Origin of the sequence: Pseudalkalibacillus sp. R45 (genome assembly GCF_052246725.1) — a bacterium.
GTDB lineage: Bacteria > Bacillota > Bacilli > Bacillales > Fictibacillaceae > Pseudalkalibacillus.
This window is the reverse complement of the sequence record NZ_JBQQCL010000006.1, coordinates 173,014-227,810: the sequence shown is the minus strand read 5'-3', so window position 1 is coordinate 227,810 and position 54,797 is coordinate 173,014. Positions and strand designations below refer to the sequence as shown.

Below are 54,797 nucleotides of genomic sequence, written 5' to 3'. Positions count from 1 at the left end.
ATATACGTGGTGCTCGAGCGACTCAATAAATCACTTTGATTTTGATTAGGCAACAGTTTCACTTGGACCGTGACCGTCTGTGACATGTTTACCCCCTCGTTTTTTGTTCTTCGACATCCCGTTGTTTTGGTTCTTTTTGTGTGCCTATATCCACATTATACCAAACGTGAGTTCGTATCAAAAGAAGAAAAGAATGATTTATTCGCTCCCATCCCACCCCTAAAGGAGTGGGCTTTCCCGCTCATTAAGGCTGTAACGAATATGCGTTTCCGTTTCAGCAAACTGTATGTAGTCTTTGTCCGATTGTTCTAATATGATCATCACCAAAAGAATCAGTATCGGATTCCCCTCTTGGAAAAGTGCAGGCGAATAAAAAATCGTAACTATAAGGAAAAGAATGAGGCAAGTACTTAAACATGCTTTCATGTTCTACTCCTCGGTTTTTTAAAGCTCACGGGTTAAAAAATCTTCAATTTGCTTTTTATGATGCAGATCGTGCTCGATCATCCCCTCAATATATCCCTTGATTGTAATCGAATTCTCTCCAATCTTGAACGGAGCTTCCAGTTGCTCGCGAGGCAAACCTTGAATGAAAAGACAGATCTCTTTTCGGGACTGAATGAACATCGAGATGAGCTCCTCCCTGCTTATCCCGGATCTTGCGTAATCCCCAGCATTTTTGTGCATCTCCTCTACATCAGCTCTTTTGAAGTCGTTGCTTTCTAATTTTAATAGTCTTTCAGTATAGATGAATCGATCCCAAAAATAGAAGTGGCTGATTATTTCACCGATCGACCATTTCCCTTCCTTAATCGGCTTAAGCCATAATTCACCTGGTGTACTGCGTAAAGAACTGACCCACTCACACATTTCCCCGAACGTCGAAAGCCACTGTGGACGCATATTCAATTTTGCCGCCTCCCTCATCTTAAAAGATACTCTATCCCCATGATACCAAAATATGGTAATATGAGGTATATATAGAAAAGAAGATTGAGAGTAGGAAAATGAAATGAACAATTCATGGAATAAGATCATCTATAAAGCTGCTTCGCCAATCTATGATTCGGTCTTCAATGCTGGAATGTTTCGTAGAGCTCGTTTGAATGTTTTTGGTGATGCCCCTTTTCGTGGTGGATCCACCGTTCTTTTTGTCGGAGTAGGAACGGGTGCTGATTTAGAGTTGATTGAGCTGGGCCATTTGGATATCACGGCTGTGGATTATTCGCGAGATATGTTGAAAAAGGCTGAAGTCAAATTCAAGGACAACGACATCCGGTTTTTAGAAATGGATGCTCAGAATCTTTCTTTTGAAGAAGAGACATTCGATTATGTCGTCGCGAGTTTGATTCTATCAGTCGTTCCGGATCCTGGCGCTTGTTTACGAGAAATGGAGCGTGTGCTAAACAAGAACGGTGAGTTGATCATTTTCGATAAATTCACTCCTCCTGATGGAAAGTTATCGTTCGGGAAAAAGTTGATCCGCCCCATCATTTCAGCACTCGGAACCGATATTGGCGTAGACTTTGAAGATGTATTTCAGAAAAATAACCATACGATGATGAAAATAGAGGATAAACCGGTGATGATGAACGGCATGTACCGTAAAATCGTGTTGAAGAAACATTTGGAGCAGTAGAATGGAACGTATGACTTCCCAAAATTCGCAAAAGAATTGCACTCCCTTGAGGAAAAACCTCCAACTCTGAATCCTAACGGACATGAGAGCCGTTATTTTGCACAATTGGGACTGATTCTTATGACATTAGAACAAATAAGGTCTCTGGTGTCCGTTAGTTTTTGAAACTAGGGCAATCGGAAGCAAATAAGGTCTCTGGTGTCCGTTAATATTCACGTTCACATTTTTCAGATACATCAATAAAACCCTAGGCATAACGGTATTTAATTTAAATGGAAAAACCACCTCCAAACAGAAAGTGGTTTCTTCACTTATTTGTCAATCAACTGATATTGCCCAAGGGCGTTGTTCACTTTGCCGTATTCGGATGCGTGCGGACGATCATCACCTTCCGCATATCCGTAGTCGACCATGCGGTTCCGGTTCAGGCACAGCTTCGTCAACTGAGGATTGAAGAAGTCGAACAAACGGAAACGCTCCTCTAATTCCGGAAACCTTGCCTGGTACACATGGATCGATTGTGCAAGAAGCCCCCAGAACTGCCTTTCTTCCATCAATCCATTACGGACGAGCACATTTGATAAATAGCGCAAATGACAGATGAACAGGCCTGTGAAAATGAACTGCGTCAAACCTTCAGGCGGCTCGCTTCTTAATACCGCCTTTAGATCATCGCTCAAAACAGAAAGCTCTTCAAATGGCTGATCACTGATATTGACGTCATCGACGAAATCCTTCACCGCCAACCGATGCGGCTTATGATCCTTCAACACAAGAATCGTATTCTGCCCGTGCGGTGAAAATACCGTGCCGTATTGATACAAATAATGAAGCAGTGGATTCATAACCGTCTTGAAGAAATCTTTCATCCATTCTTCCGCCGTTAAACCGGAAGACTCAATCAAGCTCTGTACGAACGGCTTTCCGTTTTTATCAACATGAGTGAGCGCCGCAAGTGTAATCGCCTGTTCACCATCTTCCAAATACGTATAAATGCTTTCACGCCATATGACCCCAAGCATCTCCAAGTATTGATAAGGGGCATGCTTCAACGCTTCAAATTGAGGATGACCATAGTTGATACTCGCAATCTCTCCAGGCAGAATCACCCGACATTCGTCTTTTAAAAATGCGTCCTTTTCATAGATGCCTTTGATGAACTCGGTAATTTTCGGTGCAATCAACGTCCGCTCTGACGGAAGGCCCCGATAGACGAGCGTGTTCAGTATGCTCATCGGCACTTTTACATGATGCTTCTTCTTGTCTGTTTGATTTGCGAACGTCCGGATCGATTGCTGTGGCAAATACACATCATCCCCCACACCTAACGCCACAATGCGATTCTTAGCGAGCTCCTCTGCAAAGGTTTGGATGATGACATTCTTCCATTGCCACTCATGGATCGGCATGAGGAAATAGTCCGCCTTCTTCAATCCTTTATCCGCGAGCACATTCTCAAAACGCTCAACTTCCGCTTCATCCAACTCATCTGCCAGCACATTTTCAATAGCAAGTCCTTCAACAGATTGGAAGGTGGCACTTTCCTTGTGGACGGCAATCCATAGCAGTTTCAATTCCTGTTGGTTTTCAGGTGCGAATGCGAGATAATCATCATAGCCGAACCCGATCCGCCCTTTGTTGTATGTAATCCAGGGGTGACCGCTCATCTCACCTTCAATAATGCTGTAATCTTCATCCACCAATTCATCGGAAGTTTTTGAATCCTTCGCAAGAAGATGCGCATCTGCTACTAAGGTATGGTTCAATTCCTTGATCAGATGTCCAGCTGTTTCAGCAGACATCCCGATCTTCGGCTGGATATCGAGTAAAAACTCGATTGCATTCTTTGCACCTGTCCTGGATCCATCCACAGTGACTTCGATCGATGCCGCATCTACGTCCAGACTGTCGAACATTCGCGGCTGTGCGTTGAACCGATACGTTTTATCCTTAGATACAGGCAGCTCGTACTTTTTCCAAACACCCTCCTCCCCGATCACTTCGGGTTGGATCATATCCTCATACGTATACTCTGCTAACATCTTTGCAAGCAGATGTTGATTTGCCTCTAGCCATTTCTTTTCGTTCAAGACACGTTCAACTTCCTTGCTGTATAACATGTTATCCCTACTTTCATTCGTGATTCATCCAACATTTCGATGATTTACCTCTTTTGCTATCCTTTTTTCCTCCTGTACACCTGCTTTGCTATAAATCGTCAGCAAAACGAGAACTAAATGAAAGGCAGCCGCCACACCTGCAAAAATAAAGGGGTGTTGCAGCGAATGGCTTTCCACAAGATAAGTCGCACTTAACGGCGCAAGCAATAGCCCCATATTTTGAAAGGCAGACACGATACCATACTGATAGTGCACGTTCCCGCCACGCTGAAAAAGGACGATTTCCAGGCTCGCCTGACAGATTGCCAACGACAATCCGAACAGACACCTGAAAAGGATGAACGCGGGTATCGTCACCACGAATCCTTGAACCAACAGGCTGATGACCAGCGTGATGCCAGCGATTTTATAAAAGTACGGCAGCTTTTCAGACCTGCACTTCATGATCAACGGTGCCGCAACCACGGCCATAAGACTCGGAACCAAGAACAGCAAGCTGCTCGTGAATACCGAAGTATGCAGCTCCCGTTCTGAAAATAACGTGAAAAATGGCCGGATGAGTGTCACTGAAAAATGGAGCGTGAAAATGATGAGCGCCATCTTCATAAGAAAACCGAAACTGCCCACGCGGTTATTTGTTGTATCCAAGTCTTGCGGTACTGCAACATACGCTCTCAACCTTTTAAAGATGAAAAAGCATACGATCGCCTGTACAGCATCCAACGCTGCCGCCCACCAGAAAACGATGAGTGGATCATCGAGCTGGATCACCCAGCTGCTCGCAAGTGTCGCCACAATCACGGACGATTGAAAAACAGCATGGTACAGCCCTGTCACACGTTTTCTGCCTTTTCCGGCATGCTGGAGCAAAATCGTGTACAACAAAAGGTAACTGCTTTTAAAAAACAACAGGCAGATCGAGAAGACAAGAAATTGCTGTTCAGTCTGTGACGTCGCCATGAGTACACACGCGATTGCCGTTCCGGTTTGGCCGATCAGCAACAGCCGTTTGGCGTCATACCTTTTTGAAAGCAAGCCCCAGATCGGTGAAATAAGTACGACGGTCAACCTGCATAAAAACACGTACATTCCTGTGAAGCTCAAGTCCTCTATTCCGAATACTTTTTCAAAGAATTGCGGATAGAACGGCGATAATAAGACTTCCGTTCCGACAAACAGAAAGATGCAACTGAACAGGATGAATGTGTTTAAACGCTGGCTGGCATACATGATGTTTCCATTCCGAATGTCTGGAACACATTTTTCGTCCTGACTGGATACACTTCCCGACCGGCCATGGAATTGATGATGACCGCATTGCGATGAGCACCCAATCCGAGGTCCGGTGCCCCGACACCATGTGTGTGCAGCTCACCATTCTGTATGAAAATCTTGTTGCGCATCGGTTGCTTCATTTTCAATTCATAGTTTTCTTGGACCTGATAGCGACCGACATCATCCCAGTCGATCAAACGATCAATACCATCCAGGAAACCGGGAATAGTCGGTTGGTAGCCTGTTCCGAGTATGACAACGCCGGTTCTTTTCGTAATTGTTTCTTCTGTCAAGCGATGGATCAGCTCGAGTTCCCATCCGTCATCTGATCGTTGGAGATCGGACGCTTCCGTCATCGCCTGCAGCCGGATTTCCGGTTTCTCCCCACCGACGGTCCGCTCATAAAGAAGGTCATAGATATCGGTGATCGTCTCTGTACTGATCCCTTTGTATAAGAGGTCCTGTTCTGCAATCAACCGGTCCTTTTTATATTGCGGAAGCTTGTAAAAGAAATCGGTATAATCCGGGGAGAAATATTCGAGACCAAGCTTGGAGTATTCCATTGGGAAGAAGCCCTTCGAACGTGTGAACCAATCCAAGGAATAACCAGCTTGTTCTTGCTCTTTCGCCAGAGCATAGAACACCTCTGCTGCACTCTGCCCCGAGCCGATCACCGTAACAGATTCAGCTTCAAGGCAACGTTCCTTATGCTTTAAAAATTCTGAAGAATGGAAGACGCTTTCCCCAAGGTGCTCTTTCATGAAGGACGGAACAGATGGCGAAGTGCCGATTCCGAGCAGTAAGTGCCTTGTGTAGTACGTCTCAATTGATTGTTCGCTAGTATTTAAAACGTCGACTTCATACATCTGCTCTCCATTTTGTTCGAGCGTTCGGACTTGTTCCACGGTTCTTCCAAATAGGCAGTTATCCAGTTGATCCGCCACCCACCGGCAATAATGGTTGTATTCTTTCCGTGGGATGTGGAACTTCTCAAGGAAATAAAAGTGATACATCCGATCATGCTCTTGTAGGTAATGCAGGAAGCTGTATTTACTCCGTACATCTGCCATGCTGACAAGATCAGCAAAGAAAGGGACCTGAAGGGTTGTGCCGTCAATCAACATGCCAGGATGCCAATTGAATTCATTCTTCTTTTCAAAAAACAGTCCGTCAATTTCAGGAACCTCTTCTAAAAGTGCAGCCATACCCAGGTTGAACGGACCGATCCCGATTCCGATGACATCATGAATAGGTTTTGATTTTTCTACTGTTTCTGTCATGCTGTTTGAGCCTCCTCTCAAAAACGTCTCGATGGCAAAACATCAACAATCCTGTTTTGTCAGGTAATTCAATCGGTTTTACACGTTCGAATCCACATTGTTCAAACACATGGATCATTTTTTCATTGCGGATGTCCGGCTCAGCGATGACCTTTTTCGTTTCAGGTACTTGGAACTGGAAATCGACCATCGCTTGAAGTAAAGGAAGGGCGTACCCTTTACCAAGGTAATCAGGCTCTCCGATCAACAGATGGATGCCTTGATCGAACGCTTCCGCTTCATAGCATTTTTCTACGACATCGCCTTTGACCCAATACGCTTCCCAATAGCTCATCGGAACATCATCCATTTTCCCTAGATAAAGGGTTTGATGGTCATCATCCAATGCTTTCCGTAAATGAGCTGCGAATTTATCGATCGGATGATTCAACTGCCAGAAAGGGATGACATGCTCTTTATTCATCCACTTATGAATCCGGTTGAGGTCTCGGTCATAGTCAACTGTTTCAAACGATATACGCTTTTCGATTCTCTTGTCGTAAAGGTTGTAGCTATTTTCCATAAACCAGTCCCACCTCTTGTCCGATCGGATTTCGAATCATCGTATAAACTGATTGTGTCTCCAATGAACCCACAAGCTCATCCATATCGTGAAAACGAGTCAACAGATTCGCTTTACAAGGTAAGACAGGCACATTGATCAGACTATCGATCAAACCGACAGTCGTCCCTTTTTCCAGGTGTTTTTCCAGTCTCGATCTAAGGAGCCGCAAGAGCTTTTCCTCTGTAATCAATCCGCTTACACCGAACCCGTTGATGAGTCCGAACAGATGGTTGATGAAGAAATAGTAACGGAGACGTTCTTCTGCCACTTCATCACTGCAGATCGTATTGCTTTTACGATTCAGATCCGGAAGCTGGGTGACAAGCAGATCCGCCTTCGATTCACTATAATAATAGCCCTGGTTATCGCGATAATAGAACGTGTCAGGATAACCGCCGTCCAGTTTGAGCACTGAATTCTGTTGATGCGCTTCGAGTGCAATCCCATACGTTTCATAGAGCCATAGAATCGGATCGAGCGAGATTGAGAGATATCGGTCGAACCACTCCAAACTCACATCTTCTGTACGTCTTCCTTCCTGGTGTGCAAGGTCTTCGATGACTGCCTGGATTCTTGTCTTCCCGCCATATGGATGATCCTGGCAGAGACCGGCGATCAGACTGGCATCCTTATCATTCTCGTAAAATGGGTTTTCCCGGATGATGACCTCGAAACCGGTAGAATCCCCGTCCAGGTCAAGATTTAAGTAAGCTGGATCCTCTATGATATGGAACCTATCAAAACGTTCCCATAAATCCTGCCCGACCTTCGAATCTACCAGTCTTGAAACCTCCACACCCCGGTCAAGTTCTTTTTTCTGGCTGACACGCAAAGAGTTCGTAATTTTGATCGGTACAGAAAACTTGAACATATATTTCGATTCCTTGCTGTAAACCGTGCGGAATGATGAGGTTGCTGTAAATTTCTTGCCCATCGGACCGAGGTATGCAAGCAATCCTTTTGCAATCAATGATTGAACATCTTCACGTTCGATCAGATGCTTCGCCTGTAATGGGTGGGCTGGTAAGAAGACATCCTCCTTGTCTCCCTGGCGATTTGATTGCCCGGATTCTTCCAATTCCTCTCTTACGATGGCGGCAGCACTTTTTTCCAAGCTGGAATCCTGAACGACAATCGATGGATCGGCCCTGAAATAATGCAGCTGGAATTCCCCTTTCAACTCAGGCGAATAGAGATGTTCCTCTTCTTCAGTAATGCCTTGTTTGCTTTTAGAAGTCGGGTGCATCAAGTGTCCGAACAACAGGGATTGTTCCGCTTCGATATAGGAAAAGCTCGCATCAGTTAAACGTACAGAATCTTTCACTCGTCCTTCGATATATTTGGTTACGTTACGGCAGCTTAAAATCACCCGCAGCATGAATTCATCTTCTGCATCTTCGCGATTCTGTTCAATCAACAGCTCCTTCGTGATCAAGGAAACGAGTGTGATGTAGTCCAACTGATTCAACGACTGACTCCCGCTGCTTCGATAAAAGATTGGAAAGGCGAACAGATGGCGCCCAGTCAAAGACCAATATCGGACGGGAATGATCACTTCTATCGCCTGGTTTTGCAGAACGCATTTAATCGTCCTGTCAATTTGTTGGTCAGTTAAGTGATCTCCCCGTTCATTTTCAATCTCCTCAAAATTCCTTGTTTCTCTCAGGTAGCAGTTCAGAAAACTTTGCATGGTAGCTTGTTCAGCAATCGTTTTATGGTTTTTCAATGGTTCATCCCCCATTTACTTGTTTGCATTTTTCCGTATTGTTCAATCAATGTAAGAATCTCTTTGATATCCTTCATTGTCGTGCGAGGATTCAACAATGTGAATTTCAAATACGTCTTTCCATCGACGGTGGTTTTCGCCATGATTGCTTCACCACTTTCAAGCAGTTCTTTTTGGATGTTCTTATTGAGTAAGTCCAGGTCGATTAACCCGTCCGAGATCGGTTCATACCGGAATACGACAGCATTCAAGACTGGCTTCCGATTCAGAACTGTGAAGTCCGCTCGATGGTGAAGCTCCTGAGCGGCCGCATGTGCAAGCCTGAATGTATGATCAATCATTTCGCCAAACCTTTTCGTCCCGACCATCCGTAACGACATCATTAATTTCAAAGCATCGAAGCGTCGTGTCGTCTGCGTCGATTTCGTAACAAGGTGCAGCATGCCATCTTCTTCATCCCCACTCGGGTTCAAGTAATCGGCATGATGTTGAATGTACCGGAATGACTTTTTATCCTTTACTAAGAATGCCCCACAGCTGATCGGCTGATAAAAAAGCTTGTGAAAATCGACTGTGACCGAGTCCGCTGCTTCAATCCCTGCCAGCCTATGATAATGACTTCGACTCAGGATCAATGCGCCACCATAAGCGGCATCGACGTGGAACCAAAGTCCATGTTGTTTCGCAAGTTGCGCTGATTCTTTCATGGGATCTATGCTGCCGAAATCAGTTGTTCCACAGGTAGCCACGACTGCGAAAGGCAATAATCCGTCACTTTCAAGCTGCTCCAATTTTTCTTCCAAGTCATCTATACTCATCTGATGGTGCTCTTCCGTGTTGACGACAATCACTGCATTTTCCCCTAAACCTAGCTGGGATGCTGATTTCTTTACGGTAAAATGAGCATGCTCAGAACAAAGGATCCGCAGCTTATTGGATTGTGAGTGCAACCCATCTTTTTGGACATTATGGTTCCAGCGTTCCCAACAATAATGGTCCCGCGCAAGCAGCAATCCCATGTAATTCGATTGTGTACCGCCGCTCGTAAACGTCCCATCAGCCTGTTTTCCATAACCAAACTTCGGCAGGAGCCAGCGGATCAGCTCATTCTCCAGATAGGTGGCCGCTGTACTTTGATCCCACGAATCCATTGATTGGTTGAAGACGGTGATAATCATTTCAGCCGCAAGAGACGGAAGGAGTGGCGGACAGTGCAAATGCGCGATGCTTTTCGGATTACTAATGTTGATATTGCTTTTTAGAAGTGGTTCCTGGATTTCCTCGAGCAGTTCATACAAGGTTTCTCCGTTTTCTGTTGCAAGCTGGAGTCTTCTGACTTCCTCTTTGATTTTGTCGGGTGTTTTTCCGATGTAGGGTTTCGATAAATCCGAGAACACTTCCGTCAGTTTCTCTGTCACCAGCTGACTTGCATGGTGATAGGCTGCTACCCCTTCTTCTCCGCCATGGAAAAAGAAGGAGTTGAAATCGTTCGTGCTTTGCTCAGGCGTTTCTTCCATTTGCAATGCTGTAGGTTTGATCACTTTTGTAATCATCCGGCATCACCGTTGTCCCAAAACTGCCGTTACAGCATCTTTAAAAATCGCCGCCACTTCATCAACCTGTTGTTCAGTGATGATCAGCGGAGGAAGGATACGGACAACAGCGCCATGACGGCCACCGACCTCAAGAATCAATCCCCGATCGAAGCACGCACGCTGGATGTTACTTGCTAGCTCCGGAGCTGCTGGGTAACTTCCATTCGATGCCTGAGTCTTCTCAGAGGCGACCATTTCGACACCAAGCATCAGCCCGCGTCCCCTGACGTCTCCAATTTCTTTGTAGTCGATCTGCAGGTTTTTAAGCTCAGCTTGAAGTTTGTCCCCCATTCGGTCAGCATGCTCAGATAGATTGTTTTCTTTGATGTATTGGAGCGTTGCCGTTCCTGCTGCCATCGCCATCTGATTCCCTCTGAACGTCCCGATATGTGCACCTGGTCCCCATTGATCCAGACTCTCCTCATAGATGACGACGGACAACGGAAGGCTGCCACCGATCGCTTTAGAAAGGACGACAACATCCGGCACGATACCAGCATGTTCGAAAGCGAAGAATTTACCTGTACGGCCGATCCCTGTTTGAATTTCATCAATGATCAAAGGAATGCCACGTTCTTTTGTGATCCTGCGCATTTCCTGAAGCCACTCGATTGGAGCTGGGACCGATCCGCCTTCCCCCTGGACAACTTCTAGAATCATAGCTGCTGGTGGTAGAATTCCGCTTTCCGGATCATCGAGAAGATTTTCGATGTATTGGCTGCTGATTTCATGCCCCTCTTCCCCTTTGAACCCGAAAGGACAACGGTACGTGTAAGGGTAAGGGAGGAAGTGCACATCCGGCATCAAACCTTGAACACGTTCTTTCGGACCAAGATTCCCACTGATCGCCATAGTCCCATGCGTCGACCCATGATAACCACCATGGAAAGTTAAAATCGAGCTTCTGCCAGTCGCCGTTTTCACGAGTTTCAAGGCTGCTTCAATCGCATCTCCGCCCGTCGGACCACAGAATTGAATTTTTGCACGATCTTTCAAAGGATCAGGAAGTGAGGAAAAGATTTCATTGACGAATTCCTCTTTTACAGGTGTCGTGAGATCCAATGTATGTAACGGTCGCTTATCCCGGATCACCTGTTCCATCGCTTCAATGACAATCGGATGGTTATGCCCGAGTGCAAGCGTTCCTGCACCAGCGAGACAATCGTAATATCGTTTCCCCTCGACATCCGTGACGAAAATACCTTCCGCCTCTTCAATCGCAATCGGGATCCTTCGGGGATAAGACCGCGCATTCGACTCACGGCGCTCCTGTTGTGCTAATAAAAATCTATTGGATGTATTCTCTTTTACTGTCATATGAATCTTCCTTTCTTTTTGTGATGCTTATTGATAATGATTTTCATTTGCGATACAACCACACTAATTGAAAATGATTATCATCGTCAATAATACTTGAGAACTATTCTCATTTAATTGCTCGTCATATCATTTATTTTCTTTAATTCAAAAGTCCCCGTTAAGTGCGGAAATTTCTTCGCACACAAAAAAGACACTGCCTATTTGAACAGTGCCTTTCGTTCCTTAAAGGATATTTGAGTAAGTTGGAAAGTTAACTAATCCAAAAGTCTCATATCACTTGTATCAACCAGCGAGAATATCTTCTTTCGGATATCGTATATTCTCAACACTTTGTCGAGCTAATGAGAATGCTAACGTCAACGGGCCGATCTTTCCGATAAACATCATGAAAATGATCACTAGCTTACCGATCACTGTAAGCTTGAAGGTCAATCCCATTGATAAGCCGACAGTGCCGAAAGCTGAAAACACTTCAAAGATGACAGTCAGGATCGGTGCTTCTTTTTCCGTGATACTTAACAAGAGGATTGCTGTAAAAATAAATGTAAGACCAATCGTTGAAATCGCTAACGCTTTTACTAGAAGATGAGGATCGATCGTTTTACGCATGATGACGATCTCATACTTCCCCTTCAAAAATGTGAAAACCGCAAAACAGATGATCAGGAAGGTCGTAAGCTTGATCCCCCCGGCTGTTGAAGCACTTCCGCCACCTACGAACATGAGAAGCAGCATCATGATGATCGAAGGATCTTCCATACTGCCGATATCCAATGTATTGAATCCCGCTGTGCGTGGGGTGACAGCCTGGAAGTATGCTGCGAAAATTTTTTCACCAGTTGCCATCGGTCCAAGAGTAGCTGGATTATTGAACTCGAAAATGAAAATGATCAAAAAAGCGATCACATTGATGATGAGTGAACCGATGAGCATCAGCTTCGAATGAAGACTTAAATGGCGGAATTCACGCTTTGCCCAAAGATCCGACAACACAGTGAAACCGATCCCGCCTGTAATGAATAAAAAGGTGATGATGATATTGACGACTGGATCTCCGACATACCCCATCAAACTATCCGACCAGATTGAAAAACCTGCATTATTAAAAGCTGAGATGGCATGGAAAACACTCGCATACAAGCCTTGTCCCCATCCCATTTCGGGTCCCCATCTCAGAGTCAATAAGACAACAGCGATTGATTCGATGATGATTGAAAATATGAAAAGCCTTTTGACGAGCAGAATGACTCCGCCAATCGTTGTCTGGTTCAGTGCCTGTTGCACATACATCCGTTGCCTCATACCGATTTTTTTCCCGATCATCATGAAAATCAAAATCGCAAAGGACATGATTCCAAGCCCGCCAAGCTGAATCAGAAACATGATGATAACTTCACCGAAAACAGTATACGCTGTTCCCGTATCGACCGTAATCAGGCCTGTCACAGTCATCGCAGATGTCGATGTAAACAAGGCATCTGTCCAACTGATCGGTTCATTACTTGCAAATGGCAATTTCAATAGTAATGTTCCGAATAGGATGAATGACAAGAATACGACGACCAAAAACTGCGGTGGAGTCAGTTTGATCTTCGTCATGAATCCCCCCATAATCTACAATCCTTTCTCCTCAAATCGGTTTAAGTTTGTGTTCTTACCTATGACGATAAGCGTATCTCCTTCCTCTAGCCGTACATCCGCCTCAGGAGAAATGATGACTTCGACCCCTTTTTTGATTCCGACGATCGTGCATCCATATTTTGATCGGATACTTAGATCTGCTAGAGATTTTCCATTCACTTTTTTGGTAGCGCTTATTTCGACAATACTATGATCTGGTGACAATTCAATATAATCGATGATTTTTTCTGAGACGACATGATGAGCGAGTCGTTTTGCGATATCCCGCTCAGGATGGATGATCCTGTCAGCCCCGATTTTCTCCAATACCATGCGATGATATTTTGATTGTGCTTTTGCCCAAACCGTTTTTACGCCGATTTCTTTTAAAACCAAAGTCGTCAATATGCTCGATTGGATGTCATCTCCGAGCGAAACGATGACGAGATCGAAATTCCGGACACCTAGTGATTTCAAGACTCCTTCGTCTGTCGAGTCAGCTACCACTGTATGTGTTGCTAATGATGAATAGGCATCAACTTTATCTGCATTCCTGTCGATCGCTAGAACGTCAGCATTCAATTCCGCAAATTCTTTACATAAGCTTCCTCCGAAGTTTCCTAGACCGATCAAACCGATTTGTTTCTGATTGGTAGCCATGACCATTACCCCTTCTTAGCTGTTAATCTTATAGTGCTTCATTTCCCCATAGACTATGTTGAAATTTAAGCATAGAAAAAACCACAGAGGTAAAATACCTGTGGTCATCGTTCTATGATCACAAGTTCACCATCCTCTCTTCAAACGCTTACGAGGTTAGCTGTCGGGTTCGGGCGTAAAGAATCGCCCTACCTTTCTAACAAAGGATTCACCCCAAGTGACGTTTCCGCCACATGAAGATCGGGTCCCCCGCTTCATTACGAATTCAGCGATTAACGAATTAAGAACTTTATATTGAGATGCCCCTAATATTACTCCTGTCCGTTAGAAGCTGTAAAGCATCAAATAATACCATACAAATTGGTTAAAGGCTATTTTCTTTCAAAATTACGATATATCTCCCAATTACTAAACACACATATGATTTCCTTTTGTTTTTATGCATTTTTGATGCTTTTGATGGAATTTTTGTCCTATATAGACTCGTAGCGGACACCAGAGCGCTTATTTGTAGCATATAAGCGATTTCCCAACATTTAACGGACACCACGGACCTTATTTGTGTAAATCCCCATTGATTTCCTCGTGATTTCGGTAAATAACGTCTCTGGTGTCCGGGAATTTTACTAAACCTGTCGTTTCCACCAAAATAAGGTCTCCTGTGTCCGCTAAATCAATTAAAAGGATTTTTCGATCCGCTATTGAAGAGTACTATATGCTAATTCAACAATAGGGAGACGATCATACATGAAGCAATCAAAGCACGGAGATGTAGAAACCATCCATGTGAAAGCTACCGCCGGACAAATGTATTTGAATTACTATCTTTTTTATGTAGATGGATTGTTGATCGATACCGGACCGAGCAGCTGTCAGGAAGAAATTCTACCTTTTTTGAAATCGAAAAAAATCAATAAGGTCGCACTTACCCATTTCCATGAGGATCATACGGGAAATGCGAACTGGATTGAAAGGGAGCTGGGTGCTGAAATGTTCATCCATCCAATGTCAATCGAACTTTGTAAAAGAGATGGCGTTTATCCAGACTATCGGCATGACTTCTGGGGACCACGCAAAGCGTTTCATGCTAGACCGATTCGAACGAGCGTTCAGTCAGATAACCGTATATGGGAAGCGATCCATACTCCAGGTCATTCACGGGATCATCTCGCTTTTTTCAATCATGAAACGGGAATTCTTTTTTCAGGAGATCTATTTGTTACACCTAAGCCGAAAGTCTGTATGTGGCAGGAATCTGTACCAACCTTGATGGATTCGATCCGGACGGTGCTTTCCTATGATGTTAACGAAATGTTTTGTGCGCATGCCGGGTATGTTCCGAACGGAAAAGAAATGCTTCAAATGAAATTGGATTATTTGATTGAAACGAATGAAAAAATCAATCAACTGCATCTAAAAGGGTTTTCCATTGAAGAAATCAACCAGCAATTGTATCCGAAAAAATCCCCTATCACGCACATCTCAAAGAAAGAATGGGATTCTGTCCATTTTATTCGCTCGCTGGTCGAAGATGAACCGTGTCTGCAGTGAAATTCAAGTCTTAGCAAGAGTCGATTTTTCATGATCAACCAATTGAAAAAGGCTGAGCCACAAAAAAGATCAGTGGTCAGCCTTATAAATCATTCATCTCTCATATCCATCAACGACAAGATCAAGTTTACCTGTATCTGGTGCAATGACCAGGCCATGTACGGGGACATCATCTGGAAGCAATGGATGGTTGCGTACCATATCGACGCTGTTTTGCACGCTTTCTTCGACACTATTGAAGCCGCTCAACCATTTTTCAAGATCAAGTCCTGAATGCTTTAACGTATTGATCGTGTCTTCAGAGATCCCTCTCTCTTTAAAGTGGCCGATCATTTTTTCAGGTTCAATGCTGCTCATACCGCATTGATGGTGACCGATCACAAACACTTCATCGGCGTTCAACTCATAGACCGCAACGAGTATACTTCTCATCACACTTCCGAATGGATGGGAAATAACCGCTCCAGCATTTTTAATCAATTTGAAATCACCATTGCGCAGGTTCATAGAGCGCGGCAGCAATTCCACGAGTCTCGTGTCCATACATGAAACGACAACCATACGCTTATCTGGAAGGTTTGATGTCTTGTAAGGTTCATACGCTTTTTCTTCAATGAACGATGAATTATAGTTCAAGATTTCATTCAATAGCTTCATAATAAGTTCCTTTCTTGTGTAAGATTAGTCTAGTTCACTTATAAATAATATATAGGCAAACTTGAAGAATTTCAAAAGTATAGGCTGAATTGTTGTTCTTTCTTTTCCTTAAGAATAAGAATGCTATAGGGGGTACAAGCGATATGTACAAGTTTTCATCCATCTGTGTATTTTGTGGATCCAGCTTCGGAACCAGCCCGGTCTATCGGGAAAAGGTGAAAAAATTGGGGAGTCTGCTGGCAGAGAATAAGATCAAGCTTATCTATGGCGGTGGTAACTCTGGTTTGATGGGTAAACTCGCCCATGCTGTCATGATCAACGGCGGGGAAGCGACCGGAATCATTCCTCGAAAAATATATGAGCAAGTCGATCATCTGGAGCTGTCAGATCTGAAAATCGTCGATACGATGCACGAACGGAAAGCGTTGATGTACGAACTTGCAGATGCATTTATCGCACTGCCGGGCGGAATAGGAACGATGGAAGAAATGTTTGAGGTCATGACGTGGAATCAGCTCGGCTATCACCTAAAACCGCTTGGGCTCTTCAACATCGATCATTACTACGATCCTCTTCACCAAATGCTCCATCACATGTACGATCAAGGGTTTGTGAAAAAACAACACCTTGAACAAACTGTCATCGAAGAAGAAGCTGTGGAACTTTTACAAAGATTGAACCAACAGGAAGTCACCTCGATCGATAAATGGGAATGAATAAGAAACAAAAAAGGAGGACCCCTCGAGTCCTCCTTTTTTGTTTCTTATTTTTTCCATGTCCTCTCTTTTCCACCTTGCCATACGAATTCACTATATGATGCGCATCAGTTCGTTTACAGCGAATCGGCGCTGGTATTATTTATTAATATTTAGGCACTGTTCTTCAAATTGTTGACTTTCCCTAGGAGTGTCGAAAATTTCGGAGAAACAAAATTTCTAATCAAATCACCTGTAACAAAGCCAAGGTTTAAAAATCATCCTAGTAGGTGAAAGGTATGGAACAAATGAATAAAGATTGGAAAAGCTTTTTTAGTAAACCCTTTTCGTTATTTTTTACAGCAGTCCTATTGTTTTGGTTAAAAACGTATATGGTATATCAAATCGAGTTCGAATTAGGGATCAAAAATATATTACAATCCTTTCTGTTGCTGATCAATCCGATTAGTTCAGCATTATTGTTTTTCGGAATTGCATTAATGATGAACGGGAAACTCAGAAATTGGGTGTTGATCCTTATCAACTTCCTATTGTCGTTCCTTTTATATGCAAATGTAGCCTATTACCGATTCTTCAATGATTTCATAACATTACCGACAGTACTTCATACGAATAGTGCCGGTGAACTCGGTGACAGTGCAATGGCATTGATGAAGTTCAGTGATGTTTTTTATTTTATCGATACGTTCATTCTTCTTGGATTGGTTTTATTCAAAGTCAAAACACACCATACACCGATTCCAAGGAAAAAAGTCGGTTTGGTCTTCATTTCCGCTATTTTGATTTTCGCAACAAATCTCGGCCTGGCAGAAATAGATCGACCGCAATTGCTCACACGTTCTTTCGATCGGAACTATCTGGTGAAATATCTCGGGCAATACAATTATCAAATCTATGATGCCATTGTAACTGCAAAATCATCTACGCAAAGAGCGATGGCAAGCAGTGATGATCTATCGGATGCCAAGGAATTCATCAAAACCAATGAAACACCACCGAATGAGGAATATTTCGGTGCTGCTAAAGATATGAATGTCATTTACATTTCGTTGGAATCCTTACAGACCTTCATCATTGGTGAAAAGATTAACGGCCAAGAAGTGACGCCATTCTTGAATAAACTGACGAACGACCAGAATACATTCTATTTCGATAACTTTTTCCATCAGGTTGGTCAAGGGAAAACATCCGATGCGGAATTCATGATGGCCAATTCCCTCTATCCTTTACCTAGTGGAGCTGTATCCATGGAAAAGGCCCAAAATACGTACCAGGCGCAGCCGGCGATATTAAACCAGCACGGTTACACGACCTCATCATTCCATGGGAATAACAAGACATTTTGGAACCGTGATCAAATTTACAAAGCATATGGAATCGAGAAGTTTTTTGACTCGGCGTATTATGACATGAACGGTAAAAACGTCATCAACTATGGATTGAAGGATAAACCATTCTTCAAGGAATCCATTCCGTATTTGAAAAACTTGAAGCCGCCGTTCCATGCGAAAATGATTACATTGTCGAATCATTTTCCATTCGAAACGCATAATGGGGATGTTGAATTTCCTACACCTGAAACTGAAGATGATGTCGTAAATGGCTATTATCAGACAGCCAATTACATGGACCAAGCGCTTGAGCAGTTTTTCAATGATTTGAAGGAAGCTGGATTGTACGAGAATACAATGATTGTCATGTATGGGGACCATTACGGAATTTCAAACAACCATAATGAAGCGATGGAAAAGGTGACTGGAGAACCAATTACACCATATAAAAACGCCCAGCTTCAAAAAGTCCCGCTTTATATCCATGTCCCAGGCGTGAAAGGGAAACAAGTCCATGAATACGGCGGGCAAATCGATGTACGGCCGACAGTATTGCATCTGTTAGGAATCAAGGATAAACCGTTCCTCACTTTCGGTTCAGATATGCTCTCACCTAAGCACAATGAAATCGTACCATTCCGGAACGGTGATATAATCACACCAGAGTATTCTTCAGTCAGTGATAAATGCTACGACAACAAAACCGAAAAAGTCGTAGAGAATAAAAAATGTGAAGATGCCGTACAATTCGGAAGAAAAGAACTTGAACTCTCCGATAAGATTGTTTACAGTGATTTGCTGCGTTTCCACAAACCAAAAGGGTTCAAGCCAGTAGACCCTTCCGATTATGATTATAATAAAGATCAAACCAAGTAAAGAAAACGTGGCAAAACCAAGCCTTAGCGCTGGCCGAGCCATAGTTGTCCTTATGTTGAAGAAAGTTTTGGTACGTTCTTCAAATGTAAAACCGAGCAGCCTCCCTTCTCATCTTTTTTGATGAGGGGAGGTCTTTTTTTGCATTTGGCGCGATTTTTCCGATTGTTGTCTCTATCTTCATGAAATGTGTTGCTATTCACAGGATTCCTTCAGAGGCGGCCTTAAACGCCGTTTAACCTTTACCTGAATGGGGTATTTTTTTATGAGAGTAATATTGTTGTACAGGAGGGATCCGTCATTCTATTAACCGTCATTTCCTATATCGCAGTCATTCTTGGCATTTTATCTTCACTTTTCATCTTGATCGATATCATAAAAAAACCCCAACCGATGGCAATCATGAATATCGTGTGGCCGATCAACGGACTTTACTTGGGACCTCTTGGTATCTTGGCTTATTGGAAAATCGGACGTGTTAATCAAGAACACCAACATGACGAGCATGGTGATGAAGATGATCATAAAGATATGCACGGAGATAAACCGCGCTGGCAAGGTGTCTTCGTTTCCACGAGCCATTGTTCAAGCGGCTGTGCTTTCGGTGACGCAGTCGGTGTTCCGATTGTCACAATGACTGGTTTGACGATCGCGGGCTCTGTCCTTTTTTCACATTACACGGTTGAATTCATCCTTGCTTATCTGTTCGGGATCTTCTTTCAGGTCTTTTCAATCGTTCCGATGAGCCGGAAAATGGGAGAGAAGATGAGCTGGGGAAAAGGATTCATCCAATCGGTAAAGGCTGATACATTTGCATTGATCGCTTTTGAAATCGGGATGTTCGGCTGGATGGCAATTGTTCATTTTTACTTATTTGCCCAACCTCCAAAACCAGATACGATGACATATTGGTTCATGATGCAGATTGCAATGCTTCTCGGAACAGCAACCAGCTTCCCGGCAAATTGGCTGCTCGTCAGAAAGGGCATAAAGCACAGCATGTAAAACTGTAGGTAAAGAAAACTTGGTAAAGCCAAGCCTTAGGCGTAGGCTGAGCCATTAGTTGCACTTATACTGAAGAAAGTATTTTATACTTTCTTCAAGTGTTAGGATAGTGCTGACTTCAACGGTCAGCACTTTTCTATTTCCTCGGTCTTGCCCATATGAAATAAAAAAATCCCGCAAAAGCTCTTTCTACTTTCACTACTTCCAGTTGGTCAGATGCTTCTACATATCCGAGAATATCCCGATCCTGGTGGCATCCGATCATTTTATAAGCAAGCGGATCAATCCCCTTCTGCAGCCCTCTTAGCAATCCATTCGTGCTTTTCCCGTGCTCAAGCATAAGGATTTTACCATCCGGTTTGCACCATTTTCCGAATCTGTTCAACACTTCGACAGGTTTTTCATATGAACAAAACGACAGCGATGAAACAATGGTATCGAAGCGATTTTCTTCGAACGTAACCGTTTCAACGTCAGCTTGCTTCAACTCGATTGGAAAAGAATAACTTGCAGTGACCTTGCTTGCTGGCTCCAGCATTTCGCTACTGAAATCGATCCCGGTCAACGCAGTTACATTTTTATAAAAGGGAAGGTTCAATCCTGTACCGATTGCCACCTCCAGGACCTCCCCTTCTGCATCAGGAATGATCCATCTACGGAACCTCGCCAGCGGGTCTTTCTTTTGCATTTTTTCATATTTTTTTGCCTGTTTATCGAACTTCCTGATATGCTCGTTTTTATTCAAAAAATCTCCCTCATTTCATCTTCTTTTACCCATTTTCCGGTTTTGGAAGCATAAAGCTCATTACCGCTGCTACGATAAGGACGAGGATCGCATAGATGAGTGACTGCTGGTAGTTTCCAGTCATGTCATAGAGCAAGCCCGGTAAGTAGGACCCAAGCGCTGCACCGATCTGGTGACTGAGGAAGATTCCCCCTACTACCAACCCAATGCTGTAATTTTTAAAATAATCGGTAGCAAGCTTAATCGTTGGGGCGACAGTAGAAAAGTCGACGATTCCAAACGAGATACCGAAAATGATTAGTAATACCGGATTTTGGTGAAGAACAGCGGTCAGATCAGAAAATCCAGCGATGATGAGCAGAAAGATCAGAGTCAGTCCCCGGATACTATACAAGTAACCGAGCATTCTTCTGCAATCCCATTTATCTGAAAAATAACCTGATATAATCGTACCAGCGAAATTGAATGCAGCCAATAGGCCGATTGTCCAGCTGATAACGGCATTGGATATACCGTGATGCTTGGAAAACGGAATCAAGTGTGTATCGATTAATCCGCTTGTCGTCACACCACATACGAAGAAAGGAAGCATGAGAAACCAGAATTCTTTCTTCTTCAACACTTTTATAAAAACGAACGAACCCCTTGAATGGACTGGCAGTTGGACCGTTTTAGCAGGCTGCTTGACGGTGTAACCATAAGGTTGCAATCCTATTTCAGCAGGCTTGTTTTTCAATAGGAACACGATCAATGGCAGGAAAACAAACATCAAAAACAATCCATAGGCTAAAACCGTCGTCTGCCAGGTGGTCCAGCTTATGAAATGCAGCGTTGAGGGCACTACTATCAGCTGCCCAGCAGCCGTACCTGCTGACAATATTCCGAGAGCCAAGCCACGTTTTTTCTGAAACCACTCGGATATGACTACAGTCCCCGCCACCTGTGACGCCCCGCCGAAACCGACAGAGGCCAGAAAACCGTATAAGAGGAATAATTGCCAGGGATGGGTTGTAAAAGTCGTGAACAACATCGCTGAGCCAACGAATATCACACTGATGGTGAATATTTTCCTTGGACCCACATGATCGGTGATTCGTCCTACGATTGGTTGAGAAATACCAAATACGATATAACTAACCATCCCGATCATCGATATCAAACCACGATTTGTTTGGAAAAACGTTTCCCATGGCTGGATGAACGCACCAAATGATAAACGGATCCCCTGGATCGTCAAAAGTGTCAGAAACGAAAGCGCAAGAATCACCCAGGCATAATGAATCTTTTTATTCGTTACAGGTTGTTGCTGTTGGTTCGTTGATGCTGTTGTACTTTTCATCAGATCACCCCCATCTGGTTCCATCATAATTCAAATATTAGACCTCAGGAAGAATCATTATGCTATAATCGCTATAACAATTCGTTATACCAGGAAGGTGGTTAGGATGACCTTACAACAGTTGCGTTTCTTTATCGAAGTCGCTGAAAAAAGCAGTATTTCAAAAGCGGCAAACAGTCTTTTCATCTCGCAGCCAGCATTGAGTAAACAACTGAAGCAGCTGGAAAAATCATTGAATCAAACGTTAATCGTCCGGACGAATATCGGCATTCAATTAACGGATCAAGGACGACGTTTTCTTCAGAAAGTCAAACCGTTGCTCGAACAACTGGATTCCGTCATTTGTGAAACCCTCAATCCGACGACGTTTCGCTTTGGATCTTTGCCGACTCTTGCCTCCTATTATTTTCCGAAAATCGCTAAACAGATTGATTCGCATCAACTGTGCACGGTGCTTGAAAGCAGGAGCTCACAATTGCTGGATTCACTTCACAGAGGGGATATTGATGGTGCGTTCGTCCAGGATTTTGATGAGGAAGATGGCATCCGAGCTCTCTCCCTATTTGAGGAAGAATACTTAGTGGCGATCCCAAGTGGACATCCTTTTGCCCTCAAAACCTATATTACACTTGATGAACTAAACGATGAGAAAATCATACTTCCATTGAAGCCATGTGAAACACGGCTTAAAATAGAAAAAATTTATAAGGATAACGGTATTTCATTTAATTTGGCACTCGAAACACCTTATGAAACGATACTCGGATATACAGCTGAAGGAATCGGACTATCGTTCATACCGGAAATACAAGCAGAACATGTCCAACATCATGGGGTCGTCTATCGCCGATTAACGCCTGCTGTATTAAAGAGAACCCTCCACTTCGTCACCAAATCAGATCTCGTCTACAAGATGATTCAACATTATCGGACGAACGGTGAAGTGGTTGGGGCAGTTGTTCATTCTTAGACGTTGGTGAATTGTAATACTCCATATGTACAAAAAATTAGCGGACACCAGAGCCGTTATCTGTGAACAAAACAGCAGATTTGCTTTGTTTTTCATGAATTAAGGTCTCTGCTGTCCCCGTTATTTTTTTAAAAGTTAACGATTTTTGGGAAAATAAGGTCTCCTGTGTCCGTTAACGCGGTTATTACCCTTTCACTATCACTAATCTGTTCACTGGTCCACACACATCCCTCCTCATCTCGCTTTCACTTTGTCTCACTGAATTTCCTCCGAGACTTTCCTGCTTATATTGTTAACCTGAATAATATTAAAGTTGACATATTTTCGTGGTTTCCGATATTCTACTAGAGAGACAACGATGAATTTGGAGGAGACTTTTATGAAACTGAAACCGATTGATATTACACTTGCCGCTGTGTTCGCAGCACTCATGGCGGTCGGCGCGAACCTGACCTCGCTTCTGGTAATCGGCAGCGTTCCGATAACGTTACAAACCTTTTTCAGCGTATTGGCGGGGTTGATTTTAGGAAGCCGTCTCGGCGCGATTTCGATGACAGTCTATGCCTTGATCGGACTGGCAGGCGCACCGGTATTCGCTCAATTCAGCGGTGGATTTGGAATGGTATTGAAACCAACATTCGGCTTCATCCTTTCTTTTATTCTCGTAGCCTATGTCACTGGTAAAATCGTTGAAAAGAAAGCTAGCAAGAAGAGCTTCTTAATTGCAGCATTAGTCGGGATGGCGATCAACTACATAGCAGGAACGAACTGGATGTACATGGCGATGAAGGTCTGGGCCGCTGCTCCTGAAGGCTTCACGTATGAAATGGCATGGGTATGGATGCTTGCACCGCTGCCAAAAGATATCATTCTATCAGTGTGCGCAGGGTTGATTGCACCAAGGCTGCACCGTACCCTTTCGAAAACCTCTAGTACTTTTAAAAAATCTGCAGCATAACAAAGGAGTGTAGATATGACAACGAAGTGGAATGACCTTGCAGAACGTGTCATTGCTGGCGGAGAAATTACGGATGAGGAAGCATTGTCGGTTTTGGATGCTCCAGATGATGAACTGTTGCTTTTACTACATGCAGCCTATCAAATCCGGAAAACCTACTATGGAAATAAAGTGAAGCTCAATATGATCATGAATGCAAAATCAGGTCTGTGCCCTGAAAACTGCGGCTATTGTGCGCAATCGATCGTCTCGAAAGCGCCGATTGATTCTTATCCGATGGTCGAAAAACAGACCCTCTTAGATGGAGCAGAACAGGCCCATAAAATGAACGTCGGGACCTATTGCATTGTAGCCAGCGGCCGCGGTCCGACGAATCGCGATGTCGATACCGTCGTATCTGCAGTCGAAGAAATCAAAGGAAATTACGATCTGAAAATTTGTGCATGTTTGGGGATTCTCAAGTCTGAACAAGCTGCCCGGTTGAAGGCTGCTGGCGTTGATCGTTACAATCATAACTTGAATACAGCCGAGACGAATCATGATAACATCACGACTTCCCATACATACGATGATCGTGTTTCGACTGTCAATATTGCAAAAGAAGCAGGCATTTCTCCATGTTCCGGTGTCATCGTCGGCATGAAGGAAACGAAACAGGAAGTTGTCGATGTCGCACGGAGCTTGAAAGTGTTGGATGCAGATTCAATCCCAGTCAACTTCCTGCACGCGATTGATGGAACACCATTAGAAGGAACGCATGAGCTTGATCCAAGGTATTGCTTGAAGGTGCTGGCGCTATTCCGTTTCATCAATCCGAAAAAAGAAATCCGGATTTCCGGCGGGCGTGAAGTGAACTTACGAAGCTTACAGCCATTTGGCCTCTATGCAGCGAATTCCATATTCGTCGGAGATTACTTGACGACAGCAGGCCAGGAAAGCACGAAGGATCACGAAATGCTCGAAGACCTCGGCTTTGAAATCGACTATATCAAAATGCCGGTCAATTGAATTCTATAGAGAAAACTTGGCAAATCCAAGCCTTGGCGAAGGCTAAGCCATAGTTGAACTTATACTGAAGAAAGTATTTTAGACTTTCTTTAAGTATAAAGAAAAAACACGAACGTGTTTTTTTTACCGAATTGGAAAGAGCCCCTTTGAGGAGGCTCTTTTTTCTGTGTATCGTGAAATCATTTAACGACTTCGATATTCTTAGCAAGATACGCCCAGTTCTGGGGGAATCGATAGCGCAGTCGCCAATAGGTAGCACCCAGCAGGTCATAGACTTCCATTTGTTTATACTTTGCAACATAGCTTCGGATGTCCTCGAACCACACGGCATGTTCAACATTATTTTTCCAATACCTATACCCTGGTGCTTCAGGTTGAGGATCATACTGGATTGGTGCCCAGTTGGTGATAGCCAGATTCTGTGCATTGTTTGCCGTAAGTGCTCCAGCCACATTCCCCTCTTGATGGGGCAGTGGCCAATCATATCCATAAAGCGCCATGGCCAGCATCACTTTTCGACGGTTGATTTGACCTGTCGCATACATCAGTACCTGTTCGACCCACCATGTCGGTGCAATCGGATCCGGCGGACCGATCGAGTACCCATAATCATATGTCATGACCGTAACAATATCGACGATTTCACCAATGGCTCTGTAATCGAGAAATCCGACCAGCCTGTTCGTCGGCAGATCACTGCTCTTTGCATGAGCATTGACCTGGAGGATCCGTATACCGAGTGCTGCTTTCAATTCCCGTAAAAAAGCTGTGAACTCATTTCTTCTCGTTGGAGGAACGAATTCAAAATCGATGCTGACACCGGCAAAACCTTTGTTTTCCACTGCTGTGACCAGATTTCTGATAAGTTCACTTCGAGCTGTAGTAGTTTGTAAGACCTCATCCGCCAATTCCGGACTGAAAGTACCTCCTTCATAATTACTGATGACCAGCAGTGGTTTGATATTCAACTGTTTACTCGTCTGGAGGATCGTCTCATCATTCGGTTGGATGAGAGCACCTGTGCGATTGAACGTGTAAGTGAAAATCGCAAGATACGTGATACTTCCGGAAATTTCTCTTAAGTAGTCCTGATAAGGAGATTGATCCCAGGCATCTATGAAAATAAGCGATTGCATCGGGTATTTCAACATTGTTGGAATGCGGATTCTTTGGCCGATTCGCAGGGCATTCGGATCGACTCCAGGATTTGCTGAGATGATTGCCTGGATTGTCGTCTGAAAGTGCCGGGCTAGCCTCCAATATGTGTCCCCCACCCTTATTTGATAAAACCTCTCAGGGGGATTTTGATCCGGAAGGTACAGATTCAAACCAGGAACGATCGCATCAGAAACGAGCCCGTTCACCTGTTTTATCGTTGGGATCGGCACCCCATACATACTTGATATCCGCCACAATGTATCCCCGTAAACAACTGTGTGAATGGCCATGATCAACCTCCGTCAGCGTTCTGTCCTCTTCTATAAGTTTATTAGAAAAAGACTAAGGTCATGCGGGCAATCTGATAGACTTGAAGATTAAGTACTCAAACGCAGTATCAGTCGTGGTGCTCGGACAGGGATTGGGGAATTCACGGAAAACTGTCCTAATTAAGTGCGTTTTGGGACAGAGGCTGGTGTAAACATCACTCCTCTGTCCCATAAAAGTGCGTTTTGGGACAGAGGCTGGTGTAAACATCACTCCCCTGTCCCATAAAAGTGCGTTTTGGGGCAGAGGCTGGTGTAAACATCACTCCTCTGTCCCATAAAAATGCGTTTTGGGACAGAGGCCGGTGTAAACATCACTCCCCTGTCCCATAAAAGTGCGTTTTGGGACAGAGGCTGGTGTAAACATCAGCTCCCTGTCCCATAAAAATGCGTTTTGAGACAGAGGCTGGTGTAAACATCACTCCCCTGTCCCATAAAAGTGCGTTTTGGGACAGAGGCTGGTGTAAACATCACTCCTCTGTCCCAAAAAAACGAATTCGAACAGGTCTAGTGAAAAATTAATATGCTTTTATAGTTTGGCTCTTTTCTAAAAGATGGTTGCTTTTGAATTATTTTAAAAAAATCACCTTGTGCAAGTTGATTGGAGAGCAAGGTGCGAGACTCCTGTGGGCTCACCGCACGCCCCGCGGAAAGCGAGCATCCTGGAGCGGAAATCAACGACTTTCAAGAGCAACAAAGTTTGCGAATACAGCCTATAGTTTTGCACGAGCACCCATCAAACTACCCGACTCTCCAAAAGGTTAATCACTCAACAGATAACTTCGCGTGCCCAAAGAACTCCGATTCTGGTTTCATTATTTTAATCCCTTTATGAGACCGGAAATACACTTCATTATCGGATTCATAATGGACCTCCACTTTTAAACCGCCGACCTCAAGGAGGCTCTTCTTTTCCCTCGTTTCGATTGCATCGTTCCAATCCATACTGGAATTGATAAGATGAACAATTTCTTCAATACTTTCCTCATCCTCTATATCACGGCATTCCTGATCGTCTACCTTTTCATAGATACAAATCGTTTCAGGGTTTGTTCCAATCCATTCGGTAGAGATATGGCGCCTCGTCTTGTCAAAGTTCACATCGGTTAGGTCATTATGTTGGTCATAATATGCGGTCAAGTTAAGCTCGCCATCGAATCCATCCTTGATCCAGATCGAACGAAATCCGCTCCAGTCATTTTCTACATCAGTATCATCCAGCGCCGAATCATCATTTTCCAAAACCCATCCCTCTTCAGGTAGTTCTTCCAAATAAAATTTATAGACATCTCTCCAATGATCACCTTTTATCGTGTAAGAATTCCGATTCGGCTCCAATCCTTTGTATAACGGTAAATCATTACGATTTTCAGGAACGATCGACATCCCTTCATACGTATCATCCGTCATTTTACCGTAAGCAAAATATCCGCTGGAAACGACGAGTAAAGCTACCAATCCAGCAATCCACTTTTTCATAAAATACCCCCTACTATCATTTAACCCGCTTGCTTCATTTCAACCTCTTGCTTACGCGCATCCAGCCCCGGTGTGATCATGTAGTAAATCAATGTACCACTCAATCCGACAGCTGTAATCAGGATTGCCATGATACCGGACGGAAGGATGGCGCCAAGTGTCACAGTAATAGAAACGATCAGCATTGCCAGGTTGTATTTCAGTCCGTTGAATGCCATATACGAACTTCTTGCATCATCAGGTGGAATTGAAGCCATGTATGACTGTTCCACAGGGACCCGGCAAACCTCCCCGATTGTCAGAACTGCCATCATGATCAAAAGAAGGACTATGCTGTTCGAGTAGGCGATCACACCATAGCCGATCGAAAAGACGAAGCAGCTTCCGACAAGCACGGATTTGTCCTTGAACGGCGCGATCAGTTTCGTAGCAAACAATGCCATCAACGCAACCATTATGGTGTTTTCACTACGTAAGAATCCCATCATCTGCACGCCATCGATTTCCCAGAATAAGAACTGTTGAACCGGCATTTCCGCACTCAAACGGATCCCGACGTAATTCGTTAACTGGAACTCCATTGATAAAATCAAGACACCAGCAATGACATACAGGACAAACAATCTGTCATGCAGGACTTTTTTATAATTCGAAAATAATTGCATCACATGTTCTTGCGGTTTCAAGACTGTACTGACAGGTGCATAGCTTTCATCGATAAAGAAGGCGACAAGATAGACCACTACTCCCGTTATGACAGTCAGAGCCAGGAACAACTGGAACAAGTAATCCTTGAAAAGAAATGCTCCTAAGATTCCACCGATTGCGATTGATAGATTATTCGCCCAGTAGGTGATCGAATACATCAACTTACGCTGCTCGGGTGTACTGACATCAATAAGCATCGCGGAGTTCGCAGGTCCAGCAAGCCCCCAGCAAATGCTGTTCACTGTCATCATCATAAATGTGATTCCTGGTGAAAAGAACCACGGGGAGTTACAGAGCATCATGACAAAAAAGGCAAACAACCGCAGCGTTTCCGCTAACAGCATGATCTTTTTCCGACCGAACTGATCAGCAAAATACCCGCCTATGAAGTTTATTCCAATCCCAATGAAAACGTTGACCAATAATAAAAGTCCGGCCATCTTTGCGCCAAAATGGACCGCTAAATAAATTGACATGAACGGAAAGATCATGCTTCCGACAAAACGACTCATGAACGTCTCGATGATCCGGATTTTGATGTTTTTGTGAAAATCTCTGAATCTCATAGTATATCCTTCTCTCTCTATTTGTTATCTCAATTGTATGGTTTCACCCTCATTTCCGAATCATGTTACGGTATCAACTTTTCTACAACTTTGGATGTAGGACTCGATTATTTTCTGTTCAACTTCTTCCCTAGCGTTGTTTCGAGTCCATCAATTGTCTTTGCGTTCTTTTCGCGTCTGTAGTTTTCAAGTTTTTGCCCCTTTTTCGTATTGGAAATGTTCAGGGTCTCCCGTTCTCCTGTAAAACCCATGAACGGAACACTATATCCACAAGAAGTTGTGACTTTATGGATGGTTGCAGTGATGATCTGCCGAGTCCCTGGGAGAAGGTCGAAATGCTTCACGTATGTATCCCAGTTTTCCGCATCAGGCAGGATGACGTTGCCGGTTCCATAGAGGCGCAGGATTTGAGGCGGTCCTTCAAACGCACAAAACATGAAAGTCATCCGGCCATTTTCCTCGATATGACCGCTCGTTTCATTTCCGCTTCCGGTCAGGTCCAAATACGCAACCTCTGTCGCCGAAAGAACACGCAAGGTATCATACCCCTTTGGCGATAAATTGACATGCCCCTCGTTTGATAGTGGTGCCGTACCGACAAAAAAGAGATGCTGCTTCTGAATAAACGCCATGTGTTCATTCTGAATCTCTGAAAATTGCTTTCCCATGAAATCCCTCCCCTCTTCAAAGAGATTTCTATATACATTACATCAACTTCCACATTTTCACAATAGTTTGTTTTTAAGTTTTTGTATATAAATAAAACGAGTGTGGATCGTCACACTCGTTGTTTAGAGATAGGAGATTAGAATAGGTCCCAAACACGTTTACAGCCACAGCTGCTACGCTTCTTTTTATGGTCATCGAATTTGCAACTGCTGTGTTTCTTTCTGCATTCACATTTACATTCAAATTTGTCACTGCTGCGCTTTTTCTTAGAATCTACAACATAGCTTGGATTGTACTCGTAGCTACGCTTCTTCTTGCAGTCGTCATGTTTTCCGCTGCTGCGTTTTCCACTGCTGTGTTTTCCACTGCTGCGTTTACCGCTGCTGCATTTACCGCTGCTGCGCTTTCCACTGCTATGCTTACCACTGCTCTTATGCTTCTTCTTTTTAGGTTTATGATGCTTTTTCTTTTTATCGTCCTTCTTTTTATCGTCCTTCTTTTTGCAGTCGCATTTATCACCATGATAAGACATTACTTCGATAAGGTTGTCCTTTTCGCTCACAAACATTCCTCCCTTCTCTATCAGATGTTACATAGTATTAAAATGGAGGTAGATTTGTAACGGCGAATATACCATTTTTAAAAGAAATAGAATATGAAAACATAAAAAGAGAGCGGAGCCTGAAGGATTCATCCTTACTGGTTCCACTCTCTAGGATTCATATTTTCATAGTTTATCAGACAAAGATCAACCATAGAATAAACGTTACGGTAAGGGCGACAATTCCCTGGATCAGGGTTGCGGTCGTATGCCCTTTATACGCATCAGTCACTGTCATGCCGCTGAATTCTTTGACGACCCAAAAATAACTGTCATTCACATGGGAAACGACCATTGCTCCCGCTCCGACGGCCATTACGACCAATGCCAGAGGAATCGCGCCATCAATCCCGACTTGGGACACCAGTGGTGCGATCAATGTCGAGGTGATGACGATTGCTGCTGTGGAGGACCCTTGTGCCGTCTTAAGAGCGGCCGCAATCAAAAATGGGATGAAGATGAAAATCGCCCCATTGATCGCTCCATTTTCGCCAAAGCTTTGGATGAAATCCGCGACTGAAGTGGTGCTGATGACTGAACCGAAAGCTCCACCAGCCCCTGTTATAAGCAGGATTGGCGCTGATTCCTTAATACCGTGGCCGATCCAATTCGTCAACGTTTCTTCATCCAATTTCGGAAGCAAGCTCAAAGCAAAAAGAATACCAATCAATAAAGCGACTACTGGGGAACCTAAAAATAGTAGAATATCATAAAACGCCCCTTCCCATCCTGCAAAGGTGACAATCGAACCAATAGCAATCAAAAGAATCGGCACGACGATCGGTGAAAAGGATTTGAAGGTTGAAGGCATTTCACCGAATTCCTTCCGAACATCCTCATAATCGACATCCATCTCGTCTTCACCCACAACCTTGATGTTCGTACCCACTTTTACAGCCCATATATAACCTGCTATGATTGTCGGGATCGAAACGACCAGACCGACGAGAATGATGACACCGAGATAATTTTCAGCACCGATGTTTCCTGCTGCCGCAATCGGCCCTGGTGTCGGCGGCACAAGCGTATGTGTGGCGAAAAGGCCAGTCGAGAGGGCGACTGCCATTGAGGCGACCGCTACTTTAGCACGTCTTGCCAGCGATTTTTTCAAGGAGGATAAAATGACATATCCCGAGTCACAAAATACCGGAACACTGACGATCGCCCCGATCAAGCTCATCGCAAGCTGCGGCCGTTTTTCCCCGACAATGCGAAGAACAGTATCAGCCATCCGAATCGCAGCTCCAGATCGTTCCAATATGACACCGATGATCGTTCCGAAAACGATGACAAGACCGATACCACCCATCAAACCACCGAAACCGGTATTCACAGCTTCTACCACATCCGGCAATGGGAGTCCTGCAAGAATCCCGATGACGAATGCAGCAATCAATAACGACAGGAAAGGATGTAGCTTCAATTTGGCTGTTGCGAAAATAACGAAGAGGACGCCTAATGTGATGATAAGTATGAGAGCAAAACCTTCCATTCTATCACTCCTATTGTGTTGATTTCATGAATGCGCTTACGTTGAAAACCGACCTTGCTATCTTAAGAAGATATAAGCAATTAAAGCAATGATGCTGAGAATGAATGTTACAACATAAATAACTGTCAACACTTTCAAGTTAACTTTCAAAGAATGTGATTCATATTCATGAGAACGTTTCAATTGAGCCGAGGTCCGGTCGTCTTCCATTTCGTAATCCTTACTTACTTTGTTTACTTTCTTCCCGACAATGATCGTTCCAATTAATGAAACGACACCTACCAAAATGACAACAATCATCAAGTATGTATACATTTGTATACCTCCCAAAAATAATCGTACTTACTAGGTGTAATTATAAAGAATCTAGTGGACAAGCGCCAATTTTCAGATTTATAGCGTCATGCACTTTTGCTTGATCTATTATTTTGGATTTCTGGAATTTCTCCCCTTTCCTGCTGTCACGACACGTGACCGATGTCCTAATGCTTGATGAGTACAAGGACACAAAAACACCTGTTGCCATTTCTTCATAACCGCTTTTTCTTTACAATGATGAATACTGCCACATTCACAATAAAATAGAGAGACAGGTGAATCATCATGAAAGGAACATCACATCTGCTTGTTGGCGGAGTTGCAGGCTTGGTCACTTCCAATGCATTGGAGACTGATCCATTGACGACGGGGATTCTAATTGCCTGCGGAGGGATTACGGGGCTGCTTCCAGACATTGATGTGGATGGAACGTTAAGTAACAAGATCACGAATACACACAAATTCATCCAGACACTTGCCCAGATCATCGGCATTTTATTAATTGTATACAGCTTTGTGGAAGGATCCGGGACCGAGAAGTGGTATGGCATGGGGGCTGGTGCCGGAATCATAGCTCTTTCTACATTCATAACGAGGAGGCATATGCTGACGGTTTCCGGTGTCGGTGTTCTGATCGGAGGCTTCATGCTTCAAGAAAACTGGCTGTTCCTGCTCGGCATCTATATCATTGTCGCCTCCTTCGTCCCGCATAGGAGCTATACGCATTCGATACTCGGAATCGTGTTTTTCGGTGTCATTGCCCGGCAATTAGAAGCTTCAATCGGAATAGAAGGGATCTTCATTGCAAGTCTTGCAGGCTATGCGAGTCATTTAGTCGGGGATATGAAATTCCTTCCCGTCAATAAAAGAGGCGTGAAACTCTTGCTGCCCTTTTCGAAAATGGAACTCTAAAGAAAGCTTGGCAAAGCCAAGCCTTTGGCGCAGGCTGAGCTTTAGCTGCACTTATATTGAAGAAAGTATTTTATACTTTCTTTAAATGTAACTAAAAGTGCTTGAAATTCTAAGCTCTTTTTTACATCGTAATCAGACTCTCGATAATACTGCACACTGATACAAAAAAACGAACAATGATCGAATTACATTAAGAGTTGCGATATACAAAGGGGAGAGATAGATGGTAGATTGGAAAAATGGTGCTCGCGGTCATAAATTCATAACTTCTTTCAGTGGAGGAAAGGATAGTGTCTTAGCTTTATATAAAGCCATGGAGGTTGGAGACGCGGTTGGACTTATCGTTATGCTTGAAGAAGAAGGGAAACAGTCCAGATCACACGGAACACCTCCAGAGCTTATTCGTGCCCAGGGCAAATCGATAGGTTTGCCCCTATATTCTGCAGCTGCAAGTTGGTCAGATTATGAAAAAGAATTCATGCACCTTTTAGAAAAAGCAAAGAATCAAGGAGCAGAAGTGCTAGTTACTGGAGACCTGGATATGCCTGCTCATGGTTGTTGGCATGAAAAAGTTTCGAAGAATGCTGGGTTAAATCTTGGGATGCCTCTATGGGAAATGAATCATCGTGAAGCTGTCGAAGAGTTCATAAATCTAGGATTTGTAACCATCATTGTCACTGTTAATTTATCATTAGGAATGCGAGAAGACGATTTAGGACGAACGTTGACCCATGAATACATAAAGGAGCTTGAAGCTAGAGGTATTGACCCGTGCGGAGAAGGTGGAGAGTTTCATACCACAGTGATAGATGGACCGATTTTCAAACATGGTATTCCAATTCGTAAACGTGAGAAGTTCAAAGACGGAGAGTATGCGTTTTTGCCTTTAGAGTTGGATCAGAAGTCAGATAAGATCACCTCATAAACTATCAAATAAGGACTGCCCATCAATTTGGACAGTCCCTTATCGGTTGCAAGATTCTATTAATCGATCGGCAGTGGAGCAACAGGTGAGACCAGGTTTTGTTCGCGGAGTACCTGCCACAATTCAGAGGGGATAGCTTCCTGCGAGGCTGCAATATCCTCTTTGACACGTGCAGGACGAGTGGTACCAGGAATGACAGCCGCTACTGCAGGATGTGCCATTGAAAATTGCAGGGCAACGCTTTTGACGCTCACTTGATAGTTGGAAGCCAATTCCTGTATTTTTTGTGCTTTGGACACAACTTCATCTGGCGCCTCTTGATATTCATAATGGTTTCCTCCTACAAGAGCACCGGAGCTGTACGGCGCACCAACGACGATGCCGATCTTTTTCTCCAAAGCAGAGGGCATTAATTTGCGCAGAGCATGTTCATGATCCATAAGCGTATAACGGGTGGCCTGTAAACAAAGGTCTGGAATCGACTCTTCCAGTTCAATTGCCATTTCGATCGGCTCGGTTCGATTGACGCCTAATCCCCACGATTTGATCACACCTTCTTCACGGAGGCGAGTCAGAGTACGGAAAGCTCCTTTTCTCGCTGTATCAAACTTTGTAACCCAATCATCTCCGTGAAAGTCCGGAGAAATGTCATGAACATAGACGAAGTCTAAACGATCTGTTTTCAAACGTTCTAGGCTTTGTTCAATGGATCGCAGGGTCCCATCTTCGCTATAATCCTCAATGATTTTATTTTTTCGGCCATATTCGAATAATCCTTCCTTATCCTCCATTTCATCCGATATCACTCGCCCTACCTTAGAGCTTAGTAAATAGTCGTCTCGATCATGCTTTGATAAAACCTCACCCAGCCGACTCTCCGCTAAGCCAGCACCATAAAACGGGGCAGTATCAAAATATCGGACCCCCTGTTCCCATGCGGTATTGATCGTTTCCAGCGCTTCTTCTTCCGGCACCTCCCTGAACATATTTCCTAAAGGAGCAGTACCGAGACCCATTTTTCCCTTTATTAAACCGTTCATTTCATTCATCCTCCTAGCACTTGACTTGGAATCATTTCACAATAGACTTAACTTAAAAAAGTCTGTTTATTTTTTATTCCTGCTCGCAAAAATATTTAAACGTTAGACACCTCCATCATCCTGCTTAAAAGTAAGATATTAAATAAAGAAAACTTGGCACAGCCAAGCTTTAGCACAAGCTGAGCCTTAGTTGCCCTTATATTGAAGAAAGTATTTATACTTTCTTTAAATGCAAATAAAGGCGTGATCCTTCTCAGATCAACGCCTCTTTGTAAGACAAATTTTAAAATTCTATGTAAAATGGTTGCTTGTTTTTATTCAAACTGTACTCGATTCTTTGCTTGAAGTTTCCCCAGGTTACCATTTCCAAAGCTTCCTCAATAGGAAAGAAACCGACTTCCAAACTTTCTGGAGAAGTTGTTAGTTTACCGCCAACTGGTATAGCTAAGAACAATGTGTTACAAATTGATCGGCTGACATTTTGAAATACACCACAAAATTCTAATCCTTCAATATCAATACCTGTTTCTTCTTTTGTTTCCCTGATTGCAGCCTTTTTTAAAGACTCTCCTTCTTCAACTTGTCCACCGGGCATTTCCCAGCCTCTTCTAGGACCCTTGATTAATAAAATTTCCCCTTTTTCATTGATCACAATCGTTGCTGCTGAAACGATATGTTTTGGTGGTGAGTATGTACTTTGTTTGGAAATCAAGAAACTTCCCCATCCTTTTAATTTAATATAATTTATTTGTCTCCAAGTTAGACGTAACTATGTTTTATTAGTTTCAAAACTAACATTCGGATTACATGTGCTATTTAGATTCACCTAATGGATGAGATGATCCAAGTTATCTGTTCTTGGATCGTGCTTTTTAAAATGAACTCACTCACTTCGATTACCCAAATTAGATGTGCGGTTGAAAAAAGCGGCAGTCTTGAGCTTTATCGTCATGGCTGCCGCAGCTGTCTTAAGTTCTTCATTCATTTCATACAACGATATATAGCTCCCTCAATGACGCAAATACTTAGAGTTTGCGGCTCTCTGGACGTAACGCCCAAGAGGTGATATTCAGTGCAGCATATGTCAGCGGAAGGATCATAACACCATAATCATCAGCAAATGCATGGGATATAGCCGCACCAGTCATTAAAAAGAAACTACCAGCGTGAACCCATTCTTTAAGCCGAGGAAAACGTGGCGCCACGAGTGCGATGGCACCGAGCACTTTCCAAATCCCGAGAATGGTCAAAACGTATGATGGATAACCAAGCTGCTTTACTAACTCGAGGTTCCCCCCATATTGCATCAGTTGCCCGATACCACTTAACATAACAGCTGCTGCGAGGAAAAGTGTGACTGACCAATAAGCAATCTTTTTTCCCCGAGATTGGATTACTACTTTCGCAGTTGTTTCTGTAACAACAACAACATTACTCATCTGTTTCCACCTCGCTATTGCTTGCTTTAATATTCTCCTTTAATGACAAAAAAGGAGCCCCGAATTGTTCCAGCTAATTTAGACTTCTGTCTTGCAAATTTAAACTTCCCTTCTAACTCCTTCGGTACCTCCATCCCCTCAGAAAGCTTAATACCAACAGCCCGCTTTTTAGGGTCATCAACGTTATACATCACGTTGACCCCAAGACCATCCTCATAAAAGACGTAGGCGAATTTGATATTTTCTATTTGAAAACGTGACGTTTCCAAAGGTTTTGCAGCAAACTCAATATCACGTTCTTCTTTCAAAATCCGGTTCACATAATCAAGGGTCTCCTGGCTTTCGCTAGCTGGCACAACCGTAAAGTCATGCTTGTATTTGTTCATGAAGTAACGGGCTTCATTCGCACGCAAACCAGCAAGCTTTTCTACTACAGGTGAGGACTCTAAGCCAACTGCAGATACATTTTTAAAATCAACAGCATAGGACATTTCCATCTCCCCCTTTATTTTTTATTTCCTGACTACAGGAATCCACATTTCACCAAATACCAAACCGTTCCGCTCCCCCATCTCGACCGTCGCATTCGGTCCACCAACATAGGAAAAACCCTCTACTTCTGGCAAGACTTCACCAAAGGCAATGCCAGTAAGCGTAACATTCAGTTCATCAGGTGTCTTCCCTTCCCCTTTGACGACCAGGTATTCTCCCTTAGGAAATTGGATCACTCTGGCTTCTTCTGGTGGCGATGCCTCAGTCATGACACCTGCATAATGCATCATCTTGTTATTAACTGCTTCGTTCACGGCAAAAATGTAGTCATTTTTTGCGATAGACTTTAAATGATCAAATCTTCCATCTTGACTGACGGCTTGCCAAAAATCTGCCTTTTCCTTGTTTACGCCACCAAAGTCTGTGTAATCACTCTTAATCTCAGTTCCTAAACCTACAACGGTAAAGCTGTCTTTTTCTTCCAGGTTAAAATTAGCCATATTCAAAACCTTCCTCTTTTTAAGATTTATCAAATGAATTGTGTTCTTCACTTGATAGGTATATCATAGTCTTAAATCATGTCAAAAAATGACACTGTTTTGAGGTCCTTATGAAAAAAGTTGAACGGATTAATACCATTATGCGTTACATCAACAACCGCGCCCATTTTACCATTTCTGAAATCATGCAAGAATTTAACATCTCTCGTTCGACCGCTATCAGGGATATCAGAGAAATCGAGTCCATGGGGATGCCTCTTGTCGCTGAAGTTGGTAGGGATGGGGGCTATTTTGTCATGCCCAACTCTGTCCTGCCCGATGTCCACTTTACCGATAGTGAGGTCAAAGCTCTTTTTATTGCTTTTATGGCCACAAGAAATCAACAACTCCCCTATCTTAAGAGTCGTCAGTCCTTAGCTGAAAAATTACTTGGCCTTATCTCAGAAACCCAGCAAGATGACCTTGTCCTTTTAAATCAAATCTTGCTTTTTGCAGGTACCAACCCCTATAATCCCGACCTGCTTGACCTTACAGACCTCCCTCATCCGATGTTAGAAAAACTCATCCAACTCATTCTTTCGGATCGCTATTTATTGATTACTATCAAAGAAGAGAAGGTAATAAAATCTTATCCAGTTTATCTCTTGCACCTTTATCATGAAAAAAGCTTTTGGTTGATTGAAGGCTTTGATTTGAAGGAAGAAACGAAGCAGATTTTCCCTGTCGACCATCTCATCGATGTCGAGCCCTACTTGACGAAAAAAAGATCAAGTAAGAAAAAGATAGTAGAAAAACTAAGTAAGCAGGAACAAGTAGTCAATCTTGCCCTGGAATTTGGTCCAAAAGCGATTGCCCAGTTCAAAAAATACCATCCTATAAAAGTTTCAATTTCCTATACGAATCCTTACCAAACTACAGCCATCCTAAAGACTTTTGTCAATGTTAATCGTCCCGAAGAAATGTCCGAAATGACAAATTGGCTACTATTCCTGGGTGGAGATATCAAGGTCAGGGAAATGCCAGAAGAAATTTTTGAACGGATACAAGAGAGATTATGCCTCTACTACCCAGAAGGAGGGAACACCTAAAACTCAACTAATTGTGAACTTAACCAAATCTAGAAATGGTTAGACTATACCCACCCATTGGGTTAAGAAGAAATATTGGCTTCATGTGCAAAGTTCGCACAAACCCATTCACCCTCGTACTTAAAAAACTCATATACAGCCTCACGGTCTGTAGGCGGTTCATCTATCCAATTTAGCAGGGTACGGATGATTGATTCTTTTTCTGGGAAGTGGTGGATAAAGACTTCAGATTGCTCATGAAGTCGTGTCGTCCAAATCTGAGAACGAGCCATCACCATGGAATAGTATGTTCGAATAAGTTTACGAGCAAAGCCTTGCGAGTATTTTTTAAAATCTTTTTCAGAGGCTGTCTCCAACCTTTTTAACGTACGATTAAGAACCTCATAAATATCACCATTAAAACTGATTGCGATCTCTGCTGTAAGTTTATACGGATCAAATCGTTTTCCGACATCCTCTCCGTACACACAAACACAGAGTTCCTTAAGAAATGCACTTTCATAATAATTTGAGGGGTCAACCATATAGTCATAATATGCTGTAGCTATACCCACATCACTAACTAGAGAACGATACTTTTGAGACAGTTCTCCAGCAAGTTTCTTTAATTCATCCAACTTAACGGAACTCAGTTTGGTATCAAACATAGCGATCATGTCTAAATCAGATTTATTTAGAACCGCTTCTCCTCTGGCTACACTGCCATACAAATAAACACTATGCAATTGATTATGGAACAAACTTTCAAGACTTTCGACAGATTCTTCTATGCAAGGCACATAGACATCCTCAATTTTGTCTTTACTAACATCACTTACTATAAATCCATTAGGGTCAAGACCATAACCTGAACTTAAATTCCCTATTACAATCACCACCCTTTTCTCTTAACCAGGTAATTTTCCAATCTAATCACTAGATAATTGGGAAATACAAGTTTCTTATTAGAGTAAGCTGTACATTTACCTCAATAAATCAATTCACATTTTAAATAGTATCCCTCTAATGTGGAAAACAGACACCTTCTTCCAGAATTGCCCCCGATTGAGGAAGAATGACTCAATTATAAAACCTAACGGACACAGAGGACTTTATTTTTAGAAATACATGTGCTTACAAAATCTAACGGACACAGGAGACATTATTTGCTCCAAAATCATCAAGAACAATAGACTTTTTTACGAATAACGCCTCTGGTGTCCGTTAGCATACTGAAATTGGCTTTTTTGTCACAAATCCTGTCCGTTAGGCCCCATCTGCATTCCTTCTTCAACAATCCTGCCCATTTGTTTAATAAGTTCCATTAAAAAAGGCGTTAATCCTTATTAGATCAACGCACCAGTTAGCTTAAGTGAAACCCTTCACAATTATTGATAAGAAACCTATACAATCCTCTCTAAATTGCAACACAATGAATCTCGCCTACGTTTTTATATTTTTAGCGGAGGAGTAATATCAAGGCAAAAACAGCTTCCAATGCCCTTCGGAAACAACTTCGACTGCTCCGTCAATCACTTTGATGGCGGTTTCATCGTCTATGGCATACGCCGGCCCCTGCATCCCGGCTGCCCATTTCTCTGCAGCAGCCATCGTGTTATGCGGTAGCATCTCGTGATCCAGATGAGGGAACATTGCAAAATCGACCAGACTCAGCGTATTATCAGCACCGTTGGGTGGAGTCCAGCCAACGAAGAATTCCCCGATGTTTGGTGCCATCACCATGCTCCCAGCACTCATTCCCACATAGACTGCGTGCAGTGACTGCAAGAGGTCTGCCAGCCCGGATTGCCGCATCCAGTGGCACAGGTAAAGGGCGTCACCGCCCGACACAAGTAGAACGTCCGTCTCCCGAACCAGCGGAACCCAGCGGTCTTCGTCAATGCTTGGCAGCGCTGTGAGTTCCAGCACGCCGACGGACTTCCAACCTAAGTCGACCATAGGATTCCCCCCGGAATTTCCGCTGATAAACTCCCAGGCTTTAACGCCAGGACCGACCCAGGGGTGTCCGTACATCGCGGTTGGGATACACAGGGCGTTGGATTCGGCGATCGGTTTACCCAGCATTTCAACCAGCGCATCGTGAATGCTTTTATTATTGATGCCTCCTGATGTGAGGAGAAACTTCATAAAATCAACTCCTTGTCGTTGTGTAGTAACTGTCAAAGTTTTTCATACTTCTAAGACAGCAACTCTTTGATTTCTAACTATCAATACTACTGGCACCCAGGTATACGCTCAAATATGGTAGTGCCAAAACCAGTACGGCCAGTCCGATCCACTCCCATATGCCCTCCTGCTGGTTAGACCTGGTCATATTATTCGTCATTAATTTTTCTCCACTGTTGACTCTTTCTGTAGATACTCGCCCAGTTTGTCCAGCATGACCTTCGTGCCGTGTTCACGCTGAGCTGCGGTATCATGGTCGTCGAGGAAGACTCCTTGCTCGGTGTAGATAAGCTGAGTACCAGCTTCTGCATTCTTGAACTCCACCGTGGTCACGGATACCGATATACGTGTTTCATCAAGATCCATTTAGTTTGGTTCATTTGAATGCTTTGAGAGAAAGTCGTCAAGCCTGTCGAAGTGGTGCACCATACTTTATCCTCGTTCAGTAAAAAAATTTTCATGATTCTTTTTCATCAAGCTTAATAATTTTGTGAAATCCTCAACCGTCAACGGCTCTTCCATTTCCACCAGACTCGATACATTTTGTAATTCTTTTAAAAGCTTCTGTTGAATTCTGATATGTTCTCTAAGTCGATCGATTTGAAGCGATACAATTTCGAATGGACTGTAATTGTGATCAGCTAGAATCGATTTAACTTCATCGAGTATAAACCTAGTTCCTTTAATGCGAGAATTTGTTGTAGACGTGAAAGGTCGGATTCGTTATACAACCTGTATCCTGAGTTAGAATATCCAGATGGAGAATACAAGCCAATTTGATCATACTACCGTAATGTTCGAACGGTTAACCCTGTTAATGTGGCAAGTTCCCCAACTTTCCAATATTTCTTACCTGCAATGATCATCCCCTCATTTCGCGCGACTATTAATTACCGGTGGCTTTAATATAAACCATTACGTGACGTAAGGGTCAAGTTAATATGTAAAAATTATTTTAAAGAGATAAACGTATGGAAAAATCTTATCGGAGTCCCATTCCCCATAGAACACCCTTTTTCTATATAATTTAACCTAAATACATAAATTCTTTTTAGGGTTATTCTACAATCTGGCCCATTTGTGATAAATAAAGAAACCTCTTATTCCAGAAAACTGCCTTTTCCGGAATAGCGCTCCGGTTGCATTGCACTTTTATCTTAACATATAATTCCAGTTCATTTGATTCAAACACTGTATAGTTATTTCCACCGTGTAACTTGAGATATTATTTGAGCTGTTTTTTCCACACACAAAAAAACGCAGGTGATTTCGTGTGTGAAACCACTTGCGTCTTGGCGTGAATTGTCCAGTGTATCCATTTAGTAATCCGCATTCCATTCTTGTTCACGCTTTAATTTTTTCCGATAGACGAAAGCAGAGATTGTGATACTGATTTCGAATAAAACGACAAGACAGACGAGCACTAAGATATCGGACAAAAAGTCTGGCGGTGTCAGTACCACTGCTAGAACCGTAAAGACGAAATAGCTGATTTTCCTTGATTTTTTCAGGCGTGCAGGGTTCAATATTCCTAGCGCTGTCAGGAAAAGGACGACGACAGGCATTTCAAACAGGAACCCGAATGGCACCGTCATTTGAAAAAGGAAATTGAAATATTTTTCTGTCGTATAGAACATCTGGAAACCGTCATCTGATAATCCTTGCAGGAAATTAAGCACCGTTGGAAAAACAATCGCATAACCGAATCCGATCCCGACAATGAACAATAGGAATAATGCAGGAATCAACATCAACGTCGCCTTCTGCTGGGTTGCCTCTAAAGCCGGAACGACGAATCGCCACGTATGATAGGCAGCCATCGGGATTGTGAGGCTGATCGCCACCACTCCGGCAATTTTAAAATAGATCCAAAGAATATCAGTCGGACCGAGCAAGGCGAGCTCCGTGTTCAAATCTCTTACAAGCCATTGATAGATTTGCTCTACGAAAATGAATCCTACTATGAAAAATGCTAGGAAACTTGCCCCGACAATAAGGATCCGTTTCCTCAACTCGTCAAGATGGTCGACCAGTTCCAATTCTTGAGCCATCTTCTCAGCTCCTTTCTACTTATAAAGAAAACTTGGTAAAGCCAAGCCTTAGTGATGGCTGAGCCATTCGTTCCTCGAAAAAGCATTTGCTTTTCCTTCGTGCGGTGTATTGCTTCTGAAGCCACCAGCTTGTGCACGTATACTGAAGAAAATATTTATGCTTTCTTTAAGGATAAAAGAAGAAAAGAGGATGCCCTCTTTTCTCCCAGAAGTTAATTTTTCTTTTCTTTTGCGCTGGTGTCATCTGAAGAGACGAGATCCTTCGTTGCGTTTTTGAATTCTTTCAAAGTGTTTCCGAATGCGCGTCCGATTTCTGGCAATTTAGCTGGCCCAAAAATGACGAGTGCAATGATCAAGATCAGGATCAATCCTGGAATTCCGATATTGAATGGCATGATTCATTCTCCTTTCTATTAAAAGCCTGTGATTGCGACAACACCTGGACGTGGCATTGAATCCCCTGCTCGGTGTGGCCACTTGCTTGTCGGTTTTGAAAGGTCTTCGGTTTCTTCACCTGGGTGCTGAATGGATAGAAATAATGTTTTCTCATCTGGTGTGAATGATGGACCTGTCAACTCTGCTTCAACCGGGGCTGAAGCGAACTGGTACGCAACACCTTCATCTTGCCCATGTGTCGGGATTGCGAACATGCCGTTGTTCCCGAAAGGCTCCCAAATCGTACTGTTCAGCTTGCTGCTTGAGATATCAGTAACAGTCCAAAGGTTTCCATCTTCATCAAATGTCAGATTATCCGGCGCGCTGAACCCGCTCTGGATCCCACCTGCCGTAAAAATCGAGAATTGGAATTCAAGCGAACCGTGATCTTCATTCTTTTCGAAAAATCGCGTGATGTGACCGTGCATGTTTCCGTGATTATCATTGTTTGTATGAGCAATGAAGATTGTTCCATCAAACGGGCTGATTTCCACATCTTCAGGACGATCCGTCGGAGTACCACCAACGAGAAGCGCTGCATCATGGCAATTGACGACGATATCAGCCTGCGTCTGGAACTTGTCCAATGCTGCTTTGTCATCTGCTGCCGCTTTTTTGACTTCTTCAATCGTGACCGGCACCCACGCGCCTTTACTGAAATCCGCAACATATAGCGTTCCTTTTTCTAAAAGTTTCGCGTTCTTTTTTCCAGCCTTCGGATCGTATTTCCCTTCGCTGATGAATTTGTACACACATGCATCCTTCTTGTCATCACCCATGTAAACGACGACACGACCATCATTCGAGAGTCCCATGCTGGCATTTTCATGGTTGAAGCGACCAAGAGCAGTGTGTTTGCGCACCTGGAACTTCTCATCGAACGGATCGACTTCAACGACCCAGCCGTAATGTGTTTCATCAAGCTTTGTTGCTTCTGAAGTATCCTCGTAGTTCTCTTCGCAAGTAAGCAACGTGCCCCAAAGTGTTTTTCCGCCGGAACAATTCGCAAATGTTCCTTGTACTTTCGAAGCACCTCCGACCGCTGTTGCTCCTTTTGCCGGTCCAGTCAGGGCAATTGGTGTCAGACCAGTAACACGGCGGGCATATTGTGAAGCAGTATCCATTTTCCATCCGTCATTTCCTTTGACGACTTCAATGATTGATCCACCCTGGTTGTAGAGGGCTTTTTCAATTTGGGCTTTCGAGTAACCATCTTCTATTTCTTTACCGAACACGAACTTGTCATCGACGTATTCATGGTTTACCCACAACAGTCCACGCTCGTCTTCAGCTTCAATCGGGAAAAATAATGTGAAATCGTTGTTGAATCCGAAAGTGTCACCTTTTGTGTTGATCTTGTCACCATAAGCCGCAACGACGTTATAAGAATACCCTCTAGGTAAAACGAGATCATCCTTGCTTGTCGGTTCGATCGGTTTGAACTTCAAAGGACCCATCTTCGGTATTTTCTTATTCGGTTTGTGGAAATTGCCTTGCTGTGCATTTACTTTATCTGCGATTCCGTCTAGTCCAGTGCTGGCAGCAGCTAATGCCACCGAACCAGTACCTAGATATGTGAGGAATTTTTTTCGATCCATTTTCGTTGACAACCTTATCCACTCCTTATTCTATGTCTTACATGACAAATGATAGAGTGTAGTTGTTAAGTACATATTGAGGAAGTTTAAAAAATAGGCGGATACGAGGAATGCAGGTACCTATTTACTAGATTTGAGGTAGTTTTATTGTAGATTTGCGGTTTTTGCTTCAAATTTAAAGCTGAAAAAATGATCAATTGGAGGATTTTTGGACAAAAATCCATCAGTTATTGTTGAGAACGTAAAGGAATTCTTAAGAAATGTTTACTAGTGTTGCGAGAAATGTGGGGGAGGGCGATTAATCTATTCACTTTTCAGGGGAATCTGTTCACTTCCTTCGGAGGTTTTTGTATTCACTTCTCAGATTAATCTGTTCACTTTTGTAAATAATCTGTTCACTTTTCGATGAATCTGTTCACTTTTAAGCATAATCTGACCACTTCTGTGATTATTTTGTTCATTTTTTCTTTCAATCTGTTCACTTCTCAAATCCAGAAAAAAAGGCCACCCGCTAGTTGGTAAGCGGGTGGCCTTTATCATCTTTATTTTTGTCTTTCTGGTTCAAAATCAGGTGCTATGGCTTTTCTGATGAAGAGTGCAATGACAAATGTTCCGATACACAACGCAAGTGCGAACCAATAGGCGTGATGTACACCCGCTGTCATCGCTCTATCCAGTACTTGTTGAGTGATTTGACCTGTTTGTTTTTCAAGATAGCTCGTTTGGCCCTGGCTCATGATACTGACGAAAACCGATACACCAAGCGCTCCACCGATCGGCTGGAGCGTATTCGCAATCGCTGTGCCATGCGGATACAGATGTTTCGGTAATTCATTCAGTCCATTCGTTTGTGCTGGCATCAGAATTGCTGAGATCGACAGCATCAACACGATATATGCAACGATGAACCACCAGATCGGTATGGACGGATTGATGTTGCTGAAGAAAATCATCACACCAACCAAAACGAGTGAGGCAGGAATGATCAACTTTCTAGGCCCGAATTTATCAAACAACGTTCCCATGACCGGGGACATCAATCCATTAAGCAAGGCTCCAGGCAACAGCAATAAGCCTGCAATTTTAGCCGAATATCCGAGAGGTCCTTGCAAATACATCGGCATGACGATTTCAGAGGCGAACATCGCCATAATGACGACCACAAAGATCGTGACACCAATCGCGTAATTTTTATAAGCAAAAACCCTGACATCAAGCAACGGCTCATCGATCTTCAATTGCCGCCACACAAAGAATACAAGACTGGCAAAACTGATTCCGATGATCAAAAGGATTTTAAAAGAGGTAAAGCCTTCTCCGCTTTCCCCTGCACTGCTGAACCCATAGACGATCCCGCCGATTCCGATCGTCGATAGGATGATCGACAGCACATCAGCCTTGGGGCGAGTGATTTCCCCAACGTTCTCCAAGTATTTCATTGCAAACAGAATTGAAAATACTGCGAAAGGGATGACTGTGATGAACAGCCAGCGCCAACCTAAGAAATCGACGATAACGCCGGATAGAGTAGGTCCAATGGCTGGAGCGAACATGATGACGAGCCCAAACGTCCCCATGATCCTCCCGCGGACCTCAGGCGGGTACAGTAATAGCAATGCATTCATGATGACAGGAATCAACAAGCCCGTGCCGACCGCCTGGACCATCCGACCCGTCAACAGCATCGGAAAATTCAATGCACAAGCGGCAATCACCGTACCCGTTAAAAAGATTGACATGACTCCGATGAACATTTGCCTTGTCGTGAACCATTGGATCAGTAATGCGGAAATCGGCATCAACACACCCATTACGAGCATGAAGCCCGTGGCCATCCACTGGACAGTTGGCGCTTTGATATTGAATACATCCATCAACTCGGTCAATGCGATATTAAGAAGCGTCTCGTTCAGAACTGCGAAAAAAGCACCGATCATGAAGGTGACAAGAATGATTTTCGTATTGATTTTTGTTTCCATATTATCCCCCGAAACGTTTTACCATAATTAAACACTTATCCATAATCCAATATTTCGGATGAAATTACAACTCATTCACCTCAATATTTTGAAGATAGGTCTTTTTTAACTGCACCGAAATTTTTTGGATTTGCTCCGATATCCTATCTAACTTCTTTAATGAAGGCTCTTTTCTAAAAGACTGTTGCTTTTGAGTTATTTTTAAAAATCACCTTGTGTAAGTTGATAGGAGAGCAAGGTGCGAGACTCCTGCGGGATCAGCGGGACAGGTGAGACCATTCAATGTCGCAAGGCGACGAGTGGGCTCACCGCACGCCCCGCGGAAAGCGAGCATCCTGGAGCGGAAATCAACGACGTTCAAAAGCAACAAAGTTTGCGAAAAACAGCCTTAATGAAAAAACAGCCCGCTTCAAAAACGAGCGGACTGTCCATCTTATCATGCTGTTGCAAAAGCTTTTTTTACTGGTTGTGCTGGTGTGCCTGAGAACGGATAGACGGTGAGGTCATTGTCCTTCGCTTTCAGCTTTTTGATTTCACGGCCTGTCGCCTGGATGAGTCTCCCGGTAACCCGATCATGATGATCCATGATCGATTCTTCGAAAAGTGTAATCCCTTCGAATTGATCAGTCGAATTGCCGATTACGAACCATGTCTGTTCTTGCTCATCCACATCATGCAGGAGCTTCACCTCTTTTACGACCGGTGAGTGGTGGACTGAATTGAAGACGTTCACGAGATCCTCGATGATCGCACTTGCCGTCGGGAGCTTCCCAGCGCCGGGACCCTGCAGCTTCAACTGTCCGACGAGATCCCCTGTGATGACGACCGCGTTATCAACGCCTTCCACAGAATAAAGCGGATGGTCTTCTGAAACGACTTTCGGTTCGACATCAATTTTCAGCGCACCATCTTTATAGACGAGCGAAGCGACATGCTTTAACCGGAAACCGAACGATTCAGCTAGCTGGATATGGTTCAGAGAAATGTCCCTTATCCCTTTCCGCTCGATCCATTTCCACTCAGGGCGCTGTCCGAATAACAACTCGGTTAGGATGACGATTTTATAAAAGGCGTCGTAACCATCTACATCATTAGATGGATCAGCCTCGGCGTATCCCTTGGTCTGTGCTGACTGCAACGCATCCAAAAAAGCTGTCCGTTCATTGCGTATTTCACTCAGAATGTAATTGGACGTGCCGTTCAGAATCGCTTCAATCTTCACGACAGAATTCACCTGCAGCAATTGATGGAGGGTCCCGATGACAGGAACGCCGCCCGCAACGGATGCTTCATAAGAGATCTCAACATTCTTCGCTTGTGCTTGTTGCTTCAGTTCACGCCCCTTATGGGCAAACAGTTCCTTGTTCGCAGTTATGATATGGCAGCCTTTATCAATCGCTTTCGATAGGTATGTGTAACCGGGCTCGATCCCGACAATCGCCTCGATTACGACATCGAGATCAGGAATAGCAAGGATTTCGTCAAAATCAGTTGTTACGAGAATCTCTGGAGCAATTCCTCTTTCCTTCGTAATGTCATTGACCAGAATCCCTGCCAAATCCACCTTCTTGCCAAGAAGTGACTCCAGGCGTTCCTGATAGTTTTCAATGATTTCATAAACCCCGCTGCCGACCGTTCCAAATCCAAGCAACCCAACTTTAATGTTCCCCACTATTTCCCCTCCTATATCATTGTGATCGTTTTGGTAATCATCTTTTTTAAAAAGCTCAGCTGTTCACTTGTTCAACCTTGGATGTTAATCCTGTTGCTGCTTCAATCGCTTGTTCCAGGTCTTCGATCAGATCGTCGACGTTCTCGATGCCGACAGACAAGCGGATGAGGTCTTCTGTAACGCCAGTGGATGGGAGTTCTTCTGGTCGCAGCTGCTGGTGGGTCGTACTTGCCGGATGGATGATCAGGCTTTTCGCATCTCCAACATTCGCAAGGTGTGACCACAACTCGACATTGTTGATCACCGTTGCACCTGCATCCCGGCCACCTTTAATCCCGAAAACGACCACGGAACCAGCGCCTTTCGGTAAGTATTTATTTGCAAGCTGTTTGGACGGATGGTTTTCCTGCTCAGGATAAAGCACCCAATCGACTCCCGGATGGTCCTCAAGATACGCAACGACTTTCCGAGTGTTCGCAACATGTTCTTTCACACGTACATGCAACGTTTCCAATCCAAGTGCCAGTTGGAAGGCGTTGAACGGACTTAACGCTGCCCCTGTATCCCGTAACAGCTGGACGCGCGCTTTTATGATGAAGGCGAGTTCCGGCAGCGCTTCAGCATACACGATTCCGTTATAACTGTGGTCAGGTTCTGTGAATCCAGGAAACTTCGGGGAATTCCAATCGAATTTACCAGCATCGACAATGACTCCTCCCATCGTTGTTCCGTTGCCGCCAAGCCATTTCGTTGCTGAATGGACGACGATATCAGCACCATGTTCAATCGGTCTCAACAAGTAAGGTGTTGCTAGTGTGTTGTCGACGATGAGCGGAATACCTGCTTCGTGCGCGACTTTCGCGACCGCTTCAATATCGAGGACATGCAGTCCTGGATTTCCGAGCGTTTCGGCAAAAATCGCTTTCGTATTCGGAGTGATGGCACGACGGAAATTTTCCGGTTCCTTCGGATCGATGAAATGCGTCGTGATCCCATGTTTCGGGAGTGTAGTTGAAAACAGATTGTACGTCCCGCCGTATAACGTGGATGCTGATACGATTTCATCTCCAGACTCCGCAACATTGAAAATCGCAGCGGAAATTGCTGCCATGCCACTTGCGAAAGCCAGTCCAGCGATTCCACCTTCGAGCTCTGCTACCCGTTCCTCTACGACATTGACCGTTGGATTCCCAATCCGTGAATAGATATAGCCTTCTTCTTGCAGGCCGAAAAGATTTGCAGCATGGTCGGTATCCTGGAATTTGTAAGCGTTCGACTGATAGATCGGCAATGCTCTCGCTCCTGTCACTGGATCCGCTTCAAGACCTCCATGTACCCCAACTGTTTCAAAACGATACTTTTTCTTTTCACTCATCTCAATCACTCCTCATTATTATTTTTATAAATCACTTAAGCTTCTAATCTCGCATCCGCAACGGCTAATTGAGCCAATCGATTCTCTATGATATGCCCCCATTTCTCGAACTCTACCAGGAATCCATCATGACCAAATTTTGAATCCACTTCATAAAACTCAGCAGCACCGCCTAGCTGTTGGAGCTTTGTCACGAACTCCCGCATTTTTTCAGGCGGATAGAGCAAATCCCGTGTAAAACTGATTGCAAATACTGGCACATGAAGATGATGCATCGCATTTTCCAGACCGCCTCGCTCACGACCAAGATCATGGCTGTTCATCACTTCAAGAAGTCGGAGATAACTATCCGCATCAAAACGCTCGGTCAGCTTTTCTCCCTGATAGGATAAGTATGATTCAATGTCATAGGTGGACTGGCCATCTTTTTTGATATGATTCCGATCGAATCGCTCTTCAAAGAGCACGTCAGATCGGTAGGTGATCATGCCGATCATCCTCGCCAGACTCAAACCTTGTTTCGGAAGCTTCCCTTCACGCCAGGCTGGATCTTGCTGGATTGCCACACTCGAAATATGGTTGAATGCAATTGCGTAATCGCTGAACTGTGGTGTAACCGCAATCGGAAAGATGCTGTCGATGAAATCCGGATACATGGCTCCCCATTCAAGTACCTGCATCCCACCAAGCGACGCACCAATGACCGCTCTCATATGATTGATTCCCAGTATATTCAGAGCTACGAACTGCACTTCAACCAGGTCTCGAACTGTTAAAACAGGGAACTTTCCTCGATAAGTATCACCATCATCAGGATTCGTGGACGCTGGTCCTGTTGATCCGTTGCAGCCGCCGAGCACGTTGAATGTGATGACCTGATAACGTCTCGTATCGACATAACTGCCATCACCAGCTAAACCATGCCACCAGCCGGGATCTTCTTTTGTACCGACTGTGTATTGACTGCCGGTCAACGCATGACAGACCAGGATGACTGGGGCATTACGAGGACCGCAACGTTCATAGGCAAGCTCGATTTCATCAAGTTTTTCACCGGATTCCAGTGTGAAATTCGGGATTTGAACCGAGCCAGTTTTATAAAAAGAGTTCCCCACTGTCAGATGCCTCCTTTACTTGGATTTGAACATTTTTGCAAATTAAAAAGCCTCTCTGATAAAGACAGAGAGGCCAAATTATAAATACATTTGTCTCTCTCATCTTCCGAAGCGCACAAACGCTTCGCAGGAATTAGCACCTTTCAAACCGAAGTTTGATGGTTGCCGGGCTTCATCGGGCCAGTCCCTCTGCCTCTCTTGATAAGAGTTGAAAATCAATTTAATTTTTAAATTATTTGAATCTTAGCATGCTACAAAAAACGTGTCAATATCGAATTTCAGTTTTCGAGCAAGATTATTGGCGCTTGTCACCCTTGGCATTCCGCAGTTTTCAAGGTAGATTCTTGATCTTAATTGAGCTCAGAAAATTTATTTGAGGAAAAAAGAATGTGGGAGTTAGATCATCTTCATACACATACAAGAAACAAGAGAAAACGGCTGTACTCTGTCCGAATACGGCTCTTTTGGGACAGGAGACACAGGAAAATGCGGTACACTGTCCCATAACTGCTCTATTTGGGACAGGAGCTAGAGGAAAATGCGGTACACTGTCCCATAACCTTCTATTTGGGACAGGAGACTCAGGAAAATGCGGTACACTGTCCCATAACCGCTCTATTTGGGACTGTAGCTAGAGGAAAATGCGGTACACTGTCCCATAACTGCTCTATTTGGGACTGGAGCTAGAGGAAAATGCGGTACACTGTCCCATAACCGTCTATTTGGGACTGGAGCTAGAGGAAAATGCGGTACACTGTCCCATAACCATTCTATTCGGGACAGGGGCAAGAGAACAAATCGAAACCCTGTCTCGAAACAGCTTAAATAAAGGACACGAAAACACACGTAAACTGCCTCAATTCGACCTCCTACCAAAAAACCGTCCCAAAGTGCCTATAGAAAAATCACTGAATCCACAGCTTACGCAGATCAATGTTGCCGAAGGAGGCGAATTGCACGTCCTGGATCATCGGGTGGTAGCTCCGCCGTTTTACAGGATGATTCATAAAAAGAAACAGCCGGTTCACTTTTATATAATCTTCAATTTCCTCTATCCACTTTTCACGACCATCAGCTGTAGCTTCCTGTTTAAACTTATCCAGCCATCCATCGATCTTTTCAAGATATTCTTTACCCAACAACCGCCGGAACAACAAGGCGTCATTTTTAAAAGCACCCAAAAACGACAGATGATGATCATGCGAGGCTACCTCGCCCATGAAAAGCACATCTGCTTTTTCCTCCAGTTCTGAGGAGTAGAAATCATCGATCCGGAAAGGAACGTGGCGGAAATGTACCCCGTACCTGCCCGCCTCTCTTATCAGCCATTCACCCTCTTCAATTGCTCGCGCATAATCAAGCGAAAAAAGGCTAAGCTCCTCCCCTTTGTAACCAGACTCTCTAAGCAACTGCTCAACTCGAGTGAGGTCCCGGCGTGGTACTTCCGATTTCCAATGAAAATAACTCGATGCCTCTATCGGCTCTCCACGTCCGAGGTCACGATACATTTGCTTCACATCCAACAAATGATAGATTGCTTCCCGGAATGAGGGATGATGGATGGCAGATTGCCGGTTGAAATTGAATGCGAAAAACCTGAAGCCGACCTCGATCTCTTCTTTCTCGAGAAATACTTCACTATCCTTCGCCCCCTCGATTTGAAAGCTGACCTGTCCGACAGTTGGTTGCGGCACGTTCCAAAATTCGATCTCATCCAATAATGGCCGCTCCAGGAAATAGTGATCGAATGCCTCAAGAACCAACTTCTTTTCTGATTTCTCTTTTAGCTTGAACGGCCCTGTCCCGATCCACTCATTGTCATCGAACTGGACATCGGCAGGTAAAATAGCAAGGTTATGTGTGCTGAGATACCGCGCGAAAAATGGATTCGCTTTTTTCAAATGGAACGTGACGATAAAAGGCGAAGGACAGTCAATCCGTTCGATTTCTTCTGTCATCCAATAATACGGTGAGCCCCGCTTCATCCGATTGAACGTATGAAGGACATCCTCACTCGACAAGATCCCTTGATGATGGAACCGGACCCCTTTTCTCAGATAAAAGCTCCACGTTTTATGTTCTTCATCCACCCGCCAGTGATGGGCAAGATGCGGTTTGATCGTGTCATTTTTCGAATCGTATGTAACGAGACTGTCGCCGAGCTGCTGGACGAGGTAGCTTTCAAAGGTGATTGATACTTGGGCAGGGTCGAGACTAGTAAGCTCGTTTCTGAAGATCGATCGTAAAACATCTTTCGTCGGACTTTTAGATTGCACGCCAAAAAGCGTTTGGATTTTGTCCGAGATGTTAGCGGTCCAGGACTTCGGAATCGGAAGCTGCAAAAGATGCATCAGATCATCCATTCGCTCCTCTTCCACATAATTGGTTACGGTCCTTTCGATCTCCTCTTGAAAAGGCAGTGGAAATTTTACTTTAGAAGCATTTCCTCTTCCTCTGCCAGGTTCATAGTCCACCAGATTATCCGCCTCGAACTTTTTCAATTTCCGTTTAACATTTTTCTGCGTACAATACCAAACCTGTTCAAGTTCACTCAGTTTGAACGCTGCTGTTCTTTCTTTTTCCCTGGGATAAAGGAAAGCTCGCAGCTGGTAATAGGATAAGTCTTTCATCGCACACCTCCTTGAAGAAAGCTTGGCAAAGCCACGCCTTTGGCGCAGGCTGAGCTTTAGCTGCACTAATATTGAAGAAAGTATTTATACTTTCTTCAAATGTGAAAAAGGGGACATTATTCATTTCATTATACCCTTTTTATCCCCTTTTCGAAAATGCAAAATAATGATAAGGGAGTGAGCGTAATGTTGAAAGATTTACATCCGAATATTCGAATACGTATTTACACATCTTTTCTAAGTAGATTGATCGGGTCCATGATTTTTCCGTTCATGGCGATCTATTTTACAAATGCGATCAATGCTTTCTGGGCTGGGACGTTGTTATTGATCAACGTCATCATCCAATTCGTCGCTGGGCTATATGGCGGTTACCTGGCCGATATTTTAGGTCGTAAAAGCATGATGGTGACAGGAGAATGGATGAAGGTGATCGGCTTTGTCGGGATGATTCTCGCCAACTCACCTTGGTACACCTCTCCATGGGTGACCTTTGCCATGATGACGATCATCGGAATCGCCTCAGGACTTGTCAATCCCGCTGCAGAAGCGATGTTGATCGATGTCAGTACAAAAGAAACGCGCGCCTTCATGTACGCAATCAATTACTGGGCAGTGAACATGTCTCTCATGCTTGGATTGATTGTTGGAGGTTTCTTATATAAAACGCACTTTTTCGAGTTGTTGCTCGCCTTGTTTTTGATGTCGCTGGTCACACTCTGGATGACTTCCACACTCATCCATGAAACCTTCACGCCGGAAGGCACGACAACGAAGCCATATGGAATCAAGCCGATTTTACAAAGCTATAAGACTGTCATCACAGACATTCCATTCGTGTTGTTCATACTCGGCGGAATTGCAGTGCTCTCGATCGAGTTCCAACGAAACAATTTCATTGCTGTGAGATTGGAAAAGGAGATCATACCGAAAACATACTCGCTCTTTAGCGGACTTGATATGTCGATCGATGGGGTGAAACTTCTGAGTCTGCTGACCGTTGAAAACACGATCATCATCGTGCTTTTCACGGGAATTGTCGCGAAATGGATCCGCAATAAACCGGAGCAG

Annotated in this window: 48 protein-coding genes, 1 pseudogene and 2 riboswitches (1 of these 51 running past the window's edge); of the genes and pseudogenes, 12 read left to right on the top strand and 37 right to left on the bottom strand. The window is 43.8% G+C overall.

Going from position 1 to position 54,797, the window contains the following annotated elements; all coding sequences use genetic code 11:
* Positions 1 to 444: 444 nt before the first annotated feature.
* Complete coding sequence (locus ACTWQL_RS13115) at positions 445 to 903, bottom strand: DinB family protein (RefSeq protein ID WP_443142897.1); 459 nt, start codon at positions 901 to 903, stop codon at positions 445 to 447.
* A gap of 109 nt (positions 904 to 1,012) precedes the next feature.
* On the opposite strand from ACTWQL_RS13115, the gene ACTWQL_RS13110 reads away from it, so the two are divergent.
* Positions 1,013 to 1,639 carry a class I SAM-dependent methyltransferase gene (locus tag ACTWQL_RS13110; RefSeq protein WP_443142886.1) on the top strand — a complete coding sequence of 209 codons (627 nt, stop codon included), beginning with the start codon at positions 1,013 to 1,015 and terminating at the stop codon, positions 1,637 to 1,639.
* Positions 1,640 to 1,950: 311 nt separating this feature from the next.
* Here ACTWQL_RS13110 and ACTWQL_RS13105 read toward each other — a convergent pair whose 3' ends face one another.
* The 9 genes from ACTWQL_RS13105 to ACTWQL_RS13065 all read right to left on the bottom strand — a co-directional run bounded on the left by ACTWQL_RS13105 (position 1,951) and on the right by ACTWQL_RS13065 (position 13,839).
* Positions 1,951 to 3,759, bottom strand: a complete 1,809-nt coding sequence (locus tag ACTWQL_RS13105) for an IucA/IucC family protein (protein WP_443142885.1) — start codon at positions 3,757 to 3,759, stop codon at positions 1,951 to 1,953.
* 24 nt (positions 3,760 to 3,783) lie between these two features.
* Positions 3,784 to 4,989 carry an MFS transporter gene (locus ACTWQL_RS13100; RefSeq protein WP_443142884.1) on the bottom strand — a complete coding sequence of 402 codons (1,206 nt, stop codon included), beginning with the start codon at positions 4,987 to 4,989 and terminating at the stop codon, positions 3,784 to 3,786.
* A complete protein-coding gene (locus ACTWQL_RS13095; protein WP_443142883.1) occupies positions 4,968 to 6,314 on the bottom strand; it encodes a lysine N(6)-hydroxylase/L-ornithine N(5)-oxygenase family protein in 1,347 nt (448 codons plus the stop codon). Before ACTWQL_RS13095 ends, ACTWQL_RS13100 begins: the two co-directional genes overlap by 22 nt.
* Positions 6,277 to 6,876, bottom strand: coding sequence for a GNAT family N-acetyltransferase (locus tag ACTWQL_RS13090; protein ID WP_443142882.1), 600 nt, complete (start codon positions 6,874 to 6,876; stop codon positions 6,277 to 6,279). The genes ACTWQL_RS13095 and ACTWQL_RS13090 overlap by 38 nt, the downstream gene beginning before the upstream one ends.
* Positions 6,866 to 8,644, bottom strand: coding sequence for an IucA/IucC family protein (locus ACTWQL_RS13085; RefSeq protein ID WP_443142881.1), 1,779 nt, complete (start codon positions 8,642 to 8,644; stop codon positions 6,866 to 6,868). The genes ACTWQL_RS13090 and ACTWQL_RS13085 overlap by 11 nt, the downstream gene beginning before the upstream one ends.
* The gene (locus ACTWQL_RS13080; RefSeq protein WP_443142896.1) at positions 8,641 to 10,161 is read right to left on the bottom strand and encodes a pyridoxal phosphate-dependent decarboxylase family protein; all 1,521 of its coding nucleotides are present in this window, start codon (positions 10,159 to 10,161) and stop codon (positions 8,641 to 8,643) included. Before ACTWQL_RS13080 ends, ACTWQL_RS13085 begins: the two co-directional genes overlap by 4 nt.
* A gap of 42 nt (positions 10,162 to 10,203) precedes the next feature.
* The gene (locus tag ACTWQL_RS13075) at positions 10,204 to 11,556 is read right to left on the bottom strand and encodes an aspartate aminotransferase family protein (RefSeq protein ID WP_443142880.1); all 1,353 of its coding nucleotides are present in this window, start codon (positions 11,554 to 11,556) and stop codon (positions 10,204 to 10,206) included.
* Between the two features lie 285 nt (positions 11,557 to 11,841).
* Positions 11,842 to 13,158, bottom strand: a complete 1,317-nt coding sequence (locus tag ACTWQL_RS13070) for a TrkH family potassium uptake protein (RefSeq protein WP_443142879.1) — start codon at positions 13,156 to 13,158, stop codon at positions 11,842 to 11,844.
* Between the two features lie 15 nt (positions 13,159 to 13,173).
* A complete protein-coding gene (locus ACTWQL_RS13065) occupies positions 13,174 to 13,839 on the bottom strand; it encodes a potassium channel family protein (protein WP_443142878.1) in 666 nt (221 codons plus the stop codon).
* A 129-nt stretch (positions 13,840 to 13,968) separates the two neighbouring features.
* A riboswitch (cyclic di-AMP (ydaO/yuaA leader) is annotated at positions 13,969 to 14,120 on the bottom strand.
* A gap of 466 nt (positions 14,121 to 14,586) precedes the next feature.
* Here ACTWQL_RS13065 and ACTWQL_RS13060 point away from each other — a divergent pair.
* On the top strand, positions 14,587 to 15,390 hold the full coding sequence (locus ACTWQL_RS13060; RefSeq protein WP_443142877.1) for an MBL fold metallo-hydrolase: 804 nt from the start codon (positions 14,587 to 14,589) through the stop codon (positions 15,388 to 15,390).
* A 93-nt stretch (positions 15,391 to 15,483) separates the two neighbouring features.
* Here the strand turns inward: ACTWQL_RS13060 and ACTWQL_RS13055 are convergent, their stop codons facing one another.
* Entirely contained in the window at positions 15,484 to 16,047 is a 564-nt protein-coding gene (locus tag ACTWQL_RS13055; RefSeq protein ID WP_443142876.1) for a beta-class carbonic anhydrase, read from the bottom strand.
* 143 nt (positions 16,048 to 16,190) lie between these two features.
* Between ACTWQL_RS13055 and ACTWQL_RS13050 the strand changes: the two genes are divergently transcribed.
* The 3 genes from ACTWQL_RS13050 to ACTWQL_RS13040 all read left to right on the top strand — a co-directional run bounded on the left by ACTWQL_RS13050 (position 16,191) and on the right by ACTWQL_RS13040 (position 19,972).
* The gene (locus tag ACTWQL_RS13050) at positions 16,191 to 16,763 is read left to right on the top strand and encodes a TIGR00730 family Rossman fold protein (protein ID WP_443142875.1); all 573 of its coding nucleotides are present in this window, start codon (positions 16,191 to 16,193) and stop codon (positions 16,761 to 16,763) included.
* Between the two features lie 278 nt (positions 16,764 to 17,041).
* Positions 17,042 to 18,970: an LTA synthase family protein gene (locus ACTWQL_RS13045; protein ID WP_443142874.1), complete on the top strand. Its 1,929-nt coding sequence runs from the start codon at positions 17,042 to 17,044 to the stop codon at positions 18,968 to 18,970.
* Positions 18,971 to 19,330: 360 nt separating this feature from the next.
* Positions 19,331 to 19,972: a DUF4396 domain-containing protein gene (locus tag ACTWQL_RS13040; RefSeq protein WP_443142873.1), complete on the top strand. Its 642-nt coding sequence runs from the start codon at positions 19,331 to 19,333 to the stop codon at positions 19,970 to 19,972.
* Positions 19,973 to 20,108: 136 nt separating this feature from the next.
* Here ACTWQL_RS13040 and ACTWQL_RS13035 read toward each other — a convergent pair whose 3' ends face one another.
* Positions 20,109 to 20,717 carry a class I SAM-dependent methyltransferase gene (locus ACTWQL_RS13035; protein ID WP_443142872.1) on the bottom strand — a complete coding sequence of 203 codons (609 nt, stop codon included), beginning with the start codon at positions 20,715 to 20,717 and terminating at the stop codon, positions 20,109 to 20,111.
* Between the two features lie 25 nt (positions 20,718 to 20,742).
* Positions 20,743 to 22,056, bottom strand: a complete 1,314-nt coding sequence (locus ACTWQL_RS13030; protein WP_443142871.1) for an MFS transporter — start codon at positions 22,054 to 22,056, stop codon at positions 20,743 to 20,745.
* A gap of 106 nt (positions 22,057 to 22,162) precedes the next feature.
* Between ACTWQL_RS13030 and ACTWQL_RS13025 the strand changes: the two genes are divergently transcribed.
* The 3 genes from ACTWQL_RS13025 to bioB all read left to right on the top strand — a co-directional run bounded on the left by ACTWQL_RS13025 (position 22,163) and on the right by bioB (position 24,992).
* A complete protein-coding gene (locus ACTWQL_RS13025; RefSeq protein ID WP_443142870.1) occupies positions 22,163 to 23,026 on the top strand; it encodes a LysR family transcriptional regulator in 864 nt (287 codons plus the stop codon).
* 379 nt (positions 23,027 to 23,405) lie between these two features.
* On the top strand, positions 23,406 to 23,984 hold the full coding sequence (locus ACTWQL_RS13020; protein WP_443142869.1) for a biotin transporter BioY: 579 nt from the start codon (positions 23,406 to 23,408) through the stop codon (positions 23,982 to 23,984).
* A 15-nt stretch (positions 23,985 to 23,999) separates the two neighbouring features.
* Entirely contained in the window at positions 24,000 to 24,992 is a 993-nt protein-coding gene (gene bioB, locus ACTWQL_RS13015; protein ID WP_443142868.1) for a biotin synthase BioB, read from the top strand.
* Between the two features lie 179 nt (positions 24,993 to 25,171).
* Here bioB and ACTWQL_RS13010 read toward each other — a convergent pair whose 3' ends face one another.
* From ACTWQL_RS13010 to ACTWQL_RS12980, 7 genes are all read right to left on the bottom strand, one after another.
* Positions 25,172 to 26,440, bottom strand: a complete 1,269-nt coding sequence (locus ACTWQL_RS13010; protein ID WP_443142867.1) for a LysM peptidoglycan-binding domain-containing protein — start codon at positions 26,438 to 26,440, stop codon at positions 25,172 to 25,174.
* A gap of 801 nt (positions 26,441 to 27,241) precedes the next feature.
* Entirely contained in the window at positions 27,242 to 27,955 is a 714-nt protein-coding gene (locus ACTWQL_RS13005) for a hypothetical protein (protein ID WP_443142866.1), read from the bottom strand.
* A gap of 20 nt (positions 27,956 to 27,975) precedes the next feature.
* A complete protein-coding gene (locus ACTWQL_RS13000) occupies positions 27,976 to 29,229 on the bottom strand; it encodes an MDR family MFS transporter (RefSeq protein ID WP_443142865.1) in 1,254 nt (417 codons plus the stop codon).
* 107 nt (positions 29,230 to 29,336) lie between these two features.
* Positions 29,337 to 29,897, bottom strand: a complete 561-nt coding sequence (locus ACTWQL_RS12995) for a pyridoxamine 5'-phosphate oxidase family protein (protein WP_443142864.1) — start codon at positions 29,895 to 29,897, stop codon at positions 29,337 to 29,339.
* A gap of 137 nt (positions 29,898 to 30,034) precedes the next feature.
* Complete coding sequence (locus ACTWQL_RS12990; RefSeq protein WP_443142863.1) at positions 30,035 to 30,460, bottom strand: hypothetical protein; 426 nt, start codon at positions 30,458 to 30,460, stop codon at positions 30,035 to 30,037.
* Positions 30,461 to 30,635: 175 nt separating this feature from the next.
* Positions 30,636 to 31,991: a GntP family permease gene (locus ACTWQL_RS12985; RefSeq protein ID WP_443142862.1), complete on the bottom strand. Its 1,356-nt coding sequence runs from the start codon at positions 31,989 to 31,991 to the stop codon at positions 30,636 to 30,638.
* Between the two features lie 57 nt (positions 31,992 to 32,048).
* Positions 32,049 to 32,306 carry a hypothetical protein gene (locus tag ACTWQL_RS12980; RefSeq protein ID WP_443142861.1) on the bottom strand — a complete coding sequence of 86 codons (258 nt, stop codon included), beginning with the start codon at positions 32,304 to 32,306 and terminating at the stop codon, positions 32,049 to 32,051.
* Positions 32,307 to 32,594: 288 nt separating this feature from the next.
* Here ACTWQL_RS12980 and ACTWQL_RS12975 point away from each other — a divergent pair, with 288 nt between their 5' ends.
* Together ACTWQL_RS12975 and ACTWQL_RS12970 are read left to right on the top strand one after the other, a co-directional pair.
* Entirely contained in the window at positions 32,595 to 33,221 is a 627-nt protein-coding gene (locus ACTWQL_RS12975; protein WP_443142860.1) for a metal-dependent hydrolase, read from the top strand.
* 223 nt (positions 33,222 to 33,444) lie between these two features.
* Positions 33,445 to 34,146 (top strand): diphthine--ammonia ligase, encoded by a 702-nt coding sequence (locus ACTWQL_RS12970; RefSeq protein ID WP_443142859.1) that lies wholly within the window; start codon positions 33,445 to 33,447, stop codon positions 34,144 to 34,146.
* 59 nt (positions 34,147 to 34,205) lie between these two features.
* Here ACTWQL_RS12970 and ACTWQL_RS12965 read toward each other — a convergent pair whose 3' ends face one another.
* The 5 genes from ACTWQL_RS12965 to ACTWQL_RS12945 all read right to left on the bottom strand — a co-directional run bounded on the left by ACTWQL_RS12965 (position 34,206) and on the right by ACTWQL_RS12945 (position 37,617).
* The gene (locus ACTWQL_RS12965; protein WP_443142858.1) at positions 34,206 to 35,186 is read right to left on the bottom strand and encodes an aldo/keto reductase; all 981 of its coding nucleotides are present in this window, start codon (positions 35,184 to 35,186) and stop codon (positions 34,206 to 34,208) included.
* A gap of 283 nt (positions 35,187 to 35,469) precedes the next feature.
* The gene (locus ACTWQL_RS12960; protein WP_443142857.1) at positions 35,470 to 35,898 is read right to left on the bottom strand and encodes an NUDIX hydrolase; all 429 of its coding nucleotides are present in this window, start codon (positions 35,896 to 35,898) and stop codon (positions 35,470 to 35,472) included.
* A 313-nt stretch (positions 35,899 to 36,211) separates the two neighbouring features.
* A complete protein-coding gene (locus ACTWQL_RS12955) occupies positions 36,212 to 36,625 on the bottom strand; it encodes a DoxX family protein (protein WP_443142856.1) in 414 nt (137 codons plus the stop codon).
* 26 nt (positions 36,626 to 36,651) lie between these two features.
* Complete coding sequence (locus ACTWQL_RS12950) at positions 36,652 to 37,116, bottom strand: phage tail protein (protein ID WP_443142855.1); 465 nt, start codon at positions 37,114 to 37,116, stop codon at positions 36,652 to 36,654.
* A 21-nt stretch (positions 37,117 to 37,137) separates the two neighbouring features.
* Positions 37,138 to 37,617, bottom strand: a complete 480-nt coding sequence (locus ACTWQL_RS12945) for a GyrI-like domain-containing protein (protein WP_443142854.1) — start codon at positions 37,615 to 37,617, stop codon at positions 37,138 to 37,140.
* A 110-nt stretch (positions 37,618 to 37,727) separates the two neighbouring features.
* On the opposite strand from ACTWQL_RS12945, the gene ACTWQL_RS12940 reads away from it, so the two are divergent.
* Complete coding sequence (locus tag ACTWQL_RS12940; RefSeq protein ID WP_443142853.1) at positions 37,728 to 38,705, top strand: helix-turn-helix transcriptional regulator; 978 nt, start codon at positions 37,728 to 37,730, stop codon at positions 38,703 to 38,705.
* 62 nt (positions 38,706 to 38,767) lie between these two features.
* On the opposite strand, the gene ACTWQL_RS12935 is transcribed toward ACTWQL_RS12940, so the two are convergent.
* The 12 genes and pseudogenes from ACTWQL_RS12935 to ACTWQL_RS12880 all read right to left on the bottom strand — a co-directional run bounded on the left by ACTWQL_RS12935 (position 38,768) and on the right by ACTWQL_RS12880 (position 53,726).
* Entirely contained in the window at positions 38,768 to 39,580 is an 813-nt protein-coding gene (locus ACTWQL_RS12935; RefSeq protein ID WP_443142852.1) for a nucleotidyltransferase domain-containing protein, read from the bottom strand.
* Between the two features lie 580 nt (positions 39,581 to 40,160).
* On the bottom strand, positions 40,161 to 40,832 hold the full coding sequence (locus ACTWQL_RS12930; RefSeq protein ID WP_443142851.1) for a Type 1 glutamine amidotransferase-like domain-containing protein: 672 nt from the start codon (positions 40,830 to 40,832) through the stop codon (positions 40,161 to 40,163).
* A 198-nt stretch (positions 40,833 to 41,030) separates the two neighbouring features.
* Positions 41,031 to 41,237, bottom strand: a complete 207-nt coding sequence (locus ACTWQL_RS12925; protein WP_443142850.1) for an SRPBCC domain-containing protein — start codon at positions 41,235 to 41,237, stop codon at positions 41,031 to 41,033.
* Positions 41,238 to 41,737 (bottom strand): annotated as a pseudogene (locus tag ACTWQL_RS12920) (MerR family transcriptional regulator).
* 453 nt (positions 41,738 to 42,190) lie between these two features.
* On the bottom strand, positions 42,191 to 42,922 hold the full coding sequence (gene tatC, locus ACTWQL_RS12915; protein ID WP_443142849.1) for a twin-arginine translocase subunit TatC: 732 nt from the start codon (positions 42,920 to 42,922) through the stop codon (positions 42,191 to 42,193).
* A 212-nt stretch (positions 42,923 to 43,134) separates the two neighbouring features.
* The gene (tatA, locus tag ACTWQL_RS12910; RefSeq protein ID WP_236312303.1) at positions 43,135 to 43,317 is read right to left on the bottom strand and encodes a twin-arginine translocase TatA/TatE family subunit; all 183 of its coding nucleotides are present in this window, start codon (positions 43,315 to 43,317) and stop codon (positions 43,135 to 43,137) included.
* Positions 43,318 to 43,335: 18 nt separating this feature from the next.
* Positions 43,336 to 44,955, bottom strand: coding sequence for a PhoX family protein (locus ACTWQL_RS12905; RefSeq protein ID WP_443142895.1), 1,620 nt, complete (start codon positions 44,953 to 44,955; stop codon positions 43,336 to 43,338).
* A 542-nt stretch (positions 44,956 to 45,497) separates the two neighbouring features.
* The gene (locus ACTWQL_RS12900; protein ID WP_443142848.1) at positions 45,498 to 46,934 is read right to left on the bottom strand and encodes an MDR family MFS transporter; all 1,437 of its coding nucleotides are present in this window, start codon (positions 46,932 to 46,934) and stop codon (positions 45,498 to 45,500) included.
* A gap of 436 nt (positions 46,935 to 47,370) precedes the next feature.
* On the bottom strand, positions 47,371 to 48,606 hold the full coding sequence (locus ACTWQL_RS12895; protein WP_443142847.1) for a homoserine dehydrogenase: 1,236 nt from the start codon (positions 48,604 to 48,606) through the stop codon (positions 47,371 to 47,373).
* Positions 48,607 to 48,661: 55 nt separating this feature from the next.
* Entirely contained in the window at positions 48,662 to 49,981 is a 1,320-nt protein-coding gene (locus ACTWQL_RS12890) for an O-acetylhomoserine aminocarboxypropyltransferase/cysteine synthase family protein (protein WP_443142846.1), read from the bottom strand.
* 35 nt (positions 49,982 to 50,016) lie between these two features.
* Positions 50,017 to 51,096, bottom strand: a complete 1,080-nt coding sequence (metX, locus tag ACTWQL_RS12885) for a homoserine O-acetyltransferase MetX (RefSeq protein ID WP_443142845.1) — start codon at positions 51,094 to 51,096, stop codon at positions 50,017 to 50,019.
* Positions 51,097 to 51,192: 96 nt separating this feature from the next.
* A riboswitch (SAM riboswitch) is annotated at positions 51,193 to 51,304 on the bottom strand.
* Positions 51,305 to 52,001: 697 nt separating this feature from the next.
* Positions 52,002 to 53,726 (bottom strand): ABC transporter substrate-binding protein, encoded by a 1,725-nt coding sequence (locus ACTWQL_RS12880; RefSeq protein ID WP_443142844.1) that lies wholly within the window; start codon positions 53,724 to 53,726, stop codon positions 52,002 to 52,004.
* 186 nt (positions 53,727 to 53,912) lie between these two features.
* On the opposite strand from ACTWQL_RS12880, the gene ACTWQL_RS12875 reads away from it, so the two are divergent.
* Positions 53,913 to 54,797, top strand: partial view of an MDR family MFS transporter gene (locus ACTWQL_RS12875; protein ID WP_443142843.1) — the 5' portion only. The gene runs 375 nt beyond the window's last position; the window shows 885 of its 1,260 coding nt (coding positions 1-885); it begins with the start codon at positions 53,913 to 53,915; the stop codon falls past the right edge of the window.

Bases quoted from the DNA above. Each gene is read 5' to 3' on its own strand.
- ACTWQL_RS13115 (WP_443142897.1), bottom strand. From the start codon at position 903: ATGCGTCCACAGTGGCTTTCGACGTTCGGGGAAATGTGTGAGTGGGTC.
- ACTWQL_RS13110 (WP_443142886.1), top strand. From the start codon at position 1,013: ATGAACAATTCATGGAATAAGATCATCTATAAAGCTGCTTCGCCAATC.
- ACTWQL_RS13105 (WP_443142885.1), bottom strand. From the start codon at position 3,759: ATGTTATACAGCAAGGAAGTTGAACGTGTCTTGAACGAAAAGAAATGG.
- ACTWQL_RS13100 (WP_443142884.1), bottom strand. From the start codon at position 4,989: ATGTATGCCAGCCAGCGTTTAAACACATTCATCCTGTTCAGTTGCATC.
- ACTWQL_RS13095 (WP_443142883.1), bottom strand. From the start codon at position 6,314: ATGACAGAAACAGTAGAAAAATCAAAACCTATTCATGATGTCATCGGA.
- ACTWQL_RS13090 (WP_443142882.1), bottom strand. From the start codon at position 6,876: ATGGAAAATAGCTACAACCTTTACGACAAGAGAATCGAAAAGCGTATA.
- ACTWQL_RS13080 (WP_443142896.1), bottom strand. From the start codon at position 10,161: ATGGAAGAAACGCCTGAGCAAAGCACGAACGATTTCAACTCCTTCTTT.
- ACTWQL_RS13075 (WP_443142880.1), bottom strand. From the start codon at position 11,556: ATGACAGTAAAAGAGAATACATCCAATAGATTTTTATTAGCACAACAG.
- ACTWQL_RS13070 (WP_443142879.1), bottom strand. From the start codon at position 13,158: ATGACGAAGATCAAACTGACTCCACCGCAGTTTTTGGTCGTCGTATTC.
- ACTWQL_RS13065 (WP_443142878.1), bottom strand. From the start codon at position 13,839: ATGGCTACCAATCAGAAACAAATCGGTTTGATCGGTCTAGGAAACTTC.
- ACTWQL_RS13060 (WP_443142877.1), top strand. From the start codon at position 14,587: ATGAAGCAATCAAAGCACGGAGATGTAGAAACCATCCATGTGAAAGCT.
- ACTWQL_RS13055 (WP_443142876.1), bottom strand. From the start codon at position 16,047: ATGAAGCTATTGAATGAAATCTTGAACTATAATTCATCGTTCATTGAA.
- ACTWQL_RS13050 (WP_443142875.1), top strand. From the start codon at position 16,191: ATGTACAAGTTTTCATCCATCTGTGTATTTTGTGGATCCAGCTTCGGA.
- ACTWQL_RS13045 (WP_443142874.1), top strand. From the start codon at position 17,042: ATGGAACAAATGAATAAAGATTGGAAAAGCTTTTTTAGTAAACCCTTT.
- ACTWQL_RS13030 (WP_443142871.1), bottom strand. From the start codon at position 22,056: ATGAAAAGTACAACAGCATCAACGAACCAACAGCAACAACCTGTAACG.
- ACTWQL_RS13025 (WP_443142870.1), top strand. From the start codon at position 22,163: ATGACCTTACAACAGTTGCGTTTCTTTATCGAAGTCGCTGAAAAAAGC.
- ACTWQL_RS13020 (WP_443142869.1), top strand. From the start codon at position 23,406: ATGAAACTGAAACCGATTGATATTACACTTGCCGCTGTGTTCGCAGCA.
- bioB (WP_443142868.1), top strand. From the start codon at position 24,000: ATGACAACGAAGTGGAATGACCTTGCAGAACGTGTCATTGCTGGCGGA.
- ACTWQL_RS13010 (WP_443142867.1), bottom strand. From the start codon at position 26,440: ATGGCCATTCACACAGTTGTTTACGGGGATACATTGTGGCGGATATCA.
- ACTWQL_RS13005 (WP_443142866.1), bottom strand. From the start codon at position 27,955: ATGAAAAAGTGGATTGCTGGATTGGTAGCTTTACTCGTCGTTTCCAGC.
- ACTWQL_RS13000 (WP_443142865.1), bottom strand. From the start codon at position 29,229: ATGAGATTCAGAGATTTTCACAAAAACATCAAAATCCGGATCATCGAG.
- ACTWQL_RS12995 (WP_443142864.1), bottom strand. From the start codon at position 29,897: ATGGGAAAGCAATTTTCAGAGATTCAGAATGAACACATGGCGTTTATT.
- ACTWQL_RS12985 (WP_443142862.1), bottom strand. From the start codon at position 31,991: ATGGAAGGTTTTGCTCTCATACTTATCATCACATTAGGCGTCCTCTTC.
- ACTWQL_RS12980 (WP_443142861.1), bottom strand. From the start codon at position 32,306: ATGTATACATACTTGATGATTGTTGTCATTTTGGTAGGTGTCGTTTCA.
- ACTWQL_RS12975 (WP_443142860.1), top strand. From the start codon at position 32,595: ATGAAAGGAACATCACATCTGCTTGTTGGCGGAGTTGCAGGCTTGGTC.
- ACTWQL_RS12970 (WP_443142859.1), top strand. From the start codon at position 33,445: ATGGTAGATTGGAAAAATGGTGCTCGCGGTCATAAATTCATAACTTCT.
- ACTWQL_RS12965 (WP_443142858.1), bottom strand. From the start codon at position 35,186: ATGAACGGTTTAATAAAGGGAAAAATGGGTCTCGGTACTGCTCCTTTA.
- ACTWQL_RS12955 (WP_443142856.1), bottom strand. From the start codon at position 36,625: ATGAGTAATGTTGTTGTTGTTACAGAAACAACTGCGAAAGTAGTAATC.
- ACTWQL_RS12950 (WP_443142855.1), bottom strand. From the start codon at position 37,116: ATGTCCTATGCTGTTGATTTTAAAAATGTATCTGCAGTTGGCTTAGAG.
- ACTWQL_RS12945 (WP_443142854.1), bottom strand. From the start codon at position 37,617: ATGGCTAATTTTAACCTGGAAGAAAAAGACAGCTTTACCGTTGTAGGT.
- ACTWQL_RS12940 (WP_443142853.1), top strand. From the start codon at position 37,728: ATGAAAAAAGTTGAACGGATTAATACCATTATGCGTTACATCAACAAC.
- ACTWQL_RS12930 (WP_443142851.1), bottom strand. From the start codon at position 40,832: ATGAAGTTTCTCCTCACATCAGGAGGCATCAATAATAAAAGCATTCAC.
- ACTWQL_RS12925 (WP_443142850.1), bottom strand. From the start codon at position 41,237: ATGGATCTTGATGAAACACGTATATCGGTATCCGTGACCACGGTGGAG.
- tatC (WP_443142849.1), bottom strand. From the start codon at position 42,922: ATGGCTCAAGAATTGGAACTGGTCGACCATCTTGACGAGTTGAGGAAA.
- tatA (WP_236312303.1), bottom strand. From the start codon at position 43,317: ATGCCATTCAATATCGGAATTCCAGGATTGATCCTGATCTTGATCATT.
- ACTWQL_RS12905 (WP_443142895.1), bottom strand. From the start codon at position 44,955: ATGGATCGAAAAAAATTCCTCACATATCTAGGTACTGGTTCGGTGGCA.
- ACTWQL_RS12900 (WP_443142848.1), bottom strand. From the start codon at position 46,934: ATGGAAACAAAAATCAATACGAAAATCATTCTTGTCACCTTCATGATC.
- ACTWQL_RS12890 (WP_443142846.1), bottom strand. From the start codon at position 49,981: ATGAGTGAAAAGAAAAAGTATCGTTTTGAAACAGTTGGGGTACATGGA.
- ACTWQL_RS12880 (WP_443142844.1), bottom strand. From the start codon at position 53,726: ATGAAAGACTTATCCTATTACCAGCTGCGAGCTTTCCTTTATCCCAGG.